General features: G+C 36.8%; 57 protein-coding genes (1 of these 57 running past the window's edge). 51 read left to right on the top strand and 6 right to left on the bottom strand.

Annotated features, from left to right (window positions below; translation table 11 throughout):
- The 3 genes from RRY75_RS04570 to RRY75_RS04560 all read left to right on the top strand — a co-directional run.
- A protein-coding gene (locus RRY75_RS04570) for a GyrI-like domain-containing protein (RefSeq protein ID WP_332490872.1) crosses the window boundary here: on the top strand, positions 1-71 show its final stretch. It extends 370 nt beyond the left edge of the window; 71 of the gene's 441 nt are visible here — the last part of the coding sequence; the start codon falls outside the window, past its left edge; it ends in the stop codon at positions 69-71.
- 173 nt (positions 72-244) lie between these two features.
- Complete coding sequence (locus RRY75_RS04565; RefSeq protein WP_332490870.1) at positions 245-1,162, top strand: DUF2268 domain-containing protein; 918 nt, start codon at positions 245-247, stop codon at positions 1,160-1,162.
- Positions 1,149-1,904 carry a MerR family transcriptional regulator gene (locus RRY75_RS04560; RefSeq protein ID WP_332490868.1) on the top strand — a complete coding sequence of 252 codons (756 nt, stop codon included), beginning with the start codon at positions 1,149-1,151 and terminating at the stop codon, positions 1,902-1,904. Before RRY75_RS04565 ends, RRY75_RS04560 begins: the two co-directional genes overlap by 14 nt.
- 127 nt (positions 1,905-2,031) lie before the next feature.
- On the opposite strand, the gene RRY75_RS04555 is transcribed toward RRY75_RS04560, so the two are convergent.
- Positions 2,032-3,165, bottom strand: coding sequence for a mechanosensitive ion channel family protein (locus RRY75_RS04555; RefSeq protein ID WP_332490867.1), 1,134 nt, complete (start codon positions 3,163-3,165; stop codon positions 2,032-2,034).
- Positions 3,166-3,336: 171 nt separating this feature from the next.
- On the opposite strand from RRY75_RS04555, the gene RRY75_RS04550 reads away from it, so the two are divergent.
- Genes RRY75_RS04550 through RRY75_RS04540 form a run of 3 tightly spaced genes read left to right on the top strand, consistent with a single transcriptional unit; the run spans position 3,337 to position 4,974 of the window.
- Positions 3,337-3,630 (top strand): hypothetical protein, encoded by a 294-nt coding sequence (locus RRY75_RS04550; protein WP_332490866.1) that lies wholly within the window; start codon positions 3,337-3,339, stop codon positions 3,628-3,630.
- An 11-nt stretch (positions 3,631-3,641) separates the two neighbouring features.
- On the top strand, positions 3,642-4,547 hold the full coding sequence (locus RRY75_RS04545) for a hypothetical protein (protein WP_332528353.1): 906 nt from the start codon (positions 3,642-3,644) through the stop codon (positions 4,545-4,547).
- Positions 4,528-4,974 carry a GerW family sporulation protein gene (locus tag RRY75_RS04540; protein ID WP_332490860.1) on the top strand — a complete coding sequence of 149 codons (447 nt, stop codon included), beginning with the start codon at positions 4,528-4,530 and terminating at the stop codon, positions 4,972-4,974. Before RRY75_RS04545 ends, RRY75_RS04540 begins: the two co-directional genes overlap by 20 nt.
- Positions 4,975-5,076: 102 nt before the next feature.
- On the opposite strand, the gene ychF is transcribed toward RRY75_RS04540, so the two are convergent.
- Both ychF and RRY75_RS04530 read right to left on the bottom strand, forming a co-directional pair.
- Complete coding sequence (ychF, locus tag RRY75_RS04535; RefSeq protein WP_332490858.1) at positions 5,077-6,171, bottom strand: redox-regulated ATPase YchF; 1,095 nt, start codon at positions 6,169-6,171, stop codon at positions 5,077-5,079.
- A gap of 156 nt (positions 6,172-6,327) precedes the next feature.
- Complete coding sequence (locus RRY75_RS04530; RefSeq protein WP_332490856.1) at positions 6,328-6,504, bottom strand: hypothetical protein; 177 nt, start codon at positions 6,502-6,504, stop codon at positions 6,328-6,330.
- A 139-nt stretch (positions 6,505-6,643) separates the two neighbouring features.
- On the opposite strand from RRY75_RS04530, the gene lgt reads away from it, so the two are divergent.
- The 19 genes from lgt (at position 6,644) to nrdR (ending at position 25,785) form a co-directional block, all read left to right on the top strand.
- On the top strand, positions 6,644-7,507 hold the full coding sequence (gene lgt / locus RRY75_RS04525; RefSeq protein ID WP_332490854.1) for a prolipoprotein diacylglyceryl transferase: 864 nt from the start codon (positions 6,644-6,646) through the stop codon (positions 7,505-7,507).
- Positions 7,508-7,591: 84 nt separating this feature from the next.
- Positions 7,592-7,762 carry an aspartyl-phosphate phosphatase Spo0E family protein gene (locus RRY75_RS04520; protein ID WP_332490852.1) on the top strand — a complete coding sequence of 57 codons (171 nt, stop codon included), beginning with the start codon at positions 7,592-7,594 and terminating at the stop codon, positions 7,760-7,762.
- A 119-nt stretch (positions 7,763-7,881) separates the two neighbouring features.
- Complete coding sequence (gene mraZ / locus RRY75_RS04515; protein ID WP_332490850.1) at positions 7,882-8,310, top strand: division/cell wall cluster transcriptional repressor MraZ; 429 nt, start codon at positions 7,882-7,884, stop codon at positions 8,308-8,310.
- Between the two features lie 13 nt (positions 8,311-8,323).
- Positions 8,324-9,259, top strand: a complete 936-nt coding sequence (gene rsmH, locus RRY75_RS04510) for a 16S rRNA (cytosine(1402)-N(4))-methyltransferase RsmH (RefSeq protein ID WP_332490848.1) — start codon at positions 8,324-8,326, stop codon at positions 9,257-9,259.
- Positions 9,260-9,292: 33 nt separating this feature from the next.
- Positions 9,293-9,736, top strand: coding sequence for a hypothetical protein (locus tag RRY75_RS04505; RefSeq protein WP_332490846.1), 444 nt, complete (start codon positions 9,293-9,295; stop codon positions 9,734-9,736).
- A gap of 12 nt (positions 9,737-9,748) precedes the next feature.
- Complete coding sequence (locus RRY75_RS04500; protein WP_332490845.1) at positions 9,749-11,941, top strand: penicillin-binding transpeptidase domain-containing protein; 2,193 nt, start codon at positions 9,749-9,751, stop codon at positions 11,939-11,941.
- Positions 11,942-12,011: 70 nt separating this feature from the next.
- Positions 12,012-13,961: a penicillin-binding transpeptidase domain-containing protein gene (locus RRY75_RS04495; protein WP_332715803.1), complete on the top strand. Its 1,950-nt coding sequence runs from the start codon at positions 12,012-12,014 to the stop codon at positions 13,959-13,961.
- 72 nt (positions 13,962-14,033) lie between these two features.
- A complete protein-coding gene (locus RRY75_RS04490; RefSeq protein WP_332527234.1) occupies positions 14,034-15,485 on the top strand; it encodes a UDP-N-acetylmuramoyl-L-alanyl-D-glutamate--2,6-diaminopimelate ligase in 1,452 nt (483 codons plus the stop codon).
- The gene (locus RRY75_RS04485; protein ID WP_332490839.1) at positions 15,485-16,873 is read left to right on the top strand and encodes a UDP-N-acetylmuramoyl-tripeptide--D-alanyl-D-alanine ligase; all 1,389 of its coding nucleotides are present in this window, start codon (positions 15,485-15,487) and stop codon (positions 16,871-16,873) included. Before RRY75_RS04490 ends, RRY75_RS04485 begins: the two co-directional genes overlap by 1 nt.
- Positions 16,866-17,819, top strand: coding sequence for a phospho-N-acetylmuramoyl-pentapeptide-transferase (gene mraY / locus RRY75_RS04480; protein WP_332490837.1), 954 nt, complete (start codon positions 16,866-16,868; stop codon positions 17,817-17,819). The genes RRY75_RS04485 and mraY overlap by 8 nt, the downstream gene beginning before the upstream one ends.
- Positions 17,820-17,831: 12 nt before the next feature.
- Complete coding sequence (gene murD, locus RRY75_RS04475) at positions 17,832-19,196, top strand: UDP-N-acetylmuramoyl-L-alanine--D-glutamate ligase (RefSeq protein WP_332490835.1); 1,365 nt, start codon at positions 17,832-17,834, stop codon at positions 19,194-19,196.
- Between the two features lie 5 nt (positions 19,197-19,201).
- Positions 19,202-20,392 carry an FtsW/RodA/SpoVE family cell cycle protein gene (locus RRY75_RS04470; RefSeq protein WP_332715799.1) on the top strand — a complete coding sequence of 397 codons (1,191 nt, stop codon included), beginning with the start codon at positions 19,202-19,204 and terminating at the stop codon, positions 20,390-20,392.
- Between the two features lie 75 nt (positions 20,393-20,467).
- Entirely contained in the window at positions 20,468-21,187 is a 720-nt protein-coding gene (locus RRY75_RS04465; RefSeq protein WP_332490832.1) for a cell division protein FtsQ/DivIB, read from the top strand.
- An 81-nt stretch (positions 21,188-21,268) separates the two neighbouring features.
- The gene (ftsZ, locus tag RRY75_RS04460; RefSeq protein WP_332490830.1) at positions 21,269-22,384 is read left to right on the top strand and encodes a cell division protein FtsZ; all 1,116 of its coding nucleotides are present in this window, start codon (positions 21,269-21,271) and stop codon (positions 22,382-22,384) included.
- Between the two features lie 108 nt (positions 22,385-22,492).
- Entirely contained in the window at positions 22,493-23,365 is an 873-nt protein-coding gene (locus RRY75_RS04455; protein ID WP_332490828.1) for a sigma-E processing peptidase SpoIIGA, read from the top strand.
- Positions 23,366-23,376: 11 nt separating this feature from the next.
- On the top strand, positions 23,377-24,126 hold the full coding sequence (gene sigE / locus RRY75_RS04450; protein ID WP_332490826.1) for an RNA polymerase sporulation sigma factor SigE: 750 nt from the start codon (positions 23,377-23,379) through the stop codon (positions 24,124-24,126).
- A gap of 83 nt (positions 24,127-24,209) precedes the next feature.
- Positions 24,210-24,983: an RNA polymerase sporulation sigma factor SigG gene (gene sigG / locus RRY75_RS04445; RefSeq protein ID WP_332490825.1), complete on the top strand. Its 774-nt coding sequence runs from the start codon at positions 24,210-24,212 to the stop codon at positions 24,981-24,983.
- Between the two features lie 25 nt (positions 24,984-25,008).
- Positions 25,009-25,269, top strand: coding sequence for a YlmC/YmxH family sporulation protein (locus tag RRY75_RS04440; RefSeq protein ID WP_332490823.1), 261 nt, complete (start codon positions 25,009-25,011; stop codon positions 25,267-25,269).
- Between the two features lie 57 nt (positions 25,270-25,326).
- Positions 25,327-25,785, top strand: a complete 459-nt coding sequence (nrdR, locus tag RRY75_RS04435; protein WP_332490821.1) for a transcriptional regulator NrdR — start codon at positions 25,327-25,329, stop codon at positions 25,783-25,785.
- Between the two features lie 39 nt (positions 25,786-25,824).
- Here the strand turns inward: nrdR and RRY75_RS04430 are convergent, their stop codons facing one another.
- Positions 25,825-27,333 carry a YifB family Mg chelatase-like AAA ATPase gene (locus RRY75_RS04430; protein ID WP_332490819.1) on the bottom strand — a complete coding sequence of 503 codons (1,509 nt, stop codon included), beginning with the start codon at positions 27,331-27,333 and terminating at the stop codon, positions 25,825-25,827.
- Positions 27,334-27,441: 108 nt separating this feature from the next.
- Here RRY75_RS04430 and dprA point away from each other — a divergent pair, with 108 nt between their 5' ends.
- The 20 genes from dprA (at position 27,442) to ispH (ending at position 49,052) form a co-directional block, all read left to right on the top strand.
- Positions 27,442-28,548: a DNA-processing protein DprA gene (dprA, locus tag RRY75_RS04425; RefSeq protein ID WP_332490817.1), complete on the top strand. Its 1,107-nt coding sequence runs from the start codon at positions 27,442-27,444 to the stop codon at positions 28,546-28,548.
- 17 nt (positions 28,549-28,565) lie between these two features.
- Positions 28,566-30,671 (top strand): type I DNA topoisomerase, encoded by a 2,106-nt coding sequence (topA, locus tag RRY75_RS04420; RefSeq protein WP_332490815.1) that lies wholly within the window; start codon positions 28,566-28,568, stop codon positions 30,669-30,671.
- Between the two features lie 203 nt (positions 30,672-30,874).
- Positions 30,875-31,633, top strand: a complete 759-nt coding sequence (codY, locus tag RRY75_RS04415) for a GTP-sensing pleiotropic transcriptional regulator CodY (RefSeq protein ID WP_332490813.1) — start codon at positions 30,875-30,877, stop codon at positions 31,631-31,633.
- A 320-nt stretch (positions 31,634-31,953) separates the two neighbouring features.
- Positions 31,954-32,796, top strand: coding sequence for a site-specific tyrosine recombinase (locus RRY75_RS04410; protein WP_332490812.1), 843 nt, complete (start codon positions 31,954-31,956; stop codon positions 32,794-32,796).
- Positions 32,797-32,906: 110 nt separating this feature from the next.
- On the top strand, positions 32,907-34,076 hold the full coding sequence (locus tag RRY75_RS04405; RefSeq protein ID WP_332490810.1) for a phosphopentomutase: 1,170 nt from the start codon (positions 32,907-32,909) through the stop codon (positions 34,074-34,076).
- 11 nt (positions 34,077-34,087) lie between these two features.
- Entirely contained in the window at positions 34,088-35,392 is a 1,305-nt protein-coding gene (locus RRY75_RS04400) for a pyrimidine-nucleoside phosphorylase (protein WP_332527232.1), read from the top strand.
- 288 nt (positions 35,393-35,680) lie between these two features.
- Entirely contained in the window at positions 35,681-36,862 is a 1,182-nt protein-coding gene (locus RRY75_RS04395; protein ID WP_332490806.1) for a D-alanyl-D-alanine carboxypeptidase family protein, read from the top strand.
- A gap of 179 nt (positions 36,863-37,041) precedes the next feature.
- Complete coding sequence (locus tag RRY75_RS04390; RefSeq protein ID WP_332490804.1) at positions 37,042-37,803, top strand: segregation and condensation protein A; 762 nt, start codon at positions 37,042-37,044, stop codon at positions 37,801-37,803.
- On the top strand, positions 37,790-38,419 hold the full coding sequence (scpB, locus tag RRY75_RS04385; protein WP_332490802.1) for an SMC-Scp complex subunit ScpB: 630 nt from the start codon (positions 37,790-37,792) through the stop codon (positions 38,417-38,419). Before RRY75_RS04390 ends, scpB begins: the two co-directional genes overlap by 14 nt.
- Before the next feature lie 89 nt (positions 38,420-38,508).
- Positions 38,509-39,672 carry a D-alanyl-D-alanine carboxypeptidase family protein gene (locus RRY75_RS04380; protein WP_332490801.1) on the top strand — a complete coding sequence of 388 codons (1,164 nt, stop codon included), beginning with the start codon at positions 38,509-38,511 and terminating at the stop codon, positions 39,670-39,672.
- A 123-nt stretch (positions 39,673-39,795) separates the two neighbouring features.
- The gene (locus tag RRY75_RS04375) at positions 39,796-40,506 is read left to right on the top strand and encodes a pseudouridine synthase (RefSeq protein WP_332490799.1); all 711 of its coding nucleotides are present in this window, start codon (positions 39,796-39,798) and stop codon (positions 40,504-40,506) included.
- A gap of 1 nt (position 40,507) precedes the next feature.
- Positions 40,508-41,074: a tRNA (mnm(5)s(2)U34)-methyltransferase gene (locus RRY75_RS04370; RefSeq protein ID WP_332490797.1), complete on the top strand. Its 567-nt coding sequence runs from the start codon at positions 40,508-40,510 to the stop codon at positions 41,072-41,074.
- 147 nt (positions 41,075-41,221) lie between these two features.
- A complete protein-coding gene (locus tag RRY75_RS04365; protein ID WP_332490795.1) occupies positions 41,222-42,727 on the top strand; it encodes an acyl-CoA carboxylase subunit beta in 1,506 nt (501 codons plus the stop codon).
- Between the two features lie 14 nt (positions 42,728-42,741).
- Positions 42,742-43,074, top strand: a complete 333-nt coding sequence (locus RRY75_RS04360; RefSeq protein ID WP_332490794.1) for an OadG family protein — start codon at positions 42,742-42,744, stop codon at positions 43,072-43,074.
- A gap of 22 nt (positions 43,075-43,096) precedes the next feature.
- Complete coding sequence (locus RRY75_RS04355; protein ID WP_332527230.1) at positions 43,097-43,480, top strand: biotin/lipoyl-containing protein; 384 nt, start codon at positions 43,097-43,099, stop codon at positions 43,478-43,480.
- Between the two features lie 100 nt (positions 43,481-43,580).
- Positions 43,581-44,681 carry a sodium ion-translocating decarboxylase subunit beta gene (locus tag RRY75_RS04350; protein ID WP_334309691.1) on the top strand — a complete coding sequence of 367 codons (1,101 nt, stop codon included), beginning with the start codon at positions 43,581-43,583 and terminating at the stop codon, positions 44,679-44,681.
- Between the two features lie 18 nt (positions 44,682-44,699).
- Positions 44,700-46,112, top strand: a complete 1,413-nt coding sequence (locus RRY75_RS04345) for an oxaloacetate decarboxylase subunit alpha (RefSeq protein ID WP_332490789.1) — start codon at positions 44,700-44,702, stop codon at positions 46,110-46,112.
- Between the two features lie 147 nt (positions 46,113-46,259).
- Positions 46,260-47,174: a MurR/RpiR family transcriptional regulator gene (locus RRY75_RS04340; protein ID WP_332490787.1), complete on the top strand. Its 915-nt coding sequence runs from the start codon at positions 46,260-46,262 to the stop codon at positions 47,172-47,174.
- Between the two features lie 13 nt (positions 47,175-47,187).
- Positions 47,188-48,207 carry a (d)CMP kinase gene (gene cmk / locus RRY75_RS04335; protein ID WP_332490785.1) on the top strand — a complete coding sequence of 340 codons (1,020 nt, stop codon included), beginning with the start codon at positions 47,188-47,190 and terminating at the stop codon, positions 48,205-48,207.
- Between the two features lie 11 nt (positions 48,208-48,218).
- On the top strand, positions 48,219-49,052 hold the full coding sequence (gene ispH / locus RRY75_RS04330; protein ID WP_332490783.1) for a 4-hydroxy-3-methylbut-2-enyl diphosphate reductase: 834 nt from the start codon (positions 48,219-48,221) through the stop codon (positions 49,050-49,052).
- 118 nt (positions 49,053-49,170) lie between these two features.
- Here ispH and RRY75_RS04325 read toward each other — a convergent pair whose 3' ends face one another.
- Positions 49,171-50,187, bottom strand: a complete 1,017-nt coding sequence (locus RRY75_RS04325) for a ribonuclease H-like domain-containing protein (RefSeq protein ID WP_332490781.1) — start codon at positions 50,185-50,187, stop codon at positions 49,171-49,173.
- 273 nt (positions 50,188-50,460) lie between these two features.
- On the opposite strand from RRY75_RS04325, the gene RRY75_RS04320 reads away from it, so the two are divergent.
- The 6 genes from RRY75_RS04320 (at position 50,461) to RRY75_RS04295 (ending at position 56,291) form a co-directional block, all read left to right on the top strand.
- The gene (locus RRY75_RS04320) at positions 50,461-51,612 is read left to right on the top strand and encodes an ABC transporter substrate-binding protein (RefSeq protein WP_332490779.1); all 1,152 of its coding nucleotides are present in this window, start codon (positions 50,461-50,463) and stop codon (positions 51,610-51,612) included.
- 89 nt (positions 51,613-51,701) lie between these two features.
- Positions 51,702-52,604 (top strand): branched-chain amino acid ABC transporter permease, encoded by a 903-nt coding sequence (locus RRY75_RS04315; protein WP_332527229.1) that lies wholly within the window; start codon positions 51,702-51,704, stop codon positions 52,602-52,604.
- Positions 52,605-52,613: 9 nt separating this feature from the next.
- A complete protein-coding gene (locus RRY75_RS04310) occupies positions 52,614-53,606 on the top strand; it encodes a branched-chain amino acid ABC transporter permease (RefSeq protein WP_332493471.1) in 993 nt (330 codons plus the stop codon).
- 1 nt (position 53,607) lies between these two features.
- Positions 53,608-54,369 carry an ABC transporter ATP-binding protein gene (locus RRY75_RS04305; RefSeq protein ID WP_332493470.1) on the top strand — a complete coding sequence of 254 codons (762 nt, stop codon included), beginning with the start codon at positions 53,608-53,610 and terminating at the stop codon, positions 54,367-54,369.
- 12 nt (positions 54,370-54,381) lie between these two features.
- Positions 54,382-55,086, top strand: a complete 705-nt coding sequence (locus tag RRY75_RS04300; protein ID WP_332493469.1) for an ABC transporter ATP-binding protein — start codon at positions 54,382-54,384, stop codon at positions 55,084-55,086.
- Between the two features lie 173 nt (positions 55,087-55,259).
- A complete protein-coding gene (locus RRY75_RS04295) occupies positions 55,260-56,291 on the top strand; it encodes a patatin-like phospholipase family protein (RefSeq protein WP_332493468.1) in 1,032 nt (343 codons plus the stop codon).
- 120 nt (positions 56,292-56,411) lie between these two features.
- Here the strand turns inward: RRY75_RS04295 and RRY75_RS04290 are convergent, their stop codons facing one another.
- Entirely contained in the window at positions 56,412-57,560 is a 1,149-nt protein-coding gene (locus RRY75_RS04290; RefSeq protein WP_332493467.1) for a class I SAM-dependent methyltransferase, read from the bottom strand.
- Between the last annotated feature and the right edge of the window lie 111 nt (positions 57,561-57,671).

Genomic DNA, 57,671 nt, shown 5'->3' with positions numbered 1-57,671 from the left:
GAGATTTTGAAGAGTATTTAAACTGTGATTTTGAGCAGGCAGAGCTATACATTTATATTGGGTTGAAATAATAAAAATGGATTTTAAAGTTTAAGAAGTATATCAAGACACGCGGTTCTAATAGGACATGAGATTGCCTTGATATACTTCTTATTTTTATTTTAAAAGCGTATTGACTCTGACGCAACGTCATAGTTTAAAGTATAGTTATAGCGCAACAGGCGTTAAGAAAAGAGGTATGACTATGAATATTACAACTATACGTTCAGATTATATGTATCGTAAAATGGTAAGTGCATCCAATGAAGAAAGAGAACGAATCTACCGCTATGAACTCATGAAGCCTTTTGAGTTCAAATGGCAGTGCATCGGTGTACCACTAGAAGCAAGTGAGAAGGGTGGCTGCGACGTTGTATCTGCAAGCCATATGAGTGGTGGATACCATCCGGCACAAATAACTAAAGACTGTTTAGGTGCAATTGAACAGATAAGCAATCCGTCTTTTTGGAATGCTTGCGAAAAGAGTATTCGAGAGACTTTAGAAGGATTTGAGCAGCATAACATTACCTTACCTGTGCAAGAATATATCTTTACAATCCTACTCAACGACCCAACCCATCCTATGTCAGCAATGACGGGTGATTATTGTGGGGATGGAGGGATTCCGGGATACATCTTTGGAACTATCATTCCTAATGAAACAGCACTTCGTATGCTGCCTGTGGCACTTGCTCATGAAGCCAATCATAATGTAAGATGGCAGTTTATTGGCTGGCATCCTCAGATTACCTTAGCGGATATGATTGTGAGTGAAGGCCTTGCTGAAAACTTTGCAGCACATATGTTTGGAGAAGACAAAGTGGGGAAATGGGTGACCCATACAAGTAGCCAAACACTAGAAATGCATATTAAACCTGCAATTAAAGCAAACCTTGAGGTGCATGACTTTAATAGCCTTTCATCCTATTTATATGGAGATGAAATAATGGCCATGCGAGGTGTAGAACCGATGGGCATACCTTATTGTGCAGGTTATGCATGTGGCTATGCGCTGATTAAATATTATTTAGCTAAGACAGGCAAAAGTATTTATGAAGCAACCATTACACCAACGGCAGAGATTCTGAAAGAGACGGAGGGATTTTGGCATGAAAATCAATGAAGTTGCAAAACTTACAGGAATTACGGTAAGAACCTTGCATTACTATGATGAAATAGGGCTTTTAAAGCCTAGTGAAATTACTGAGAGCGGCTATCGATTGTACAATGAGGAAGCGCTTGAGCGGTTGCAGCAAATTCTCTTTTTTAAAGAATTAGATTTTCCTTTAACGGAAATTAAAGCCATCATGACCGACCCAAGCTATAATCAAGTAGAAGCACTCTACAGTCACAAAGCCTTATTGATTCAAAAGAGGAAACGCTTAGATGGACTTATTGATCTTGTTAATCTTACACTTAAAGGAGAATGCACTATGGATTTTAAAGCATTTGATACGACACAGATAGAAGCGGATAAAAAGAAATATGCAAAGGAAGTAAAAACGCGCTGGGGCAATACACAGGCTTATGTAGAGAGTCAAGAAAGAACAAGTCATTACGATCAAACAAAGTGGAAGTGCTTACAAGGAGAGGGAGATGCGCTACTAAAAGCCTTTAGCGAAAATAGAACAGGTGACCCAGAGGGTGAAAGTACCCAAGCCTTGGTGAAAAAGTGGCAAGATTATATTACTGAGCACTTCTACAACTGTACACTAGAGATTCTAGCTGGATTAGGACTTATGTATGTTGGGGATGAGCGATTTGCCAAGAATATTGATCGAAATGGTGTAGGAACAGCAGCCTTTATGGCAAAAGCAATCGAGAGCTATTGTGCCAAGGGAACTGAAACTGATGAATTACTATAAGTACTTATGAACAAAAGGGCTGTCAAACTAGAAATTTCACTAGGTTGACAGCCCTTTTGTTAGCAATTAGAGTTGCTATTCATTGTCACAAGAGGTGTATACACTTAGTGACGACCTCGATGCTTAATTAGTCGTTAGTATTTTGAATTTGAATAGTTTGAGTTGGGAAGGCAATATTTACTTCCAGTTCAGCTGCCAAACGCATAATATCAAGATTAACTTGTTGTTTTAAGGCAGAATAACTTTTTAAATCTGTTTGTAATGCGTAAAAAAGGACAATAATATTTAAAGAGAAATCGCCAAAATCATCAAAGTAAACAAGGCTAGTATCCTTTTCAATTAAGTCGTTTTGGGCTAAACTCTCTTTAAGTTGGTCCATGAAGGTTTGAAGTTTATCAGAAGAAGTATCATAGGTTACTCCAAGTGAGAAGCGTACTCTTCTTTTTGGCATAGTTGACCAGTTAAGGATATTGTCATTTGCAAGGGTTGTATTAGGGACAATTACAAGACCTTGCTCAAAGGTGCGAATGCGTGTACTTCTAAAGCTGACATCTTCAATAATCCCTTCAATAGACCCACACTGCACCCAATCCCCAATAGTAAAAGGTCTATCAATCATGAGGACCACACCACTCATAATGTTGGTGAGCGTATCTTTGGCAATAAAGGTGAATGCCACTCCTCCTAAACCTACACCAGTGAGAATGCCCGCAATTTTAATGTTGAGTTGGGTAATCATCATCATTATACCAATCAGTATGATCGTAAGACGAATAATCTTTCCAGTAAAACGAATGAGTAACTGATGGTCAAGGAGCATAAACTTTGAACCAATCTCCATAAGAATGTCTTCATAAATGTTGACAGAGTTATAAGTTGCCCAAGTAGCTAGTGCAATACAGAGGAGTCCATACACCATATGTAAGCTTTTGATTGGAACAATGGCTAAATTAATTTGAAGAGATTCATTGATGTAGAGCTCTACTTGGTTAAGATGATTATAGGCTACAAAAGGTGAAAGTATAAGTCCCATATAAAGGCTAGATATACGTAGCCAGTAGTCAAGGGGTTTGGCAAAGGCCAGATTCAGTTCATCCAAAAAGTTTGGAAGTTTATCATTAAAGTGAGTAAAAAACTTAATAATCACTTTACGTAAAGTTTTGCTGAGTAAAAGTAGCCCCAGGGTTACAATAAGTGCTAAAGCAAGTTGAATATAAAAATGATAGGGTTTAGGGATTGAAAATAAATCAAATAATTTCATAGAGATAATCCTTTCGTTAAAGTAAAACATATTTTATGTCAAAACCTATTATAATAAGTTTTGTGAAATAAAGAAAGCTTCATATAGTCAAAATATGATGGTTCATGGTATAATTATTTATAATTAGATAAGGCTATATAATTGCTAAAGTTTATACAAAGGAGGAGAAACATGAGAACTTCCAGGTATATGAAAATCGATAAAGACCTACCTTATAAGCGTTTCTATCCTAAACTTGTTAAAAAAAATAAAGGACCTAGGGATGTTTATGTACTATGCACACCGCCAAGACCTGGAAACTTATTTGAAATCATACCTGCTTATCAAATCGATAAGCGTTATGAGCAGAGTTTCATCCTAGGTATAAGCAAAGATAAATCATGGCTCATCGACTATACGGTTACATTGATTGATGGACTTTATAACACCAACAGTTTGACCTATGATCTATTGCAGTCGGAATAAAGAGGTGGGTAATGACTATATTATGGCTTATATTAAAAATAATATTATGGGTAATAGGCATTTTATGCACACTTCTTTTAGTGATTGTTGCAGCACTCCTTTTTTTACCCATTTGTTATGACATAGTGGGGCAAAAGCAAGAGACAATGAGTGGACAAGTGAACCTACGTTTATTTGCAATATTAGAAATAGACTACAATTCAAAGGAAGCAAAATCTATACGTCTCAAACTTTTTGGACTAGACCTAGATAAGCTTATGCGGTGGTTTAAAACATCAGAAGCAACGGCCTCTGTTGCCGAGCAGCAAGAGCTGTTGGTACAGGATAGGAACCAGGATGCTTTGACACGACCCAAAGAAAAGGAAAAGCCGCTTACTCAAGTGCCACCAATAGAATTAAGTAGCGCAAAAAAAGTTACAGAGCCTACCCCAAAAATATCCCAAAAATCTAAACAAAAAGTTGGGAAAAGGGATAGTAAGAAAGAGAAGACACACACTAAAGAGAAAAAGGAGATGGATTTTAAACATATTTGGCAAGAACTTCAAGCCATCTGGAAAGATGAAGCCAGAAAACCTTTTATTCAAGCGTGTAAAAAGTTATTAATCAGTTGGTGGTATGCCTTAAAACCTAAAGCTTTATACTTTGAAGTCCTGTTTGGGTTGGAAGATCCAGCTGAAACGGGGTTGTGGCTTGCCAAACTTATGCCACTTTATCCAGTGTATGCACCTTATGGCAATATTATGGGCGATTTTGAAGAGGCTCGCTTTGAAGGGTGCATAGAAATAAGAGGCAAAACTAATTTATTTAAGTTCGTTTATCCAGTGTTAGCCTTTGTTTTTCATAAAGAAGTAAGAATCATAATCAAAAAGATAATGCATTTCGGAAAGGATGAAGAAAATGGAATCAAAACTCAATAATAATTTAGAGGTATTACTTGGTCAACTTGAACACTTTATTAACACTAAAACAGTAGTAGGGGAACCTATTCATATTGCAGATACGATTTTAGTACCACTTGTAGATGTAAGCTTTGGAGTAGGTGCGGGTGCTGCAGCAGCAACAAAGCTTCAAGAACGCAATAAAGATAAAGAAAAAAACATTGATGGGAACTCAGATAAAGGTGCAGGTGGTTTAGGCGCACGTATTACACCAAGTGCTATGCTTGTCATTCAAAATGGGACAACACAACTCATCAACATTAAAGCACAAGATAGTTTGAGCAAACTCATTGACATGGTACCAGGTCTTGTATCTAACTTACCAGATATGATGTCCAAATTTACACATAAAGAAACAACAGTAGAGAAACCAGCAGATGACGCTTATCATCAAATGAATCAATAAATGGGATGAAGCAAGTATGTCTTGCTAAGTATATATAAAAGAGGGACAAGGCCTAGGCCTTGTCCCTCTTTTATATATACTTCAAATAGAAGTGTAGCTATTTTAGACGTTGAATCTAAAGAGAATGATGTCGCCATCTTTGACAACATATTCTTTGCCTTCAAGACGTACAAGCCCTTTTTCACGTGCTGCGTTGTAGGCGCCGGCTTCTACTAAGTCGTTGAAGTTAACAATTTCTGCACGGATGAATCCACGTTCAAAGTCAGAGTGGATTTTACCAGCAGCACCTGGTGCTTTCGTACCTTCTGTAATCGTCCAAGCACGTACTTCTTTTGGACCTGCTGTTAAGTAACTGATGAGACCAAGAAGTTTGTAACTTGCGGCAACAAGTAGGTCGAAACCTGTATTGTGAAGGCCAAGATCTTCTAAGAAAATCGCTTTTTCTTCATCAGATAAGTCAGCAAGTTCTTGTTCGATTTGTGCACAGATTACAAATGTTTCTGAACCGTGTTCTGCAGCAAAGGCTTTAACTTTTTTCACATAATCGTTGTCTTCACCACTTACTAAGTCATCTTCAGATACGTTAGCTGCGTAAAGAACAGGTTTTGCACTGATGAGACCAAGAGATTCGATAAAAGCATCGTGGTCAGCATCTTCGCCCATTAAGCTACGTGCACCTTTGCCTTCTTCTAAAACAGCATAAAGTTTTTCTAAAATAACAAGTTCAGCTGCTAATGCTTTATCATTTTTAGCTGTTTTTTTAGTTTTAGCAATACGACGTTCTAACACTTCCATATCAGAGAAGATAAGTTCTAGATTAATTGTTTCGATATCACGAAGTGGATCAACAGTTTTATCTACATGAATAATATTGTCGTTTTCGAAGCATCTTACAACTTGTACAATCGCATCAACTTCACGAATGTGTGAAAGAAATTGATTTCCTAAACCTTCACCTTTACTTGCGCCTTTGATAAGACCTGCAATGTCTACGAACTCTACAGCAGCTGGAAGAATTTTTTCAGATTGATACATTTCTTTTAAAACATCAAGTCTTTTATCTGGTACAGCTACAACCCCCACATTTGGTTCAATTGTACAGAATGGGTAGTTTGCTGATTCAGCACCTGCTTTTGTAAGCGCGTTAAATAATGTGCTTTTACCAACGTTTGGTAGTCCTACAATCCCTAGTTTCATATCATTCATCCTTTCTATGTGTATACCGAAGTATAAAATGGCTATAATAAAAGTTTCTCTTATCAATTGCACTAATTTTAAATTATAAAGGATATGGAAAGAGGTTGCAATGGCGATTACAAGAAAAAAACTGCAACAAAGTGCAGTTTTTAAGATTTAATTATGTTTTCCTAGCAAATAGCCGACACTAAAGCTTAATAAAATGCTACATAAGTAAATCATGCCACTAAGAAAAGACATTTCTCGTAAGTAGTCACGCGTAAGGAGTGCATCTTGCGTTTCTAATTCTTTAGTACGTTCAGCTACGCGGTAATGACGTTTGGACTGTGCCATTTTCATTCCTCCAATCCTATAAGTTAAGTGAGCCTTCATTAATATAGTATAGGAAACAACTGTGAAAAATATGCAAGTCATCTGTTTACAGAAGGGGTATTCAGGCATATAATAAGTAAAAACAGACAGGAGGAAACATATGCCAAATATTTATTTTCCGAATTTGAATTTGTCTTTTCATATTAACCCTATTGCCTTTAATGTATTTGGAGTGCCCATTTACTGGTACGGCATTATTTTAACAACAGGCATTTTGCTAGGACTTTGCATGAGTATGTATATTGCCAAGAAGGAAGGGGTATCCCCAGATCATATTTTTGACTTTTTATTATATGATATTGTATTTGCTATTATAGGGGCAAGAACTTACTTTGTAGCTTTTAATTGGGACTATTACAAAGACCATCTTATGGAAGTTTTTAACCTACGCCAAGGTGGTATAGCCATCTATGGTGCTATTATTGCTTCTTTTATCGTTGCAGTGATTTATACGCGTATAAAGAAAATAAGTTTATGGCAATTTGGAGATATCGCAGCTTACGGCCTACTTGTCGGACAAGCCATTGGTAGATATGGAAATTTTGTTAACAAAGAAGCTTTTGGAGACTATACCAATAATGTTTTAGCTATGCAAATTATGAAAGAAGAAGCGACAACTCATGTGACACAAAATATGCTAGATAACGTAGTGGTAAGAAATGGAATCGAGTTTATTCAAGTTCATCCGACTTTCTTCTATGAATCTTGTTGGAACTTTGTTCTACTTATTCTTTTACTCATTTATAGAAAGTACAAGAAGGGAAATGGAGAGATTTTCTTCCTTTATATAGCAGGGTATGGTATTGGACGCTTTTGGATAGAAGGTCTTAGAACAGACCAACTGATTGTACCTGGTATTAACATTGCAGCATCCCAAATTGTAGCTGTGATTTCTATTGTAGCAGGAATTATTGGTGTGATGTGGTGTCGAAAAAACTCTAAAATTAAATTCAAAAAAATGTAAATTAATGTTGATTAATTCCAAAAATGGGACTATAATTAGACTATAGAGAGAGATATATAAAGAAACACTTTTGGAGGGATTGAAATGAATACAACACAAGGACAGATCGTAGATTTACAAGTGTGCCTTAATGGACTTGTAGAAAAAAGTTCGGCTTATACAGACGACATGAATGAGTTATATCGAGTGAGTCAACAACTAGACGAACTTATTGTAAGATACTATAGAGAATATTCAGCATCAGCTAGTGCCTAAGGCACTAGTTTTTTTACATTTTATTGAAAATCACTTGAAAAGTTGGATAGAAAGCAATAAAATATAAGAAAGTGGTTAAAAGTGGTTCAAAGTGGGGAGTAAAGGGGGGAAAGTGGGGTATGTTCATTGGTGAGTACCAATATAGCTTGGATGACAAAAGTAGAGTCGTCGTACCATCTAAATATAGAGAACAGCTAGGAACAAGTTTTGTACTCACAAAAGGCTTAGATGGATGTCTATTTGCCTACCCCCAAAATGAATGGACAAACTTTGAACAAAAACTTAAAGAACTCCCCTTAACAAATACAAATGCCCGTAAATTTGTACGTTTTTTCTTAGCGGGAGCTGTAGAATGTACACCTGATAAACAAGGAAGAATCTTAATTCCTAGTCATTTGAAAGTATATTCCAGTATAGAAAAAGACATAGTATTTATAGGTATGGGAAATCGCATAGAAGTTTGGAGTAGTAGTCAGTGGGATACCTATAATGACGATGCTTTTGATGCAAATGCCTTAGCAGAACAGATGGAATCATTAGGAATATAGAGGTGAAATGAGTATGAATTTTGAACACGTATCAGTATTATTAAATGAATGTATAGAAGGACTTGCTATAAAGGACGATGGTACTTATGCTGATGGTACTTTAGGTGGGGCTGGACATGCTGGCGAAGTATGTAAACGTTTATGTGAAAAAGGTCACTTTATTGGTATTGACCAAGACACTAATGCACTGAAGGCTTCAACCCAAAGACTTGCACATGCTAAACCACAAGTGACACTTGTACACAACAACTTTGTAGATGTTGACAATATTTTAAAAGAGTATGCACCAGAAGGTATAGATGGAATGCTCATTGACCTTGGTGTATCTTCACATCAATTAGATGAAGCTTCTCGTGGATTTTCTTATATGCATGATGCCCCACTAGATATGCGTATGAATCAAGAAAATGATTTTTCAGCTTATGAGGTAGTGAATGAATACAGTGAAGAAGAACTGTTTCGTGTGATTAAATCTTATGGTGAAGAAAACTGGGCAAGACGTATTGCACAATTTGTAGTAGAGGCAAGAAGTGAGAAGCCTGTAGAAACAACTCATGAACTTGTAGATATTATTAAAAGAGCTGTTCCAGCAGGTGCACGTAAAGATGGTCCTCATCCAGCAAAAAGAACGTTCCAAGCGATTCGTATAGAAGTAAATAAGGAGTTAGACATTATTAGACCTACTATTTTAGATGTAGTGCCTCATTTGAAAAAAGGCGGAAGGCTTTGCATCATTACTTTCCACTCTATAGAAGATCGTATTGTTAAACATACATTTAAAGAGCTTGAAGATCCATGTACTTGTCCAAAAAGTATCCCAATGTGTGTTTGTGGGAAAAAGCCTCAAGTACGTGTCATTACAAGAAAACCTATTTTACCATCTGAAGAGGAACTTGAATTTAACCCTAGAGCACGTAGCGCGAAATTAAGAATTATAGAAAAATTATAGAGATAAAAAAGAGAGCATTGGGAGGGAATTTAGATGGCTGATTATCCATACAACAGATACAATTATCAATACGGATCAGAAGCGCCTAATTACGGAGACTCACCTTACCGTTTACCAGAGAAAAAACCTGATTTCACACCACTTAAGCGTCCAGCGCCACAAAAACGTTCTAAAGAAGATATTATCTTTGGATGTAAAATGACTGTATGTGGCCTTGTACTTTTTGTAGGTGCCTTTTGTTTTGTAAGTGTGACTTCAAGCTTATCCATTAAGCAAAGAGAACTCAAGCTTGTGAATACAGAAATTAGAGAAACACAAAGTGCGATTAACAGTGTACAAGCTACGATTGCAGCTAACTTAAATTTAGAACATATTCAAGAAGTGGCAAAAGACCAGCTTAACATGTCTGAGCCACTTCCACATCAAGTTGTATATTTGTCGTTAGCACAAGAAAGCTATACGGTCTATGATGAGTAAAGAGGCTAGAAAATGAGTAAAAAAGTAAGTAAGAAAAATAGTACAAAGAAAAATGGTGCGAAGAAAAAGTCAGTGGGCATGAAGCAAACAGATTACATGAAACGGATGGCCGTACGCATGAAATGGGTCAAAGGTGCTATGCTCCTGTGTATATTAATTTTAGTATACCGGATAGGGTACTTTAAAATAGTCAAAGGGGAAGAGTATGAAAAAGAAGTCCGTGCGAGAATGATGAGTGCGGAAAAAGAGGTGAAGGCTTTAAGAGGGACAATTGTAGACCGTAATAACAAAACGGTTGCAACAAGTACCCTTTCGTATCATATTATTTTAGATCCTATTAATATCTTAAAGCTTAAAGATGAGCAAAGGGTGCATACATATGACACTTTGGCAAAATATGCTAAGAAAACACCGGCGGACATAGAGGCTCTTATAAATAGTAATCCAGAGACCTACTATAAAATCTTTATGAAAGATATTAGTGCGGAAGATATGATGATGCTTAAAGAGGCCAATGTGAAAGGGGTTTCTTTTGAGGAGAGCTTTGTAAGAAACTATCCAAAAGGCACACTAGCTGCTCAAACGATAGGATTTTATAACAAGACGGAAGGGCAATATGGTATTGAACAAGCTTACAATGAAGTTATGCTTGGAAAGCCTGGACGTATCTATTCTAAGCTTCAAGAAGAAAGTATTGTTACTACTGAAGTAGCAGCACCACAAAAAGGGCATACTGTTGTGTCTACTATGGATGAAGTCATTCAACAATATGTAGAACAGACCATGAATAAATACGTGGCAGAAGTGAAGCCTTTAAACGCGGCAGCAATTGTGATGAATCCTAAAACAGGCGAAATCTATAGTATGTATAGCTATCCGTATTATGATCCTAATAGCTATACGAACTTATCTAAACAGCTTGGGCCAGAAGCATGGAATGGACTAAGTAGTGAAGAACAAGCAGCAGCACTCAATAGAGCATGGAAAAATTACAATATTCAAAATCCTTACGAACCAGGCTCTACTTTTAAACCTTTGCTTGTGGCAGAGGTAATAGAAGAGGGACTTATTGATGTGAACACCCATTACAACTGTACTGGGGTCAGCCAAGTGGGGCCAGATCAAATTAGATGTTGGAAAAGGCAAGGACATGGTTTACAGACTTTAGAACAGGCAATGGCCAATTCTTGTAACTCTGCAATGATTGATATTAGTAAAAATATTCCTGATGAAATCTTTTATGAGTATTTCATTAAGTTTGGGTTTAATGATATTACACAAGTGGGATTGCCAGGTGAGTCAACAGGTATGATTCATAGCTTAAATAAGTTAGGACCTGTGCAAAAAGCGACAAGTTCTATAGGACAAACTTTTACAGTGACGCCTGTACAGCTTATTACAGCATTTTCTTCTCTGATTAACGGCGGAAATATGATGCAGCCCTATGTTGTCTCAAAAGTGATTGATAATGAGAACAATATCATCAGTGAGACAACCCCGCAAGTGAAGCGCCAAATTTTTGCCGAAAGTACTATCCAGCAAGTTCAAAAATATATGGAAGCTGTTGTTAAAACAGGAACAGGTGCAAGTGCAGCAGTACCTGGTTATACAATAGGTGGGAAGACGGGGACAGCAGAAAAACTTCCCCGTGGAGAAGGTAAACACATCTTATCTTTTATGGGATATGCGCCTGTAGATGATCCTCAAGTTGTGGTGCTGGTAATCTTTGATGAAATTGGAGAAACAGATCCAACACCAAAGCTTGCTTTTAAAGAGATTATGGAAAACGTATTGCCTTATTTAGGGATTGAACCCACAGGGGATGAGAATTTACCTGTTGTCAATATGTCTATTGTTCCAAGCGTTATAGATTTAGAGATTTATGATGGGATTAAGCGTCTTGAAATGGAAAACTTAAATTATGAAGTAATCGGTGTAGGGAATAAAATTGTGAACCAATATCCTTTAGAAGGTACCAAGTTACCATTAGAAGATACGGTGAAGGTTTACTTGGATGCTGGAGAAGCAAAAGAGGTTATTCCAGTCCCAGAGCTTGTAGGTCTGAGTGTAGAAGATGCCAAACGTATTGCAGATGGGCTGTTTAGTTTAGAAGGTGCTACAGGTGGAACTATTGGTCATCAAATTCCTAAGGCGGGTACTAAAATTGAAAAAGGTAGTAAAATAATTGTACAAACAATGCAATAAATGAGCATAAAGCCTCCCTTGTAAAAATACATTTAATAGAAGATGTATTTTTATAAGGGAGGTTTTTATAGTGAAAAAACAAGTACCGACAACGATAAAAAAGCGTATTATGTTCTGTAGCATGCTCTTTTTGATTGTCTTAGTTGCACTGATTATTCGACTGGCTTATGTGCAAATAGGCATGGGAAGTTTTTTGCAAGACAAAGCATTTGAACAGCACACAAGAGATCGATTGATTTCACCTACAAGAGGAACAATCTATGACAGAAATGGGAAGGTGCTTGCTAAAAGTGGCTCTGTATCCACCATTGGTGTCGTACATGCTCAAGTAACAGATCCTGCAATGGTCGCTAAAATTTTATCTGAGAAGCTAGAACTAAAATATGAAGACGTTTACAAAAAGGTTACAAAACGTGTTGCTTTTGAACGTATCAAAACAAAGGTGGATAAAGAAATTGCAGATGAGATTCGCAATATGAACTTACCGGGTGTGAAGGTGGATGAAGACTCCAAAAGATTTTATCCTTATCAATCTTTAGCGGCTCAAGTGATTGGGTTTGTAGGAAAAGATAATCAAGGGATTGTAGGATTAGAAGTGCAGTACGATTCTTATTTAAAAGGGACAGAGGGAAAAATCCTTATGGAAACTAATGGACATGGTGAGAGACGAGAAGAAGAAGTTGAGGTGCGCATTGACCCAGAAAATGGTTCACATTTAGTAACGACTTTAGATATAACCTTACAGCAGTATGCTGAACAGGCTATAGAGAAGGTTGTCACAGAGAAAGAAGCTAAACGAGGTGCTATTATATTGATGAATCCTCAAAATGGAGAAGTCTATGCAATGGCAAATTATCCTACATACGATTTAAATGATCCTTTTACCATTAATGATCCAGAGCTTGCCGCAAATTGGCACACTTATACCTACAAAGAAAAACAAGATTTTCTAAATGGTATGTGGCGTAACTTTACCATTAATGATACATATGAGCCAGGCTCAACTTTTAAAGTATTTACCTCAGCCATGGGACTTGAAAGCGGTGTCATTACACCTGAAAGTGAATTTAATTGTAACGGGAGTAAAGTCGTCGGGGGTCGTACCATTAAATGCTGGAGAAGTCCTAGAAACCATGGACACCAAACCTTTGTACAAGGCGTTCAAAATTCATGTAACCCTGTCTTTATGGAGGTTGGAGAAAGAATTGGAGCAACCCAATTCCACAACTATATGGTTCAGTTTAGATTCAAACAAAAAACAGGAATAGACTTGCCAGGGGAAGCTGTGGGGATTATGTACCCTGCTGAAAAGATAGGACCTGTAGAGCTTGCAACTATGTCATTTGGTCAATCTTTCCAAATTACACCTTTACAACTTCTAACGTCAGCATCAGCGGTGATTAATGGCGGTTATGTCATTACCCCACATCTTGGAAAAGAAGTTGTAGATGATAAAGGGAACATTTTACAGGTTTTTGAACATAATAAGGGAGAGCAAATTATCTCGACGAAAACAAGTGATCAGATGAAAGTAATTTTAGAAAGTGTAGTCAGTGAAGGGACAGGAAGTAAGACCTATATTCCAGGCTATCGTATTGGTGGTAAGACAGCTACTTCACAGAAGCTTCCACGTGGATCTGGTAAGTATATTGCTTCTTTTATGGCTTTTGCGCCAGCAGATGACCCACAAGTAATAGGGCTAGTACTTATTGACGAACCTAAAGGTGTTTACTATGGTGGTACAGTAGCAGGACCTGTTATGAAAGATATTATGGCCAATGCATTACCTTATTTAGGGATTGAACCTATTTACACCGAAGAGGAACAAAAACTTGAGGAGACGCAGACGATTAAGGTACCAGACTTTAGGGCACTCCCCCGAAAAGAAGCTAAGATACTTGCACAAAGCAACCAAGTTTTGATTGAATTTATAGGAAGTGGAGAGCTTGTCATTAGCCAATTCCCGCTTCCAAATGAGGAGATTAATAAAAATAGTAAAATTCTGCTATATACTGAGTAACTTCTCTTTTTAATCCTGTAAAGTCATGGTATAATAACTAAGATATTTGTATATTTACATGAGGAGGACATTATGAAGCTTGTAACAGTATTAAAAGACATTCCCTACGACTTGATTATGGGTGAGCCTAATCAAGAAGTTGATTCGATTATATATGACTCACGCATTAAGACTGCAAGTGGGCTCTTTATTGCTATTAAAGGGTTTAGTACAGATGGTCATCAATACATTGGGGCGGCTATTGAAAATGGTGCCAAAACCATTGTGGTGGAAGATCACGTAGAGATTCAAAAAGAGGGGATTACAGTTGTAAAGGTGGACAATACGCGTACAATTATGGCACGTCTTGCTGTCAACTTTTACGACCACCCTTCTACAAAGCTAGACTTAGTTGGCGTAACAGGAACAAATGGTAAAACGAGTATTACCTTTTTGCTTGGGCAACTCTTAGAAGCTTACAATAAGAAAATTGGAATTATTGGAACGATAGAAAATCGTATTGGACGTACCATTTTAAAATCCCAGCATACTACACCTGAATCAGCAGATTTACAAAAATTACTTGAAACGATGGTAGAAGAAGGTGTGAGTCATTGCTTGATGGAAGTTTCTTCACATGCCCTTGCTTTACATCGAGTGGACGAAAATGACTTTAAAATAGGTATTTTTACTAACTTAACACAAGACCATTTAGACTTCCATAAAACAATGGATGCCTATGCCGAAGCAAAGGCAATACTTTTTAGTCGTTGTCAAGTTGGTGTGTTAAACGAAGACAGTAGCTATGTACATAAGATGAAAGAAAAGGCAACTTGTGAAATTATCACTTATGGTATTGATAACCTAGCTGACTACCATGCATCTCAGATTCATGTTACAGCACAAGGCGTAACATATCATTTAAGTACACCAGAGGGTGCTTACCAAGTAGAAGTGCCAATTCCAGGCAAGTTTACAGTATACAATACGTTAGCTGTGATTTGTACTGCAAGACAACTTGGCCTACCTATGGAATTTATTTTAGATCATATGAAAGTGGTAAGAGGTGTCCCAGGGCGTGTACAATCTTTTAGTTCACAAAAAGGTTATAGCGTTCTTGTAGATTATGCTCATACGCCAGATGGACTAGAAAATGTTCTTGAAACGATTAAGCAATTTGTAAAAGGACGTATTATTACCGTGTTTGGGTGTGGGGGAGACCGTGATAATACCAAGCGCCCACTGATGGGAGAAGTAGCAGCAAGATATTCAGATGAAGTGATCATTACATCGGATAACCCACGAAGTGAAGATCCGCTTACCATTTTAGAGCAAGTAGAAGTTGGGGTAAAACGTCACCAAGTAGATTATGTGAAAATGGAAGATCGTAAAGAAGCGATTTGTCAAGCTTTAAACCGCGCAAGTGAAGGTGATGTAGTACTCATTGCAGGAAAGGGACATGAAAATTACCAAATCCTTAAAGAACGTATTATTCACTTTGATGATTCAGAAATTGTGCGTGCATTTATACAGGGGGAAGAATGATGAAACTGCTTTTACAAGATATTATTGCAGCAATAGGGGGGAGATGTTTAAATGCTCCTCCTAGTGGGCATAACTTTATAACAGCTATTGAAACTGATTCAAGAAAGATCAAAGAAGGAAGTTTGTTTGTGCCTTTAAAAGGCGAACGCTTTGATGCACATGAGTTTATTGCCAGTGTTATAAGTAGTGGGGCAAGTGCTACTCTAACAGAGGAATTAACAATAAGAGATGAACGTATCTTGCATATTTTTGTGGCAGATACGAAGAAAGCTTTACTCGATCTTGCAGCTTATTATAGAAGTCTTTTTCAACTTCCAGTCATTGCAGTTACTGGAAGTGTAGGTAAAACTTCTACAAAAGATATGATTGCTGCAGTGCTAAGTGCCCAGTTTAACGTTTTAAAGACACAAGGTAACTTCAACAATGAAATTGGTCTTCCACTTACTTTATTTAACTTAAGTCATGAACATGAAGTGGCGGTCATTGAGATGGGTATGAATCACTTTGATGAAATTCACCGTCTGAGTTTAACAGTCCTTCCGGATATGGGGGTTATTACCAATGTTGGAACGTCTCATATTGAAAACTTAGGTTCACGAGAAGGCATTTTAAAAGCTAAATTAGAACTTTTAGATGGGCTTAAAGAAGGTGGGTTCCTATGTTTGAATGGGGATAATGACCTCTTAGCGCAAGTAGAAGTAGATAAATGGCAACTTGCTAGATTTGGTGAAGGTGCAAACAATGATTACCGGTGTGAGCATGTGTATGCTAAAGGCCATGATACGTATGCCACAGTCATTACACCAAGTGATAAGTATGAGGTAGTTATACCAGCTCTTGGTATCCATATGGTTTATAACAGCTTAGTAGCTATTGCCATTGGTGAAAAGTTAGGAATGACAAAGGAGCAAATTCAAAAAGGACTTTTATCTTATACACCAAGTAAAATGCGCATGAATATTTCTAGAACAGAAAAAGGCATCACTTTGTTAGATGATGCATATAATGCTAGTTTAGATTCTATGTGTGCTTCTTTAAAGGTTCTTGAAGAATATGAAACAAAGGGAAGGCACATTGCAGTCCTTGGAGATATGTTTGAAATGGGCGAATTTGCAAAAGATTTACATGAGCAAGTCGGACAGTATGTTGCAGCGCTGGGCATTGATAAACTCTATGCAGTAGGAGATTTAGCAATACACATTGCAGAGGGTGCCATGCATGCGAGGAAAGATCATTTAGAAGTAAAATACTATAAAGACAAAGCGGATTTGATTCTTGATCTTGAACAGATTCTTCAACCAGAAGATACCGTTTTACTCAAAGCATCAAGGGGGATGCAGTTTGAAGAAATTGTGAAAGCAATAGGAAAGGTGAATGATAATGAATAATCAAGTCTTTTATGCAGTTATTATTGCATTTTTATTAAACATCGTCATCAGTCCATTTATCATCCCATTCTTAAAACGTTTGAAATTTGGGCAGAATGTGAGAGATGATGGACCAAGTACTCATCTTAAGAAGACGGGTACTCCAACTATGGGTGGTATTATTATTTTAATGAGTATGACGCTAACGAGCTTACTTTTTGTAAGTGGGAATAAGTCTTTGCAAACCATTCTATTTGTAACACTTGGATTTGGCTTTATTGGGTTTTTAGATGATTATATTAAGATTGTGAAGAAACGTTCTTTAGGACTTACACCAATGCAAAAAATTATTGGGCAATTAGCAGTGACCCTCATTTTTGCGTACCTACTCTATTTTTATGTAGGTATTGATACACGTATACTCTTACCATTTACCAATGGACGTATGTTAGATATTGGCATGCTTTACTGGCCGCTTTTAGTCATTGGTGTGATTGCAGTTGTTAATGCGGTAAATTTAACTGATGGATTAGATGGATTAGCTTCTAGTGTAACAGTACTTGTAGCAACTTTCTTTGCAGCAGTAGCTTTTGTGACATTAAGCGAAGTTACACCTATTGCTGGTGCAGCAGTCGGAAGTTTGCTCGGGTTCTTGCTTTTCAACACCTACCCAGCCAAAGTTTTTATGGGGGATACAGGATCTCTTGCATTAGGTGGGTTTGTAGTGGCGACAGCTTTTGTTATGAAAATGCCACTTTTCATCTTAATTGTAGGACTTATTTATGTCATTGAAAACTTATCTGTTATTATTCAGGTAGCTTATTTTAAAAAAACAAAGAAAAGATTCTTTAAAATGGCACCAATTCATCACCACTTTGAATTATCAGGTTGGCCAGAAACAAAAGTTGTAACGGTTTTTTCTATTGTTACAGCAATGTTATGTTTAATCGGTCTAATTGCATTATAGGGGGCATTTGAAATGAGAGATAATGAACAAAAAATAATCATTGTAGGATGTGCAAGAAGTGGGCTTGCAGCAGCAAAACTTGCAAGAGAAGCGGGGTGTGTGGCCACTGTTTATGACCAAAAAGCTTATACAGCTTTTCACCAAGAGGTACAAGAAGTTATTGATGAATTAAAAGGCTTAGGGATTAGTTTTTATTTAAATGAAGAGGTATCTCTTTTGGATTATGATTTGATTGTCATGAGTCCGGGTGTGCCGACAGACTTGCCCTTTTTAGAAGCGGCAAGACAACAAGGCAAGAAGATTATTGGTGAATTAGAATATGCGTTCACCTTCTGCAAAGCGCCGGTTATAGCGATTACAGGAACGAATGGAAAGACAACAACGACCACTTTAGTGGGTCAAATTATGAAAGCTTATAACAAAGAGACCTATGTGGTTGGAAATATTGGAAGAGCCTTTAGTGAAGATGTTTTAAATATTCCTGAGGATGGTATTGTTGTAGCTGAAGTGAGTAGTTTTCAACTTGAAACTATTGAAACATTCCACCCGAAAGTGGCAGCCATTTTGAACATTACACCAGATCACTTGAATAGACATAAAACAATGGAGAACTACTGTCAAGCTAAATATAGTGTGTTCAAAAATCAAACAGCTGCAGATGCCATTATTATCAATGAAAATGACCCTTATTTTGCAGAAGTTAAAAGGTTAGCCGCGGCACAGGTGATAACCTTTAACAATCAGCAATCAACCCATTGTGGGGCTTATCAACAGGGCGATTACCTCTATGAAAATATAGCAGGTGAAAAAGCCTTGCTTTGTGCTGTAAAAGCATTGAAAATAGTAGGGGCACATAATATAGAAAATGCTCTAGCAGCGATTGCTATTTGTACAGCCTTTGGTGTACCACGGAACATCATTATGGAAACACTTAAAACCTTCATGGGTGTTGAACATCGACTGGAATATGTCTGTACAAAAGCAGGTGTAGATTACTATAATGACTCTAAAGCAACGAATGTAGGTGCTGCTATCCCAGGTCTTTTGGGGATGCATAAGCCCATTCGCTTAATCGGAGGAGGTATGGATAAGAAAATCTCGTTTGCTGAATGGGTGGCCTTATTTAAAGGACGTGTACAAAAACTTTACTTAATTGGTGAATGTAAAAATCAAATTATGGATGAATGTCGCCAGCAAGGTTTTTTAGACTTTGAAGCGTATAATACTTTTGAAGAAGCTATTCAAGCATGCTATCTTGAAGCACAAAATGAGGAGTGTGTCCTGTTATCACCAGCTTGTGCAAGTTGGGATATGTTTGAAAGCTATGAACAAAGAGGAGATTTATTTAAAGAAATCGTGAATCATTTGGAAGGATGATGTAAATGGAAGCATCTAAGACACTTACCAAAAGAAAAAAGTCACCGGTTAAGCATGCACCGGATTATTTACTTATTGCGATGATTGTACTGATTGTAGGATTTGGTGTGGTTATGGTCTATAGTGCGAGTCACTACCATGGGATGACCAACTTTGGAGATGCATTTATGTTTGCTAAGAAGCAACTTATCTTTGGTATTGTCGGGATTGCAGTAATGATGGCTGTAACTTACTGTTTCAATTACCGAATACTTGCTAATATTAAGTTAGCAACGGCATTTTATATTGTCTCTATGATTTTAGTTCTTTGTGCTTATGTTTTTGGTACGGAAGTCAATGGATCTTCAAGGTGGATTAACTTAGGTCCTATTCAGTTTCAACCTTCTGAGATTGTTAAAATAGCAGTCATAGTGATGTTATCATCCTATATTATGAAGTTTCGTAATAAGATGGATGAGCTTAAATATGTAATCATTGCTTTTTTACTTGTAGGGATACCTTTTCTACTTGTTGCAAAAGAGAACTTAAGTTCAGCTATTGTTATTGGATTTGTAGGATTTTTGATTATTTTTATTTCTACACCCAAATGGTGGTATTACATATTATTAGTAATTGGTGGGAGTGTAGTCGTTGGAATCGTCTATTACATAGCAGTAAATAACGTGCAATTTGAAGGGCCATTAGGTGAAATTTTAGCACCTTATCGTTTGGCACGAATTCGTATTTGGCAAGATCCATGGATTGACCCTGTAGGGGGTGGTTATCAACCTATTCAGTCCTTGTATGCAATTGGCTCAGGTGGACTCTTTGGTGCAGGTCTTGGGCAAGGTATTCAAAAGTTAGGCTTTATTCCAGAACCTCACAATGATATTATTTTTGCAGTTATTTGCGAGGAACTAGGCCTTGTAGGGGCAGCACTTTTACTTTTAGCGTATGGTGTACTTGTTCTAAGAGGCTTTTCAGTGGCAGCACATGCACAAGATTTCTTTGGAGCACTTGTAGCTTCAGGAATATCAGGTATGATTGCCGTTCAAGTTCTAATTAATGTAGCGGTTAATACAAATACTGTACCCACTACAGGGATGCAACTTCCAATGGTAAGCTATGGTGGAACAGCATTGCTGATTTTATTAGGTTCTTTAGGGATACTTATTAATATATCCCGGACGGCTTCTATAGGTAAACCCAAAGAATAAAAAAGAGGCTGGTTGCAGCCTCTTTTTTTAAAAAGAAAAAATTATTAAAACACTTAAGATAAAGGAGGAAAAAGGTTGAAAAAGTATGGAAAGACCCAAGTTAAAAAGTGGATCTATGGTATAGGCGCTGTGATTCTTTTCGGGATTATCCTTTTGTTTTTGCCTATTTGGTATATTCAAGATATTATCCTTGTAGGCAACCATTACTATAAGGGGAGTGAGATTTTGAAAGTAGCTGCGATAGATAAAGGGATGCATCCCTTAAGTATTAATACAAGAGCTTCGGGTATAGCCATTGAAACCCTTCCTTTTATTCAAAATGCTACAGTACGGTATGAATTTCCTAATACACTTCAAGTCGAAGTAAATGAAAAGAGACCGTTAGGGTATGTTACTTTTCATGACCGCTACTTGTGCATTAACGGAGATGGTACGGTGCTTGAAGAGAGTCAAGAAAAAAGATTGAAGTTACCTCTTTTAGAAGGGCTACAATTTGAGTATTTTGTAATTGGGGAAAAGTTAGGCATAGAAAATGATGAAAAAATACGTCTGATGAATGAAATGATTGCTGTATTAGATAAGTATAGTTTTACTGAGAAAGTTACCAGCATAGACCTTTCAAATCTAGAAGAAATCCACTTGTATGTTGATAAATTAGATGTTATAATTGGTAATATCAGAGATTTTGACAAAAAGATAAAATGGTTAGTTAAAGTACATGAGGGATATACTATGGGCATTTTAGATTTAACATCTATTGCACATGGACAAGCTGTACTGACCCCATTGGACTAGCTTAATGATTTTATTGATTTTGAAGACGAATTATATTGAACCTTAATATAGTGATGACTAATAAGTAGAGGGGGAGTAGTTGTGCTCGAATTTTGTATGGAAAATGAATGCCAAGGGGCGCAAATTAAAGTTATAGGTGTCGGTGGTGGCGGTAATAATGCTGTAGATAGAATGATAGAGAAAGGTCTAGCGAGTGTAGACTTCATTACAATAAATACAGATCATCAAGCGTTAGCACGCTCACAAGCACCAGCTAAAATTCAAATTGGTGAAAAAATGACTAGAGGATTAGGAGCAGGTGCTAATCCAGAGATTGGAACAAAATCAGCTGAAGAAAGTCGTGAAGAAATTATTCAAGCGATTAAAGGCACAGACATGTTGTTTATTACAGCAGGTATGGGTGGTGGTACAGGTACGGGTGCTGCACCTGTTATTGCCAGTATTGCTAAAGAACAAGGCATCTTAACAGTAGGTGTTGTAACAAAACCTTTTGGATTTGAAGGTAGAAAGCGTATGCTTAATGCTGAAAAAGGTATTGAAGAACTTAAAAAGTCTGTGGATACACTTGTTATTATCCCAAATGATAAAATTCTTCAAGTTATTGACAAGAAAACAACTATGCTCGAGGCTTTCAGCAAAGCAGATGATGTACTTCAACAAGGGGTACAAGGGATTGCTGATCTGATTTCAAACCCAGGGGTTATTAACCTTGACTTTGCAGACGTACGTACGATTATGAACAACAAAGGTGTTGCACATATGGGTATTGGTCGTGCATCGGGTGAAAATCGTGCAGAAGAAGCAATCAAGCAAGCTATCAGTAGTCCACTTCTTGACACAACGATTGATGGTGCAAGATGTGTACTCATTAACATGGCAGGTGGTGAATCACTAGGTCTTATGGAAGCTAATATGGGTGCAAACCTTATTTGTGAATGTGTAGATCCAGATGCTGAAATCATCTTTGGTACATCTATTAATGAAGAATTAGGTGATGAAATCATTATCACTGTTATTGCTACAGATTTCCACAATAAAGAAATCATTCCTCAACGTTTTGAACAACCTAAGCAAGTTGAAGAGACACCGGTTCAACGGTTAAGAGCGGAAGAAGCAGCTCCAGTTAGAAAAGAAGAATACAATAAAGCTTCTGAAGTTCAAGTGGAAATTCCACACTTTTTAAGAAGGTCTAGATAAACGTAAAAAAGATACGATAATTGTCGTATCTTTTTTTTGTACTTTTCTTTGTTTTTACAAAATTTGTAAGTTCTGTACTATAGAATATTCATGTAAGGGGGGAGAGGCTTGCAAGTAATCTATTTAGATGTTTTATTTGGCGTGAACTTTATAATGGACTGTATGATTTTCTTAAGTGCTGCCATTTTGCTTAATTATGCTCCGACCAAAATGCGCACTTTAATGGGAAGTCTTATAGCAGCCTTACTTTACTGCCTAAGTATTCTTATACCTATACTTAGGCAACTACCTTTTTATATTTATGATTTTTTGATTCCTATTATACCTATTGTGATTATTTACCAAGTAAAAAGCTATAAAGAATTCTTGAAAGTTTTTATAGCATGCCAGTTTGCTTCTTTTCTAATAGGGGGGGCAATTTGGAATGGCTATTACTTGTTTCTGACAAAGGGCGCCAAACAAGAAATATCTCTGATGTTTGTTTTAAGTATAGGCGTAGTCATTTTACTTGTGTTGTATAGTATGAGTACGTATATTCGTCAGCGTTTTATTATGCCCCATTTTGAGTACAACATGACACTCGTACACAAAGGTGAGAAGACTAAAATACGTGCCTATTTAGATTCGGGTAATCGTTTATATACACTTACCACACATCAACCGGTCACTGTTATCACCTATGATGCAATGGCTGCTTTATTATCTACAGAGGAAGAGGCACTCATCGAGGCATACAAAAGGGAAGGAATAGAGGGCATTTTAGGCCGTCATAAGCAAGATAAGGTGTACCTTATTCCTTATGAGAGTGTGGGATGTAAGTCAGATATTTTATTGGGCTTTAGGATGGAAGAGATGATTCTAGAAAAAGGAATGTTTCACAAAACATTTAATGGATGTGTTGTAGGTATTGTAACCCATGAGTTATTTAAAGGCGAAACATACAAGGCACTTCTTCATCCTGATTATATGATGGTATCTTAAGGGGGCAAAAAATGAAATGGAATAAGTTTTTGAAAAAATGTAGAGGCAAGATTGCACAATGGATTGAATTTTTTGTTTCAAGAAAAAAGCAGTCTGTCCATTATATTGGAGGAAGTGAAGTCCTTCCACCACCACTTACCAAACAAGAAGAAGAATCCTTAGTGATGTGTATTACCAAGTACAAAGATGATATGAAAACACTTGGACATGTAAAAAATGTACTGATTGAACGCAATTTAAGGTTGGTCGTGTATATTGCTAGAAAGTTTGAAAATACAGGGATTGGAATGGAGGATTTAATTTCTATTGGGACCATTGGACTCATCAAAGCAATCAACACTTTTAATCCAGAGAAGAAAATCAAGTTGGCAACGTATGCTTCAAGATGCATTGAAAATGAAATTTTAATGTACTTAAGACGTACTAATAAACTTAAGATAGAGATTTCTATTGATGAACCACTAAATGTGGATTGGGATGGTAATGAACTTCTTTTATCCGATATATTAGGTACTGAGTCAGATATTATTTATCGCAATATTGAGGATGAAGTGGATAAGACACTGCTCAAGCAAGCTTTGCAAAAACTATCTAGTAGGGAGCGTGAAATTGTAGAACTACGCTTTGGGTTTAATACACAAGGGAAAGAAAAAACTCAAAAAGAAGTTGCAGATTTACTAGGAATTTCTCAATCTTATATTTCAAGATTAGAAAAGAAGATTATATCTAGATTAAAAAAGGAAATTACTAGAATGAGTTAAGACAATGTATAAATTTTCTGGGGATGGTAATGCTTACTTATATGCTTATGTAATACTTAATGGTATGACTAGGAGGAATCTGCATGGCTATAAATAAAGTAGAGATTTGTGGTGTGAATACAGCAAAATTGCCCATCCTATCTAATGAAAAAAAGGAAATTCTTTTTAATCTCATTGAACAAGGTGATTTGCATGCGAGAGAAGAGTATATCTATGGGAATTTACGGCTTGTTTTAAGTGTTATTCAGCGTTTTAATAACAGAGGGGAGCATGTGGATGACTTATTTCAAGTTGGGTGTATTGGCCTTATTAAAGCCATTGATAACTTTGATGTCACTCAAAACGTCAAGTTTTCCACTTATGCGGTTCCTATGATTATTGGAGAAATTAGACGCTACTTAAGAGATAACAATTCTATACGCGTGAGTCGTTCTTTAAGAGATACTGCATACAAAGCACTACAGGCTAAAGAAAAACTGACAAGACAAAATGCAAAAGAGCCCAATATACAAGAGATTGCAGCAGAATTGGGACTACCTAAAGAAGATGTTGTATTTGCCCTTGATGCAATACAGGATCCTATTTCTTTGTTCGAACCTGTCTATCATGACGAAAGTGATGCACTTTACATCATGGATCAAGTGAGCGATGAAAAAAGTCAAGATGATATTTGGCTTGAGAATATTTCATTAAACGAAGCAATGAAGCGTTTAAATAGTAGAGAAAAACATATTTTAACATTACGCTTTTTTGCAGGAAAGACACAGATGGAAGTAGCTGATGAAATTGGTATTTCACAAGCTCAAGTTTCAAGACTTGAAAAGACAGCACTTAAACATATGAAAAAATATATATAAAATTTAATAAAAGGGGGATTAGCGAATGCGCATAGGGGATATGAAACATAAAGAAATTATTAATACGTTAGATGGTGCAAGACTTGGGTATATCTGCGATGTCGAAATTGATTGGACAACAGGGCAGGTCAAAAAGTTAGTTGTACCAGGACCTGGAAAGGTTATGGGACTGTTTGGAAGAGAGACAGAATATTTAATCCCTTGGGAAAATATTAAGAAAATAGGCGAAGACATTATCCTTGTTGAACTTCATGATGGCATGCCCGTTAAACCAGAGGAATATTGACTTTAGTGAGATACATATGTTATGTTAAAGTATAATACATGTGTAGGAGGATAACCCATGAAGTGTCCTTTTTGTGGATATGCTATGTCTAAAGTACTTAATTCAAGACCAACTGAAGACAATAAGTCAATTAGAAGAAGAAGACAGTGCGAGAAATGTGAGCGTAGATTTACCACTTATGAAAAGATTGAAAGTATGCCCATTATGGTCATCAAGTCTAATCAGACAAGAGAAACTTTTGAACGTGATAAGTTACTAAAAGGTATTTTGCGTTCTTGCAACAAACGCCATATTAGCTTAGAACAAATTGAAGTCATCGTATGCGAAATTGAAAATCAAATTTATGCATCTGAAAGAAAAGAAATTAGTTCATCAGAAATTGGTGAAATTGCAATGAGATATCTCAAGCAAATAGATGAAGTATCGTATATACGATTTGCTTCTGTCTATAAAAAGTTTAAAGATATTGATGAGTTTATTGTAGAACTAGAGAACATAAAAAAGACAAAGTCTTAAGTAAAAGATGGTAGCCTAACGTGCAACCATCTTTTTTATTTAGTTCCAGAACTGTCTATCAAGTAGTCGATAGGAGAGTGCCTCACACATAGCATCTTCATCTATAAGCTGTTGCGCCTTTAAATCACTAATTGTGCGTGCTACACGAAGGACTCTTGTGTAGCTTCTAGCACTAGCACCTGAATGGTCAAACCAAGTCTTAAGTAAGGTTTCAGCCTCAGGAGTGAGCGGACAGTAGAGGGATAAAAGGTGGGCTGGGATTTCATGATTGGAAGAGAAACTTTCCTTCTCATATCTTATATCTTGACAGGCTCGTGCCTTTAAGACACATTCTCGCATTTGAGCTGAAGTCAGGCAAGGACCTACGGAGAAGTGGCTAAAAGAGACTGGATGCATTTCTAGATTGATATCTACACGGTCAAGTAAAGGCCCCGAGAGTTTGCCAAGGTAACGCCGGATAGAAGGTAAGTCGCAATGACACTTTGTAGTGTCAGGATAATAGCCACATGGGCAGGGATTGGTGGCAGCGATAAAAAGAAACTTAGATGGAAATGTCATATGGTCGTTAGAACGTGCAAGTGTAATGCAACCATCTTCTAGAGGTTGACGCATAGTTTCTAAGGCTTTTTTATTAAACTCCAAAAGTTCGTCTAAGAAGAGTACACCTAAGTGAGCTAAACTGAGTTCGCCAGGTTTAGGATGAGATCCGCCACCCGCAAGTCCTGCTATGGAAGTTGTGTGGTGAGGTGCTCTAAAAGGTCGCTCACGTATGGGTAAAGGGACTTTCAAATAGGTTGCTAGACTATAAATTTTTGTGAGTTCAATTTGTTCTTCTTCTGATAAAGGAGGTAAGATAGTAGGTAGACGTTTAGACATCATCGTTTTGCCACAACCGGGAGGACCAATTAGTAGTGTATTGTGATGCCCGGCAGCTGCGATGACTAGCCCACGTTTAACATCTTCTTGTCCTTTGACATCCCCATAATCTTCTAGAGCTGAGGGAGGCGTAGGCTGTAATATAGGTAGAGGCTGAATAGGCAGATAATCTGTATTTAAATAAGTGACTACTTCCTTTAAGCTGTGAAAGTATAAACACGTCTGATGACGAGCAATGACAAGCTCCGTAGCATTTTCTAAAGGGACGATATAAGGAGTAGGGTGTCTTGGCCCATAGACAAGAGGGACAATGCCACTTACATGGTGCAAAGCACCATCTAAAGCCAGTTCACCTAGAAAAATTTTTTCTTTTAAATGAGACGGATTAATAAGTCCCATACAGCCTAAGATGCCAAGTGCTATAGGTAAATCATATAAACTCCCTTCTTTTCTAATATCAGCAGGTGCTAAGTTGATGGTAATACGCTTAATAGGAAAGTCATAACCACTATTTTTGATAGCACTTTTAACGCGTTCTTTAGATTCGCGCACGGCACTATCAGGCAAACCAACGATATCAAATGAAGGTAATCCATCACATAAATCTACCTCTACGCCTACTTGTACAGATTCTAATCCATTTAAACAGTAACTGATTAATTTACAAAACATAAGGGTATCCTTTCTAAAAATTGCTAACTATATTTTTGACCGATAATTCAGTGTTTTAAACAAGTTATCACATAATTTTTACAAATTTATGAAAGGAATGATTTAAAAATGAATAGAATAGAAGCAAGTCAAATAGAAAGTTTGTGTTTTCATCTTTTACCCATTCATGAAGGAACCAAATACAGTTGGTGGCAACAAAGTGGAAGCTGTAAACAATTTTTTGATGCAGATCATGCCTTTTATCGTCAACTAGGCATAAGTTTAGAAAATATACACATCATAGAGACAGCTAAACAAAATCAACCCATGCTTGTTGGTTATATGGAACGCTTGAAACAACAAGGCATTCAGCTGGTAAGTTTAGAGGATACACTGTATCCAGCACGTTTAAAAGAAATACACGATCCACCTATGATCTTATTTTACAAAGGAAGCTATTTGCTAGATAAACCATCTATTGCTATTGTAGGTGCTAGGAAATGCTCAGAATATGGCTATCAAGCAGCTATGGAGTTAGCATATGGCCTAACACAAGCAGGTTTTTTAGTTGTCAGTGGTATGGCAAGAGGGATTGATGAAGGGGCTCATAAAGGTGCTCTGAAAATCGGAGAAACGTTGGCAGTTCTAGGTAATAGTGTAGATATTTGTTATCCTAAACAAAATAGTAGGCTTTATGAAGAAATCTTAGAAAAAGGTTGTATTACCTCAGAATTTATACCACCTACCCAGCCAAGAGACTACCAATTTCCAAAGCGCAATCGTATTATTAGTGGATTGACGCTTGGAACCGTCGTAGTCGAGGCGGCTGAAAGAAGTGGTTCCTTGATTACAGCACGATTTGCGCTTGAGCAAAATAGGGAAGTGTTTGCAGTACCTGGAAATTTAGGAAGTGCCCTAAGTTGCGGAAGTCATAAGTTGATACAAGCAGGAGCTAAGCTAGTTATGAGCGCTGAGGACATTATTCAAGAGATTATGCCACTGGCATCTTCTCATATTAGCAATTTTACAAATAATTGCACAAAGATTCCAGTACAAATACTTGATAAAGTTGAAATAATGGTATATGATAACTTAAGTTGGCAACCTAAAGAATTAGTAAATATTGCAACTCAAATGAATATGACAGAAATGAATATAGAGAAAATCTTGTTAAAATTAGAGATAAAAGGCTTTATTATGCGCTTACCAGGTAGGCGATATGTTCGTTTGAATTAGAGTATTAGGAGGTTATTATGGCAAATAACTTGGTTATTGTGGAGTCAGCAGCCAAAGTAAATACAATAAGCAAATTTTTAGGCAAAGCCTTTAAAGTAGAAGCTTCTATTGGACATGTAAGAGATTTACCTAAAAGCCAGTTAGGCATTGATGTGGATCATAACTACGATCCCAAATATATTACCATTCGTGGTAAAGGTGAATTACTACAAAAGTTACGTAAAGAAGCTAAAAGTGCAAAATGTATTTATCTCGCAACTGACCCCGATAGAGAAGGGGAAGCGATTTCATGGCATCTATATTATGCCTTAAAGTTAGAAGGCAAAAAAGTATACCGTATTACATTCAATGAAATTACAGAACAAGCTGTAAAGGAAGCTATTAAGCATCCTCGTGAAGTCAATATGGATTTAGTAGATGCACAACAGGCAAGAAGAGTACTAGACCGTTTGGTAGGGTACAAAATTAGTCCGATTTTATGGAAGAAAATTCGTAAAGGCTTAAGTGCAGGACGTGTACAATCTGTTACCTTACGCCTTATTAGTGACCGCGAAAAAGAAATTCAAGAGTTTATTGAACAAGAATATTGGTCTGTTGAGTCACTCTTCAAACAAGGTAGGACTAAAGGATTTGAAGCTAAACTTGATAAAATAGGGGACAAAAAGGCAGATATTCGTAATGAACAAGAGGCGAATATGATTGTTGCAGACTGCTCAAAAAATCCATTTGAAGTTGTTTCAACAAAAGTCTCTGAACGGGTAAAAAATCCTGTACTACCGTATACAACGAGTACAATGCAACAAGATGCAGCAAAGCATTTAGGTTTTTCTACTCAAAAAACAATGAATATTGCACAACAGCTTTATGAAGGAGTTAAAATAGCTAAAAAAGAAGTAGGTATTGTTACTTATATTCGTACAGACTCTGTAAGAATTTCAGATACGGCAAAAGAGCAAGCAGTGGAATACATTACGACTAAATTTGGAAAAGAATATGTACAAGATAGTTCTGTGAAAAGACAGGCTAAAGCAGCTAAAATTCAAGATGCCCATGAGGGGATTCGTCCAACCTATATTACTTATGAACCACAAGAGATTAAAGAATACTTAAGTCGTGATCAATATCGTCTATACCAAATGATTTGGAGTAGATTTGTAGGTAGTCAGATGACACCAGCCCGCTATGAATCACATGCTATCAATATTCAAAATGGAGCGTATACTTTTAAAGCAACCTATTCAATTCAGCTTTTTGACGGGTATTTAAAAGCATATGCTTTAGAAAATGAGCAAACGGGTAAAGTGACAACGATTAAAGTCAACGTAGGGGATCAACTTGAGTGCATTACACTTACACCTAATCAACATTTTACACAACCACCAGCAAGGTATTCAGAAGCAAGCCTTGTTAAGACGTTAGAAGAAAATGGCGTAGGACGTCCAAGTACGTATGCACCAACGATTACCACACTTCTTGCAAGGGGCTATGTGACAAAAGAGAATAAGGTGATTTACTTAACAGAACTTGGTGAAGTTGTAAATAATATTATGCTTAGTCACTTTGACGAAATCGTAGATGTGGAGTTCACAGCACAACTTGAAAAAATTCTAGATGAAATTGCATCGGGGAATGTCCAATGGAAAGAAATTATAAAAGCATTCTATCCAAACTTTGCAAAAACAGTGATTAAAGCTGAAGAAGAGATAGAAGATATTGATTTAACTGAAGTGACAGATATCCCTTGTGACAAGTGTGGCGCCCATATGGTGGTGCGCTACGGTAAGTATGGCAAGTTTTTAGGGTGTCCAAATTTCCCCGACTGCAACTTTACGAAACCATGGTATGAAGAAGTAGGCGTAAAATGTCCACTTTGTGGTGGTGAGGTCATTTTGAAGAAGACTAAAAAGGGTCGTACTTACTATGGATGTGAAAATAACGCTGATAACTGTGACTTTATGTCTTGGCAACGTCCAACAGGAGACAAGTGTCCGGTATGTGATGATGTTCTAATCGAAAAAGGTTCTGCCAAGAGTAAACATATTGTATGTCGAAATACGACATGTAATTATGGAAAAAAAGGTGAAAATAAGTCGAATGAACAAAATGCACAAGAAAAAAAGTAAATGTAATGAAATTATGTGTCAAATAAAGGCTTGAGTTTTCTTTTAATTTATGATATTATGATTTATGTGTAAACGATAATTTTTGGGGGGACAAAGTTGAAATATTCAACTTTGTCTTTTTAGTGGAGATAAATGTATAGAGTGTATAGTGTTTAAATTTTTCGAACATACTAACGGTAGAAAACTATTAAGGAGGAATATTTATGTCAATGGAACTATTACAAAAAATGCGCAAAGTAAATAGATTATTACAACGTGTTGGATCAGATCGCGTGATCTTTTCTGATATTTGTGAAGTAATTAGTGATGTAGTACAATCAAATGTATTAGTAATTAGTACTAAAAGTAAGGTGTTAGGTATTCACAATCTTTTTGCAAATGATATTGTAAACGATGAACAATACATCGGCTATGCTATCAACGATCAACTTATTTCTATGATGGACGTAAGAGAAAATGTTTCTATGGAAACAATTTTTGCAGATAGTGCAAACAGTGGAAACTACATTGGATGTATCGTACCAATCGTAGCAGGTGGTCAAAGACTTGGTACTTTCGTACTTTACAAACAAAAAAATCAAGGTAGCTACGTAACAGAAGATATGATTCTTGCTGAATACGGTGCAACAATTGTAGCTGTAGAAATGCTCACATCTCTTAAAGATGAAACAGATGAGGAAGCACGTAAAATTGCAATCGTTAAATCTGCGATTGGTACATTATCTTATTCAGAACTTGAAGCAATCTTCCATATCTTTGAGAAACTTGATGGAACAGAAGGTTTACTGATCGCAAGTAAAATTGCTGATAAGGTGGGGATTACACGTTCAGTTATTGTTAATGCACTTCGTAAATTTGAAAGTGCTGGTGTAATTGAATCACGTTCTCTTGGTATGAAGGGAACATACATTAAAGTATTAAACGATGCTTTAATTGAAGAATTAAACAAACTTAAAAAATAAATATAAAATATTTATTGAATCAAAGGCTCTAGACAATGTTCTAGAGCCTTTTTTTTATAGGATAGAATAAAAATTTGCAATTTCTTAAAAACCTTCCTATAAATTTCTGAATAATTAATTATATTTAAGAACATAATATATTATATAGTGCACTAAATACTATAAAACACTAGAGTAAAAATATAAAACCTATTTAATTTATAAAAAAAATGAATTTTACTAGACAAAAAAAATCATTTTAGTTATAATCACTGTATACATAATAGTTTATATTTATACTATATATAAATAATATTGTAAGAAAAGGGGGAGTCACATTTATGTACGATGAACTTACTTTGTTCTTAGTCTATTTAAATGAGGTGAAACACGCATCTAAAAATACAATTCAATCTTATGAACGTGACTTAAAGTACTTTTTTAAATTCTTAAGTGAGAATGGTGTTGAGCAGATAAGTGCCATTAGTAGCGAATGGATAGGGGTATATCTAGAACATATGAAAGGGCTTAATAAATCTTCATCGACCATGTCTAGAACATTAGCTTCTATTAGAGCATTCTTTTTCTATCTCATCAAAGAAGGTAAGGCTTATGAAAATCCTGCTATTGTGATAGAAATGCCTAAAATTGAAAAAAAGGTGCCAAAGATTTTATCCGAAAATGACATATCTGTTTTACTAAATGAGCCACATACAACAGATATTAAGGGGATTCGTGATAAGGCTATGCTAGAATTGCTTTATGCAACAGGGATTAGAGTAACTGAGCTCATTACATTAAAAGTGACTGATACTAATCTTAATCAAGGCTACATTATATGTAGAGATCAAAATAAAGAGCGTTGTATACCGATTGGTAAACCAGCAATTACAGCACTTAGACATTATTTATCAGATGTACGCTATGCGATGATTAGAGATCAACAAGAGGAAGCACTCTTTGTCAATTGCAATGGATTGCCTTTAACAAGACAAGGTTTTTGGAAGATTCTTAAAACCTATGCAAAAAATGCTCATATCGAGGCGGATATTACGCCTCACATGTTAAGACACTCTTTTGCAGCACATTTGATTCAGCATGGTGCAAATTTAAAATCAGTGCAACAAATGCTAGGTCATTCAGATATTTCTACCACACAAGTTTATACTCATATTGCTAAATAGCATTTGAAATAGGAAGAACAGGGATAAAACCCCTGTTTTTTTTTGTCTTTTTGGTATACAATACGTCTATAACCAGATAATTGAAATATATGGAGAAGGATGTGATTGACGTGAAGAGAGTTATTTGGATTGTTTTAGATAGTGTTGGAATGGGGGCTATGCCAGATGCCCATTTATATGGAGATGTAGATACAAATACACTTGCTCATGTTTATAATAAGAATAACGGGCTCCAATTACCTAATCTTACAAAACTTGGACTTGGAAATATAGAAGGTATGCAAGCACTTGAAAAAGATGCTGCACCAATGGGAGCTTATGCACGTCTTGGCGAGCTTTCAAAAGGAAAAGATACAACAACAGGACATTGGGAGATGGTGGGTATTCATACAGAAATACCATTCCCTACTTATCCAAATGGCTTCCCAAAAGAAATCATGGATGCCTTTGAAAGTGCAATTGGAACAAAAACACTTGGAAATTGCACAGCTTCAGGAACAGCTATTTTAGATGATTTAGGTGAAGAACATATGAAAACGGGTTACCCTATTGTTTATACATCAGCAGATAGTGTATTCCAAATCGCAGCGCATGAAGATATTATTCCACTTGAAAGACTTTATGAAATGTGTCAAATTGCAAGAAATCTTTTAAGAGGGGAACATGAAGTTTCTCGTGTCATTGCAAGACCTTTCTTAGGCACACCAGGCAATTTTACACGTACACCTAACCGTCATGACTATGCAGTAACACCACCTGCTGAAAACTTATTGACTTATGCCAAAAACAAGGGACTTGATGTAATTGCAGTAGGAAAAATCGAAGATATTTTTGCAGCACAAGGAATTACTTATGCAACTCATACCAAATCTAATGAAGATGGAATTAAAAAGACCATTGAACTCATGAAACAAGAAAGTCGTGGTTTGATTTTTACAAACTTAGTAGACTTCGATATGAAGTGGGGTCATCGTAATGACTGGGGAAATTATGGGAAAGGATTGGAAGAATTTGACCGCTATTTACCAGAGATTATAGATGCGATGAAAGCCGATGATTTACTGATCATTACGGCTGACCATGGTTGTGACCCAACAACACCTGGGACAGACCATACAAGAGAATATGTACCACTGTTAGCCTATAGCAAACAATTTAAAGAAGGCCTTGACCTAGGCACACGTAATAGTTTTGCAGATGTTGGTCAGACTGTATGCGAAATTTTTGGATTACAACCACTTCGTATTGGTGAAAGTTTTTATAAAAAAATTGTTGAATAGAAGGAGATTACATGAGAATTTATGACATTATTGAAAAGAAAAAGTTAGGCAGTATGTTAAGTCATGAAGAGATTCAATTTGTAGTTGAAGGGTACACAAACGGAAGTTTGCCAGATTATCAAGTATCAGCCCTTTTAATGGCCATTTATTTTCAAGGTATGAATGATGATGAAACAGCCTATTTGACAGAGTGTATGGCGCGTAGTGGACAAATGTTGGATTTATCAGCGATTTTAGGTATTAAGGTAGATAAGCATAGCACAGGTGGTGTTGGAGATACAACAACTATTGTATTAGCCCCATTGGTAGCGGCAGCAGGTGTACCGGTTGCTAAAATGTCAGGGCGTGGATTAGGTCATACAGGTGGAACGGTAGATAAGCTTGAGTCCTTCCCTGGTTTTAAAGTAGAACTTGCCTTAGACGATTTTATTGAAAATGTCAATAAACATGGTGTTGCTGTGGTGGGCCAAACAGGTAACTTAGCACCAGCAGATAAAAAGATTTATGCCCTTCGCGATGTAACAGCTACTGTAGATAATGTTTCTTTAATTGCTGCATCTATTATGTCTAAGAAGATTGCTGCAGGTTCTAATGCGATTGTTCTCGATGTAAAGTGTGGAAGTGGGGCATTTATGAAAACATTAGATGACGCCAAAATGCTTGCACAGACAATGGTGCGTATTGGTAAAGCTGTTGGACGTGATACTATTGGTATTGTAACGGATATGAATCAACCTCTAGGAAATGCTATTGGCAACAGCTTAGAGGTCATTGAAGCGATTGAAACCTTAAAAGGACAAGGACCAGAAGACTTAACCTTACTCACCAAGACTTTTGCAGCAAATATGTTCCTTTTAGCACATCGTGTAGAGACGCTTGCAGAAGGTTTAGCGTTGGCAGATGAGTTGATAGCCTCGGGTAAAGCTATGGAAAAACTTGCTGAGTGGGTAGCTTCACAAGGTGGTGATGCGCAGGCTGTCAAAGACTATAGTCTACTTCCAAGTGCACCATATGAAATGGAAATTGTAGCAAAAGAGTCAGGTTATGTAGAAAGTATTGAAACAGAACTGATTGGGAAAGCCGCTTTAGTCCTCGGTGCAGGTAGAGAAAATAAAGAAAGTGTGATTGATTTGGGTGTAGGTTTAATCATGCATAAGAAAATTGGTGATGAAGTGGCTCTAGGTGATTCATTAGCGACATTATATTATAGTGAAGCATCTCATACAGATGCTGCCATGAGATATATTTATGAAGCCTATAGCTTTAGCAAAGATAGGATAGAAAAACCACAGCTTATTTATACAACGATTAGCTAATAGAAGTCAGTAATCTGACTAAAGCAAATGGTATAAGTGTGACTTTTAATACAATAGTCTAGCATTAAGGGATTATTGAAAGAAATGGATTTTAATCATAAAAGAGGATGCGTATTGCATCCTCTTTTATGATTTTATGGGATATAGACTATTTTAAATCTCAAGATGTAAGGGTCAAACAGCTTTAACGATGAATGAGCAGATGTTATTTTCCTATTATTTCACAATTCATAGTATATTTTGTTGGTAATAACAAATAATAGAAATAAATTGTAAGGAGGTAGCAACATGTTAAGAAAAAAAATTATAGTCAGCATACTACTTCTCACATCACTTACTAGCATTTTTAGTGTATTTGCAGAACCGGCACCTAGTGCATCTGGAATGGCTGAAACCGCAAGAAGTTATGTGCTTATGGAAGCCAGTAGTGGCAAGATTTTGTTAGAAAAAAATATGGATGATGAAATTCCACCTGCAAGTATTACAAAAGTTATGACCCTTTTACTTATCCACGAAGCTATTGCAGCAGGAAAAATAAACTGGGATGATCCTGTCACAGTGAGTAGCCATGCAGCAGGCATGGGTGGATCTCAAATTTTCATGGAAGAGGGCGAGCAACAATCTGTACGTGACTTAGTGAAAGCGATTTGTATTGCTTCTGCTAACGATGCAGCAGTTGCTATGGCTGAATACATTGGTGGCAGCGAAAGCCAATTTGTAGATATGATGAATGCACGTGCTAAAGAACTTGGAATGGAACATACCACTTTTAAAAATGCGTGTGGTTTACACATTGATGGGCATGTTTCTTCTGCTCATGATGTTGCACTCATGTCTCGTGCACTCATTGATGATTATCCTGAAATTTCTAAAACCCTTATGACTTGGATGGATACTATTACCCACCATACACGTAAGGGAGATACAGAATTTGGACTTACCAATACTAATAAGATGATTAAGTGGTATAACGGCCTTACAGGACTTAAGACAGGCTATACCCCTCAAGCTAAACACTGTGTGAGTGCAACAGCTTCAAGAGACGACATGAACTTAATTGCGGTTATTATGGGATCTCAAGATGGTAAAATCAGGTTCAGAGAAGCTGCACAGCTTTTAGATTATGGATTTGCCAACTACAAAGTGAAAAAGGGACCTGAGGTAGGTGAAGTCCTTGGAAATATGAAAGTGAAAAAGGGTGATCAAAAAGTAGTGGAACTCACTATTGAAGATTCTATGGCTTTTGTGGTGCCTAAGGAACGTACAGAAAAAGAACTCTCTTATGACATTAAATATGACGAAGATGTTGTAGCACCTATCTACAAAAACCAAAAGCTAGGAATGATTACTTATAGCATGGATGGTGAAGTCGTAGGAGAAGCACCTCTCGTTGCGGCATTTGATGTAGGTAAAGCCAAGTTCAATCATATGCTTCCTTATATGGGAGCACGCTACTTTAGATTAAGTTGAAATGAAATAGTAAGCAGAATAGGCTAAGGTCACATTAAGCTATAATGTGGCCTAGCTTCTTTTTCTTAAATAGTATCGGGCAGATTCGCTTTCTTACGACAAAGTTTACGGTTTAACTTGCAATATGGGAACGAAATCGCTAAACTGTTAATAGATTGTTGTCAGTAAGGAGAAAATGAATGAGCGTAACATTTAAACTAGAAGAATTTGAAGGTCCTCTTGACTTATTACTTTATTTACTTGAAAAAAATAAAATGAGTATTTATGATATAGAAATTTCTTCTATTACGGACCAATATTTAGCGTATATTGAGGCATCTCATACGCTAGAGCTAGAACAAATGAGTGAATTTATTGTCATGGCGGCAACTTTACTCTATATTAAATCTAAAATGCTTTTGCCTAAGCCTCCTAAAAATGAAGAACTCATAGAAGAAGACCCTAGGGAAGAACTAATTAGAAAGCTTTTAGAGTATAAAAAAATCAAATACGTTTCTCATGAACTGGATGAACGACAAAATCTTTCTTCAGATTATTGTTTTAGAAATAATGAAAGCGCAGATCAAATTGAACTGCCAACACCTACGACGCAAGATTTATTAATAGATGTAACTTTAGAGCAACTTTATGAAGCTTTTCAAAATTTAATGAAACAAAAACAAATATTAGTGCATCAAAAATCTAAAAAGATTGATTCTTCTATTTTGAAGAAAGATACGTATACTATTGAGCAGAAGGCGCTATACATTTTAAACTTATTAGAGTTAAATGGAAGAGTCTCCTTTTTTGAGTTGTGCACAATAAGTATGCCAAAAGTTGAACGTATTGTAACTTTTATGTCTATCCTAGAATTAGTACATAAAAAACAAATTCGTATTGTACAAGAAAAGCCTCTGGCAGATATTATCATTACGGGAGTGAAGGAAGATGCAAAAGACTGAACTTGAGAGTATATTAGAATCTATACTCTTTTATGTAGGCGATAGTGTACCCAGTAGTAAGCTATGCGAAATTTGCGAAACAGAAGAAATTACCATCCATATGGCTATTTATAGACTTAATGAGTGGTATGGTAAGACGAACAGTGGGATGGAGATTATTGAAGTGGATAATGGGTATCAAATGTGTACAGTGCCACGCAATATTACATACATCCAACGCTATAAGCAAAAGCCTGTAAAGAAGCTCCTCACCCAAGCACTTTTAGAGACATTAGCTATTGTGGCTTACTCACAGCCTATTACAAAGGCACAGATTGAAGATATTCGAGGTGTGAGGAGTGAGCATGCTGTAAGTAGGCTGTTAGAGTATGACCTTATAGAAGAAGTAGGCAGACTTAATGTTATTGGGCGTCCTATCTTATTTGGAACAACAACAAGTTTCCTACGTCACTTTGGCTTTAAGACTATTGAAGAGCTTCCTAAAGTGAAAGAAGAGTTAATTGAACGCTTCAAAAAAGAAATTGAAGAAGAGATGAACTATATCTCAGAAGAAAGTATTGAAGAAGCAACAAGTCAAGCAGAAGTTGAAAATGAAACGATTGAAATAAGCAAGTAAGGTTAAAGACTCTTTAAAATCATGTATAAAATGGAAACAGATGAGGGATGCTGAATCTTAGAATATGCATGATCGAAGGAGAGGATGATATGAAACGAGGTATTAAAAGTACTGTGGCGATAGCCCTTTTAATTACTCAATGTGTGTACGCAAGTGAAGGTCCTGGAACGATTTATTCTAAAGGTTCTGTTTTGATAGAGAAGGATAGTAAGCGGGTACTTTATGAACAAAATGCCCATGCGCCCTTGGCTATGGCCAGCACAACCAAGATTATGACTTGTATTGTGGCAATTGAGTCTGGGAAGTTAGATGAAATTGTTACAGTTTCAGGGAAGGCTGCTCGTGCACCTAAAGTGAAACTCAATTTAGCAACAGGTGAAAAGCAAAGATTAGGAGACCTACTCTATTCCCTTATGTTAGAATCTCATAATGATACAGCAGTAGCCATAGCAGAACATGTAGGTGGTACGGTAGAAGGCTTTTGTGAGATGATGACCAATAAGGCACGTGAGATAGGTACTGAAGCGACTTGCTTTGAAACACCTAATGGATTAGATGGAGACAACCACCATGCGACAGCCTATGATATGGCGCTTATAGCAGCCTATGCTTTAGAAAACCCCGAGTTTGTCAAGATTATTAATACCTCAGAAATAAGTATTCCCACAGAAGCGGTAGAGGGTAGCAAGCCTCATCATCTTATGAATAAGAATCGCTTCTTAAGTCAATATGAGGGTGCAGAAGGTGTCAAAACCGGCTTTACAAGTAAAGCCGGGCACTGTTTTGTAGGTGCAGCTAAACAAGGCGGCATGGAGCTTGTAGGTGTGGCCCTGGGTGCAGGGTGGAATGCAAAAGGTAAATCCCGTAAATACACAGATGTCATTAAGTTGATGAATTATGGCTTTGATAATTATAAAAAGTATAAAGTATTGGATGATGAAACAATCTATGGCGAAGTACCTGTTCAAAAAGGCAAACAAGAACAAGTAGAAGTTTATGCTAAAGAAGAGATTGTGCTTCCTCTTTCAGCAGAAGAAAAAGCAAAAGTAGAAATCAAAAAGACATTGCCAAGTGAGTTGATGGCCCCTGTTCTAGAAAACCAAGTGGTTGGAAAGCTAGAGGTGGTATGTGGCAATACGATTTTGGAAAAGACAGATTTATTAGCTAACCGCAGTATAGCACGTGCAACGCTTATGGATAAAATTAAAAAGCTTTTCCATATTGAAGAAAATAATGAGGGAGAAATCCATTAGATTCAGCCTTAAAAGGTCCGGACAAGTGGTATAAAAAGACAGATTAATGGCTATAACCTAAACAATATAAGACAGATATAATTAAACATTATAATAAAAGGTAACACAAGAAAGGGTAGATTTATGCGATTACAAAAATATTTAGCACAATGTGGAGTAGGTTCAAGAAGAAAATGTGAGCAATATATAGAAGAAGGCAAAGTTAAAGTCAATGGACAAGTCGTGACAGAACAAGGCATGCAAGTAGAGGATGACGATGAAGTACTCTTTGAAAATCAACCCGTCAAGATGCAAGAACAACTGGTGTATTACTTACTTAACAAGCCAACAGGCTACATCACTTCTGTATCCGATGAAAAAGACCGCCCAACAGTACTAGACCTTGTGAAAAACATTCCTTATCGTATTTTCCCAGTTGGGCGCTTAGACTACAACACAACAGGATTACTCCTTTTAACCAATGATGGAGCACTCACTTATGCACTTACGCATCCTAAGCATCATGTAGATAAAACTTACGTTGTAAAAGTTAAAGGGGATGTGCGCAATGCCACGCTTCAAAAGTTACAACAAGGGGTTGTCATTGATGGTTATTTAACAGCACCTGCTAAAGTTAAGATCATGAGACAAAATGGTGCAACAACAACATTTAGTTTAACTATCCATGAAGGGCGTAACCGCCAAGTTAGAAAAATGTGTGCAGCAGTAGGCTATGATGTTTTAAGACTAACACGTGTTTCTATGGGGGACTTAACACTTGGTGATTTAGAAGTAGGACAATACCGTCCACTTTCAAGAGAGGAAATTAACTACTTGAAAGGTTTAGGTGAATAAGATGCTAAGCCGTAATATGACCGAAAATCTACATCTTCTTATTGAGCAACACCTTAAAATGTGGGGTAAACAAAACTTAACAGCAATGGATGGAACTCTAGGGAATGGTCATGACCTAGAGTTTTTGCATAGGCAAAACCAAGTGCAACATCTCTATGGGTTTGATGTCCAGCAGCAAGCATTAGATGCAAGTGGAGCAAAGATAGTAGGTACAAATAAAGAAGTCCGCCTCATTTTAGATTCGCATCATAACTTAGAACACTATATTGAAGGGGAGATTGATCTTGCTCTTTTCAATCTGGGTTACTTACCAGGTGCAGATAAAAGTATTGTGACCCATACAGAGACGACCCTTGTAGCATTAGAAAAAGTTATGGACAAGCTTTCAGATGGTGGACTCCTTGCAGTCATGACCTATCCCGGGCATGAGGAAGGGCGAAAAGAACATGAACATATTGAAGCCTTTCTGACAACTTACCATGTAAGAGAATATTCAATTTTACACCTAAATGTAAAGAATGTAAAAAAAGCTTGTCCCAATTGTTTCCTCATTATCCGAAAATCATAGGTTGAAATCAGAAAAATAAAGTTAAATGTCATAAAATATACAAAATAATATAAAAATATATTGTATATTTTATTTTATTTTAGTATACTATAAATGGCAATTTTTATAACTTTGTTTTTAATATTTTTACTAATTGGAGGGTATCAGATGAGCACTTTACAAAAATTATCTGAACTGGAAGCTCACAAAGCAGCTATTCAAAGTGGCTATGATGAAGCGGCTAAAAAGGCAGTTTTAGATAAAGGTAAGCTAACTGCCAGAGACAGAATCACACATTTACTAGACGAAAATAGTTTCGTTGAAATTGGTACTTTCATTACAAGTAAGACTATAGCTTGTAAAGGGGACAAAGCACCAGCAGATGGTGTTGTATGTGGATATGGTACGATCGAAGGAAATCTTATTTACGTGTATAGTCAAGATCCAACTGTTATGGCTGGTTCAATTGGCGAGATGCATGCGAAGAAAATTGTTAAGACTTATGATGATGCTATTAAGATGGGTGCACCTGTTGTAGGCTTTGTAGATACAGTAGGACTTCGCTTAGAAGAAAGTATTGAAGCACTTAATGGTTATGGAATGATTTTTGGTAAAATGACAGAAGCCTCAGGGCTTGTGCCTCAGATTGCTGTTGTATGTGGAGACTGTGCAGGGGGAGCATCCTTTATAGCAGGATTATCTGATTTTACATTTATCTCAACAAAGAATGGACAGATGTACTTAAATAGTCCTAATACCCTTGAAGATAAAAAAGCATCTTTTGATACAGTGGCAGCACCTAAAGTGCACTTAAGTGAAAGTGGCTTAGCAAACTTTGGAGCAGAGGATGAGCCAAGCTTGATTGCAAGTGTACGTGACTTAGTAAGCTTCTTACCCTCTAACAGTGAAGAAGAAGCACCTTGCATTGTATGTCATGATGACTTAAACCGAGTAGATGCCCAGCTGAATCAATTTGACTTTGAAAGTGGTAATGTAGGTCATATTGTAACTTCCATCGTAGATGACTGTACATATCTAGAAGTGAGTCATGAATATGGTACAAAAGCTTTAACAGCTTTTGCAAGAATGAATGGTGCAACAGTAGGGATTATTGCCAATACAGATGCAATCATTGATTTAAAAGCAGTTGAAAAAATAACAAGTTTTGTAGAGTTCTGTGATGCTTTTAATATCCCATTAGTAACCCTTACCCAAATTGAACGCATTGCATCCACTGTAGAAACTGAAAAGTTAGGCATCATTAAAGCTGCAAGTAAATTAGCGTTTGCTTTTGCCAATGCAAGCGTACCTAAAGTTAATGTAATCTTAAAAGAAGCTTATGGTATGGCGTATACTTTAATGAATAGTAAACATTTAGGCTGTGACTATGTGTATGCATGGCCAACTGCTGAAGTTTCAACAATGAACAGTGAAAGTGCTGTTAAAATTATGTTCCAAGAAGAACTAGCACATGCTAGTGATAAGCTTACACTCATGAATGAAAAAATAGCAGAATACGAAGCAGCACATAGCAACGTATATGCAGTAGCAGCGCATGGCTATATCGATGATATTATTGAACCAGCAGCTACAAGAAAACGTGTTATTGCGGCCCTTGAAGTACTTTGTACCAAACAAGTGGCAAGTACATTAAAAAAACACGCAACAGTATAAGGTAGGTGAGCCAAATGAAACTAAGTTTGAACTTTGGTGCCATGATTGATGGATTAAGTGTATTCTTAATCGGGGTATCTATGGTATTCGTTGTACTTCTGATTCTCATTGCTTTAATTAAGCTAACAGGCTATATTGTAGCAATAATCGAAGGAAAGAAAAGCACCAAGCAAGAGGTTGCAGTGACAATTGTAGAAGAAATGGCAACTACAGAAACTATTGTGGATGTTACAGCAGAACTTGAACTTGTAGCCGTGATTACAGCCGTGATTGCAGCCAGTCTTGAGACAACGACAGATAAGTTGCAAGTACGTTCATTGAGACAAATTAATAGACATAGAGCATAGAAAATTTGGGAGGGTTTAAACCATGAGAAAATTTCAAGTAACAGTTAATGGGAATACATATGAAGTAGAAGTAGAAGAATTAGTAGGTGGTGTAAGTACACCTGTAACAGGCGTTGCACAACCTATCGCAACACCTGTGGTACCAATTGCACCTAAAGCCGTTGCGACACCAGTAGCAACAGGTGCAACAGGTGCAAATAAAGTTGTAGCACCTATGCCAGGTAAAATTGTAGATGTTAAAGTAAAAGTAGGACAAGCTGTTAAAGAAGGTGACCTCATTGCAATCTTAGAAGCGATGAAAATGGAAAATGAAGTTTTCGCATCTGCATCAGGCACTATTGCATCTGTAAACGTAACAGCAGGTGCTATGGTAGAAGCAAACGATGTGATTGTTTCTATGAACTAATCTTTTGACCTAATGCTTAGAGGGGGAAACAAAAATGAATATATTGAGTGTCTTCGTAGACGCAGTCAAAGAATTCTGCTTAAGTTCAGGTATTGCACAAATGCAATGGGAGTATGCAGCAATGATTATTCTTGCCTGTGGTCTGCTCTATTTAGCTATTGCAAAAGGGTTTGAGCCACTTTTACTTGTCCCAATTGCCTTTGGTATGCTCATGGTTAACTTACCAGGCGTTGGAATTACTTCACCGGATATGATAAATGAAGTAACAGGAAAGTTAGAACCAGGTGGACTTTTATACTACATAGGTATGGGTAAAGAGTTAGGTATTTTCCCACCTCTTATTTTTATAGGAGTAGGGGCAATGACTGATTTTGGGCCACTTATTGCCAATCCTAAAAGCTTACTTTTAGGTGCAGCAGCTCAAATTGGTATTTTCGTAGCATTCTTAGGTGCGCTTTTGCTTGGCTTTACAGGTCCAGAAGCCGCATCTATTGGTATTATCGGAGGAGCAGATGGCCCTACATCTATTTTTGTAGCCACAAAGCTTGCACCACATTTACTTGGGGCGATTGCCGTATCTGCTTATTCTTATATGGCCCTTGTACCACTTATTCAGCCGCCTATTATGAAATTTTTCACAACTAAAGAACAACGTATGGTTAAAATGGAACAGCTTCGTCCTGTTTCAAAAACAGAGAAAATTGTCTTTCCAATTATTGTTACCATTGTCGTATCACTTATTTTACCATCAGCAGGTACACTTGTTGGGATGTTAATGTTTGGTAACTTGTTAAAAGAAGTTGCATCAACTAATCGTTTAGCCGATGTAGCAAGCAATGCGATGATGTCTATCATTACCATTTTATTAGGAATTTCAGTCGGCGCTTCTACAAGTGCAGAAAAGTTCCTCAATACAAGTACACTTCGTATTTTGGCATTAGGACTCTTTGCCTTTATTGTTGGGACAGCAGCAGGTGTTTTGTTTGGTAAGATTATGTACTATGCAAGTGGGAAGAAATTCAATCCACTTATTGGAGCAGCTGGGGTATCTGCTGTGCCAATGGCAGCACGTGTTGTTCAAAAAACAGGACAAGAAGAATGTCCAACAAACTTCTTACTGATGCATGCAATGGGACCAAACGTAGCAGGGGTAATTGGTTCTGCCATTGCAGCAGGTGTACTACTATCAATTTATGGTTAATAAGGGAGGCTCATATACATGTCAGAAAATATTGTAAGACCTGTTAAAATAATGGATACAACATTACGTGATGCACACCAATCTTTAATTGCTACACGTATGACAACCGAACAAATTTTACCTATTGTTTCTAAAATGGATCAAGTTGGCTTCCATGCTATGGAAGTATGGGGCGGTGCAACCTTTGATGCGTGTCTTCGCTTCTTAAAAGAAGATCCTTGGGAAAGGCTACGTAAAATTCGTAAAGAAGTAAAGAATACAAAGCTTCAAATGCTCTTTAGAGGGCAAAATATTTTAGGTTATCGTCACTATGCAGATGATGTAGTAGAATACTTTGTTCAAAAAAGTATTGCAAATGGCATTGATATTATTCGTATCTTTGATGCTTTAAATGATATGCGTAACTTAGAAACATCGGTTAAAGCAACGCACAAAGAAGGTGGTCATGCACAGGTTGCTATTTCTTATACACTCAGTGATGTACATACTTTAGCTTACTATGTAGACCTTGCAAAACGCATTGAAAATATGGGTGCACATTCTATTTGCATCAAAGATATGGCAGGACTTTTAGTGCCTTATGAAGCAGAACGCTTAGTCAAAGCTTTAAAATCAAATACAGACCTTCCTATTCAACTTCATACCCATTATACAAGTGGGGTAGCTTCTATGACTTACTTAAAAGCGGTAGAAGCAGGCTGTGATATTATTGATACAGCCATGTCACCACTTGCTATGGGTACTTCTCAACCAGCAACTGAAGTGCTCGTTGAAACCTTTAAAGGTACACCTTATGATACAGGCATCGATGGAGAAGCCTTAAGTGAAATTACTGAATACTTTAGACCCATGCGTGAAGAAGCACTTGAAAGTGGTTTGATGAACACAAAAGTATTAGCAGTAGATATCAATACCCTTCGTTATCAAGTGCCAGGAGGGATGCTTTCAAACCTTGTATCCCAACTTAAACAACAAAATGCTGAAGATAAATACTATGAGGTATTAAGAGAAATTCCAAGAGTACGTGCAGACTTTGGTTATGTACCTCTTGTTACACCAAGTAGTCAAATCGTAGGGACACAAGCTGTACTCAACGTTCTTGCAGGAGAACGTTACAAAATGGTTTCTAAAGAGTCTAAAGGGATTGTACGTGGTGAATACGGCAGTACACCAGTCCCAATTGAACAAGAAATCATCAAGAAAATCATAGGGGATGAACAACCTATTACTTGTAGACCAGCCGACCTTCTCACACCAGAACTAGATAAGCTTGAAAAGGAAATGGCAATCTATAAGAAACAAGATGAAGATGTGCTTTCCTATGCTTTATTCCCACAAGTTGCAACTGATTTCTTTAAACACCGAGAAGCCCAAGCGGTAAAAGTGGACCCCGCTGTTGCAGATACCAAAAACAAAGCTTATCCGGTCTAATCTATAAAAAACACAAAAGGCTGCAGGGAATAGTCATCCTGGAGCCTTTTTTATGCTTTAATTCATAAAATATCGTTGTAAAAAGCAAAATATCATATATAATGATACTAGATAAAAGATAAAGAAGGTATTTGAAAGGAAATGAATATGAACAATGATTTAATTCATCGCATTAAAAAAAGTATGCCTAAGCTGAGTAAGGGGCAAAAGCTCATTGCCAACTACATTTTAGAGCATTACGAAAAAGCAGTGTTCTTAACAGCCGCACGACTTGGAACAATTGTAGGGGTAAGTGAATCAACAGTCGTACGTTTTGCAAACGAATTAGGTTATGATGGATACCCTAAATTCCAAGAAGCACTTGAAGAACTTGTAAAGAGCAAGCTTACAGCGATGCAACGTTTAGAAGTTACCACAGATCGTATTGACGTCAACCACGTTTTAAAAAGTGTACTTCAAACAGATCAAGAAAAAATTGCTTATACCATTGAACAAATAGATGAAGAAACATTTGATAATGCTATTGATAAGATTATTCAAGCAGATACTATTTATATTTTAGGCGTAAGAAGTTGTGCAGGACTTGCAAGCTTCTTAGGTTTTTACTTTAATATTATTTTCCCACGGGTTAAAGTGGTGAATACCAATAGCATCAGTGAGATTTTTGAAATTATACACCATATTAGTGATAAAGATGTAGTTATTGGGATTAGCTTCCCACGTTATTCTAAACGTATTATTAAGGCACTTGAATATGCCCGTACAAGACAGGCTCATGTTATTGCCATTACAGATAGCTACATTTCACCTATTGCACAGTATGCAGAACATACGTTAATTGGACGCAGTGAGATGGTTTCTTTTGTGGATTCACTCGTTGCACCGCTTAGTATTATTAATGCCATTATTGTAGCCATTAGCTTACGTAAAAAGGATGAGATTTCAGCCAACTTAGATAACCTTGAAACAGTATGGATGGAATATGAAGTTTATGATGATACAAGAGAACTCAATGGACAAAATCCTAACAATTCAGGAAACGCTAAGGAAAAATGCGATTAAAGAGAGGGATAAGATGAAGAGTGTTGCCGTAAGAGGCGCAATTACAGCCCAAAATACTAAAGAGTCTATCGTAAGTCAAACGAGAAGACTCCTAGAAGCTGTATTAAAAGCCAATCATATAGAGATAGATGAAATTATACAAATCATATTTACTTGCACAAAAGATTTAAATGCAGCTTACCCAGCTATTGCAGCAAGAGCATTAGGTATTACTGAGGCAGCACTTATGTGTATGCAAGAAATGGATGTTGAAGGTTCACTTGAGCATTGCATTCGTTTATCTATGCTTTGTACAAGTGGAAAAGAAACACAGCATACAGTTAAACATCAATATTTAGGCGAAGCACGCAAACTACGTCCAGACCTAGCCCATTTTTCACTAGCTTTAGACGGGCCAGCAGGAGCCGGAAAAAGTACAATTGCCAAACGCGTAGCAGCAGAACTGGGGTGTACCTATATTGATACAGGTGCCATGTACCGTAGTGTAGGACTATACTGTATTCAAAGAGGCATTGACTATAACTTTGAAGACCTTGTGAATGAAGTACTAGAAGACATGCATATCGATTTAACTTATGAAAATGCAACACAATGTATTTATTTAAATTCAGACGATGTAAGTGAGGCAATTCGTACCCAAGAAGTAGCAGCGTCTGCTTCTAAAGTCGCAACTTATGCCAAAGTACGTACAGCTTTAGTGGATATGCAAAGAAGATTAGCAGCTACGAAGTCCGTTGTCATGGATGGACGTGACATAGGGACTGTAGTGTTACCAAAAGCTACTCTTAAAATCTTTTTAACAGCTTCAAGTGAAGAACGTGCAAAAAGACGTTTTAAAGAATACGAAGAAAAAGGTTTGAAAATAAGCTTTGAAACACTTCTTGAAGAAATCGAAGCCCGTGACTACCAAGATATGAATCGTAGTGTGTCACCGCTTAAAAAGGCTGAAGATGCAGTGGAAGTAGATACAACCAATCTGAGTGTAGAACAGATTGTAACACATATTATAGAACTACTTAAGGAAAGACAATAGGAGTTGATTAAATGGAAATATTATTAGCAAAAAGCGCTGGTTTTTGTTTTGGTGTTAAACGCGCTGTAGATATGGCTTTTAAAACAGACTCTACAAAAAAAACATATACATTAGGTCATATTATTCATAATGAAACGGTGACACATCAGTTACATGAAAAGGGCATTGAGTCGATTGAGCATATGGATCATGTGCCGATGGACCAACTTATTATTCGTGCTCATGGGGTGCCAGAAGAAGTTTATCAAGAGGCTTATGAGAAGTCAGTTCATGTCATTGATGCTACTTGCCCTTATGTAACTAAAATTCATAAGCTTGTAAGCCGTCATGAAAAAGAAGGTTTCAATATTATCCTTATAGGTGATGCCAATCATCCTGAAATTATAGGGATTAATGGATGGACTAAAAAGGGATGTATCATTCTTAAAAATAAATCAGAGTTAGATTTTAGCCAACTGAGCCAAGATGCACGCTATTTTATTGTTTCTCAAACGACTTATAAAAAGGCAGTGGTGGACGAAATTGTAGAGGCACTTGAACAAGCAGGATACAATATAAAATTTATGAATACCATTTGTAGTGCAACATCGGAAAGACAAAATGAAGCACGTGAGATGGCTTCACAAGTTGAGGCAATGGTTGTTATTGGAAGCCGTCATAGCTCAAATACACAAAAGCTTTATGAAATTTGTGGGTCTCTTTGTCCAAAGACTTACTGCATTGATGATGCAAGTATGTTAAAAGAGGAAGACTTTGAAGGGATTGAAAAGGTAGGGGTGACAGCAGGTGCATCTACACCAGCAGATGTTATTGATGAGGTCTTGACAAAGCTTCAACAAATTTAAATTATAGCTACAGATATAGATCGTGAAATCCTTGCGAAAGCACAAGCAGACCAATACATTGAAAAACATTTCATGAATTCTTCTCATATTTTCTTTTATGAGAAAAATAACGCAAAAGTCAAATAGACTTTTGCGTTATTTTTTTGAGCAATAATTCAAGAAGGGGAAGAAGATGCGGTTCAAAAGAGGGGGCATCATATAAGGTGTAGCCGTGTTTAGCTTCATCTTGCCAGATGAGACTATCTTTTTCGAATACAAAAGGTAAGTAGTAACCTGTTTGTTCTAAGTAGCAAGTGTCTTTAGTAGCTTTTTGACGCATAGAAGTAGGGAGTAATTTGGCAAGAGACTTATGCAACAGTTTCCCTTCTACGAAGTAGTAGTCTTTAGGTGGTAAATAAGCTTTAAGTTGTAAGTGACGTGCTTTAGCATAAAGGAACATGAGTCCGGTAGTGGCATCGTAGTGATAAGCAACGCCCTCTTCTTCATGAGAACCTTTAAAAGAAGTATTATACAACTGTAAAGGCTTCAAAGTAAAAGTGACTCGGTATGTATCTAAGTGAGAGTCTTGTAAAATGGATGGACTGAGTTGTTTCATAAATTGAGTATAGTTAAAAATGGCTTGTAAACTGAGAAGTTCTTCTTTGTTATGCTCTAAAATAAGTGTTGCATAGGATGGGTTAGGCCCTTGTAAAAGAAGTTTAGCCAATTTGGCTAGTTCTTTGCCAGAAGTAGTTTGTATACGATGAAAACCTATATGCATCTCTAAGATAGAGCGTTTTGCTTTGGAAGGCTTTAAATCCACTAAGTGGCAAGTAGTCAAAAAGGAGGAATCAAGTCCATAAGCTTGTAACTTTTCTATAAAGAAGGGCCACTCGAAATGTTTACCACCATAAGTATAGATTTTATTGTAAGCAGAGAGTCTTTCCATGAGTAGATGAAGGAGGTCTTTTTCTTCAGAACCATTTTCTAAAAGCCATTGTTCTATATAAAGTGTCTCTCCTTTTCTAGAAGCTAGTCCTAAACAGATTAAAAAATCATGTTGTTTAGATAATCCGGTTGTTTCTAGATCTAAAAAACAGTGATGAGCAGTAGGGAAAGTACTGCTTAAAGGCAGTGTATGAGTTATGTAAAGCATTTGCAACCATCCTTTCGTATCTTCTTTTATTTTACAAAGATTTTATAAGGGTTTCAAGAGGTGAGTCCTAAAAAGCAAAGTTCACATAATGCGTATTAAAAATTATGAAATTATAAATTAAATGATTTTTATAATCAAAATAAAATCATAAATAAACCGTGTTATTATATTGAATATAATAAATATATAAAATTTGTAAGAAATAATTCTTGAAATTGAATGTTATATTGAGTATAATTTCAAATATGATAATAAAATTTATGGGGGGATATTATGAAAACAAAGAAAATATTTGCTATGGGATTAGCAGTTATGATGACTTCAATGAACTTTGTAGGATGTCAGCAAGCAGGAGGAAGTAATGACAGTATTAAAGTTGGAGCAAGTTTTGATTTAACTGGGTCATGTGCTCAATATGGTATTGCCGCCAGTAATGGTGCAAAATTGGCAATTGAGGAATACAATGCAGCAGGTGGTGTGCTAGAAAAACAAATTGAGTTTATTTTAGAAGATAATAAGGCCAATCAACAAGATGCAACAAATGCCTTCAAGAAGTTAGTTGAAAATGATAAAGTTGTTGCTTTTATTGGTTCGGATATTAGCAGTACAACTGAGACAATTGCTCACTTAGCGGCCAAGAAGAATATTCCAATGATTACACCAACAGGAACGAAAGCAGACATTACAACAATAGGAAACAATATCTTTAGAGCATGTTACATAGACCCAGCACAAGGTGAACTACTTGCTAAGTTTGCAACAGAAGATTTAAATGCAAAAAAAGTAGCTGTACTGATCAACTCTGAGTCGGACTATTCATCAGGCATTGCAGAGGCATTCCAAGAACTTTTTGAGGCAAATGGTGGAGAAATTGTAAGAGTTGAAAACTATGGAAATAGTGATGTAGATTTCAAACCTATTTTAACTAATGTAAAAAATGCAGATCCAGAGGTCATCGTCATTCCAGACTACTATGAGATGATTGCAAACATTGCTACACAAGCAAGGGAAATTGGGATTGATGCAACACTTATTGGTGGAGATGGCTGGGATGGCGTAACAGAAAAAACAGTAAATAACCCAGAAGTTGTAGAAGGTAGTTACTTTGTTAACCATTATACCGTAGAAGATTCATCTGAAATGGTTCAAAACTTTATTCAAAACTATAAAGCTAAATATAATGAAGAACCAAATGCTTTTGCAGCACTAGGATATGATGCAGCACGTATTATGCTTGAAGCAATTAAAACAGCAGGAACTATAGATGCAACTGCTGTTGTCACAGCACTTCAAAATACAGATTTAGAATGTGTAACAGGAGATATTACCTTTGATGCAAATCGTAATCCAGTGAAGTCTGTATCTGTTATTGCTATTCAAAATGGACAAAATAAACTTTACAAAAAGTTAGATGCTGTAAAATAAATTTAAGCAAAGAGGACTGTTGTATAACAGTCCTAAATTTTACAACTTTTAAAAGAGTTATGTAAAATTAGAGGAGAGGGGATTTTAATATGGATTATGGAACACTATTGATACAGCAGATTTTAAATGGTTTACATATAGGAAGTATTTATGCATTGATTGCATTAGGTTATACCATGGTATATGGTATTGTTAAACTAATCAACTTTGCACACGGTGATATTATGATGGTGGGAGCCTATATTGCTTTTGTGATGATTGCAGTTTTTAACTTGCCATTACCGATTGCTATTATTATTTCTATGGTATCTTGCGCAGTAATTGGGATGGGAATTGAAAAGATTGCCTACAAACCGCTTCGTCAAGCACCTAGAATGTGGGCACTAATTACCGCTATTGGGGTAAGCTTTTTCTTAGAAACCTTGTTTACCATATTATTTGGAGCAAGTTCTAAACCATTTCCAACGATTTCACTTGCACCCATTCAAATTGGGCAACTTCAAATTAGTAAAATTATGTTGATCTCATTAGGGTTTTCTATATTGCTCATGCTCGCTTTAGAGCTTTTTATCAAAAAGACTAAGTTAGGGAAGGCTATGCGTGCAGCTTCTGAAGACAAACAGGCGGCAGCACTTATGGGGATTTCTGTAAATAAGACCATTTCTATTGCTTTTGCAATTGGTTCTGCGCTAGGAGCAATGGGGGGGATTCTCTTTGCTATGGCTTATCCTCAAATCAAACCTTTAATGGGTGTTATGCCTGGACTTAAAGCCTTTATTGCAGCTGTGCTTGGTGGGATTGGTGTCATTCCAGGTGCGATGCTTGGAGGATTTCTACTAGGGATTATTGAAAGTTTAGCCAAAGGCTTCTTATCTGTCTTTTGGGCAGGTGCTTCTTCATGGGCAGATGCCATTCTATTTTTAATCTTAATTTTAGTACTCTTACTGAAGCCATCTGGTATTTTAGGTAAGAATGTACGTGAGAAAGTGTAGGTGAAAAGCATGAAGATAGAAAGATTAACAAAGCACAAAGGGATAACTTTTTTTATCGGTGTGATTTTCATTTATAGCTTAGTGATACTAGGAATGGGTGTAGGCATATTAAACTACTATTATACAGGCGTTCTTATTTCAATTTTAATCAATATCATTATGGCAACATCCTTAACTTTAGTTACAGGGTATTTAGGAGAATTAGTATTAGGGCATGCAGGGTTTATGGCGATAGGAGCATATACCTCAGCTATTCTAACGATGAACTTAGATTTGCCAATGATGATTGAATTTCCATTAGGTCTTGTTGTAGGTGGACTCTTTGCAGCCGTTGTTGGTATTCTTATTGGTCTCCCCGCTTTAAGATTGCGAGGAGACTATCTAGGTATTATCACTTTAGGATTTGGAGAAATCATTCGTATTGTCTTAAATAACTTAAAAATTACTAACGGTGCCAAAGGTCTTTCAGGTATTTCAAGTTACAGTAATTTTACAGTCACTTTTTTTGTCACAGTGATTGTAGTCGCGACTTTGTTTTTGATTATTAAATCTAGGCAAGGCCGTGCAATTATAGCGATTCGTGAAAATGAGATTGCAACAGATTGTGTAGGAGTTTCTACTTTTTATTATAAGACCTTTGCCTTTGCCATTGCAGCGTTCTTTGCAGGGATTGGTGGTGGACTTTATGCGCACTACTTACAGGGTCTTACCCCAAGTAGTTTTGGATTTTTAAATTCAATTGAGTACTTAATTATCGTTGTACTTGGTGGGATGGGAAGTTTAGGTGGAACCATTATTGCTGCCATTGTACTCGGCATATTAAATGAAGTGTTACGTACATTTTCTGAATACCGTATGCTCATTTACTCTTTAGTCCTCGTAGTTATGATGGTATGTAAAGCTAAAGGCATTACGATAAAAGGCATTTTAGGAAAATTAGGGTTAGAAAATACCCTTAAGCTTAAAAATAAAAAAACATTAAGTGAAGGGAAGGAGGCGTAGTATGGCACTTTTAGAAGTTAACAAAATGAGTGTAAACTTTGGTGGAATTAAACCTGTTTCAGAGCTAGATTTACATATTGAAAAGGGGGAGCTTGTTGGGTTGATTGGGCCTAACGGAGCGGGGAAGACAACGGTTTTTAATTTGCTCACGGGTGTGTATACGCCAACGGAAGGTTCTATCCTTTTTGATGGCGAACGTATTGACCACTTGAAAACTCATCAAATTGTGAAAAAGGGGATTACCCGTACGTTTCAAAATATTCGTCTTTTTAAGCAGATGAGTGTCATTGATAACGTGAAAGTTGCTTTTAATAATCGCTTAAGTTATAACAGTATAGAATGTATTTTAAGGCTTCCTAGATATCAAAAACAAGAAAAATGGTTGTATGAAGAGGCTATGAAACTCCTGGAGATTTTTGAATTGGATGAATACGCCAATGAACTTAGTATGAACTTACCTTATGGGAAACAACGTAAATTAGAAATTGCAAGAGCATTAGCAGGTAACCCTAAGTTGCTTTTACTAGATGAACCAGCAGCGGGGATGAATCCGAATGAAACCAATGAACTCATGCATACGATTAAAATGATTCGTGACCAGTTCAACATTGCCATCTTACTCATTGAGCATGATATGCATTTGGTAATGTCCATTTGTGAACGGTTAGTCGTTATTGACTATGGAAATGTAATCGCACGGGGGACACCAGAAGAAGTGCAAAATAATGAGAAAGTAATAGGTGCTTATTTGGGGCATGCCTAAAGGAGGGGAAATATGTTAAAAGTTGAAAATCTAAATGTACATTATGGCAATATCCATGCCTTGAAGAATATCTCTTTTGAAGTTGGAAAAGGTGAGATTGTTACACTCATTGGAGCCAATGGAGCAGGGAAGACCTCTACACTCCAAGCGGTTAGTGGCATGCTTAAGCCAAGTAGCGGAACAATTACCTTGAAAGGGAAAGATGTTGGACATAAAGAGTCCCATCAGCTTGTTCCTCTTGGAATGGCTCATGTACCAGAAGGACGCCGTGTATTTGCACAGATGAGTGTAGAAGAAAACTTAGAGCTTGGTGCGTATATTTCAAATGACAAAAAGCAAATAGCTGGAGATATTGAAAAGATGTATACGCGTTTTCCACGTCTGAAGGAAAGACGCAGACAATTGGCTGGAACTATGAGTGGTGGAGAGCAACAAATGCTTGCCATGGCACGAGCACTGATGTCTAGGCCTGAAATTGTCCTAATGGATGAGCCTTCAATGGGACTTGCACCTATTTTAGTTCAAGAAATTTTTGACATCATCAAAGAGATTAATACCACAGGGACAACTGTATTGCTTGTTGAACAAAATGCGAATATGGCCCTTCAGATTGCCCATCGTGCGTACGTACTTGAAACAGGAGAAATGGTACTTTCGGGAGTAGGAAAAGAATTACTTAATAATGCCCAAGTTAAAAAAGCATATTTAGGGGCATAGTTATTAAAGACTTAGTATTTGTATACGCTGGTTGAAAAAATGTAGGACAGAAAGTAGTCGTGAGCTACCCTAAAATGCAAGTGAGCCATAAGTTATAGAACTTATCGCTCGCTTACATTTTAGGGTGGTTTTTTTATAAACTGTCATATACTAACTACAAGGAGGGGATAGTTATGATTCGAATTCTTTCTATAGATGGAGGGGGCATAAGAGGTATTATTCCGGCAACGATATTGGTAGCTTTTGAAAGTTACCTTAAGCAGTATAGTGGAAATAGTGAGACAACAATTGCAGACTATGTAGATTTAATAGCTGGGACGAGTACAGGAGGGATTCTTACTGCACTTTATATTTGCCCAGACCCTAAAAATCCAACAAAGTCTAGGTTTAGCGCACAAGAAGCTTTAGATTTTTATCTTCAGCATGGACCAACAATCTTTAAGAAAAACTTTTTGCATAGTCTTTATGCTGTGTTTGGTTTAGCAGAAGCGAGATATAAAAATAAAAGTTACTTAGCTTTGTTAGAAGATATTTTAGGAAAAACCAAGCTGAGTGAGCTCATTCGCCCTTGTCTCATTTGTGCTTATGATATTGAGAGAAGGCAAGCTGTCCTATTCAATCAATTAGATCCTTATCGGAGTAATACGGAATTAGACTTTTATGTGAAAGATGTACTCCAAGCAACCAGTGCAGCACCCACCTATTTTCAGCCAGCACGGATTCAAGATTCCCAAGGAGAAAGCTATTCACTCATAGATGGAGGCGTTTTTGCCAATAACCCAACATTATGTGCCTATGCAGAAGCAAGTAAGCTTTCTAAAGAGAGGGGGAATAACTATTCTATCTTTTCGCTTGGAACAGGAGCTATTTTGCAACCTTATCCGTATTGCAAAGCGAAAGGTTGGGGAGGAGCAGGATGGGCAAGACCACTATTTTCTATTTTATTAGGAGGTGTAGCAGAGACTGTTGATTATCAAGTGAAGGTGATGTATGAAGCAGAAGGAAATGTTAAAGATTATTTGCGTATCCAAACTTTCTTAAGTGAGTCAGAAAAAGAGTTGGCACAACTAGATAATGTAAGCGAGAAGAATATGCGACATCTGAAAACACTAGGAGAAGCATTAGTGAAAGAAAATGAAAAAGAATTGAGAAGTATGGCACGCAAATGGATTAAGGAGAGTGCGTGCTCAAGGCTAAGTATTTAAAAAAGTATGAGGGATGTCTTTCAATTAAGTATAGAGAAAAGAGAAATACAGTGAGGCTTAGAAATTAAAAGAAAAACCTGCTCATGAGATAAACTTTTCATGAGCAGGTTTTAGAAGGTGTTAGCAATTCTTTTCTATTAAATGTGGAAGAGTTAAATCTAGGTGCATCCCTTCACTTAATGTTTGATAAGTTTCTAGCGCTTTAGGATTAGGGGCACTAGACTTAGTGGCTTTGATAAGAATATTTTTAGGCGTGTGTTGCATATCGATAAATTCCATCACATTGACTTTGTAACCCATACCTTCTAGATAGAGTGAACGCATACCGTCTGTAATGAATGATGCAATCTTTTCTTTTAAAATCCCATGTTTTAATATAGGGTCAAGAAGTGGTGTATGGATTTGGGTGTAACACTCATGATGGCAGCATGGGACTGCTAAAATAACTTTGGCATCCCAACTTACAGCTTTAGCGAGGGCTGCATCCGTTGCAGTATTACAAGCATGAAGGGATACGACCATATCAATGGCTTGATTTGTTGTATACTTACCAATATCACCAACTTGGAATTTTAGATGCTCGTATCCTAACTCGTTTGCAAGTTGATTGCAAAAGGCAATAACATCTTCTTTTAAATCTAGGCCAACAATTTCAACTTGTTTGCCTAAGATCTCTGTTAAGTAGTGATACATGGCAAAGGTTAAATAAGACTTTCCACATCCAAAGTCAATAATACGGATGAAGTCTTGGTTAAGGACAGGCATAACTGCTTCTATAGTTTCTAAGTATTTATTGATTTGTTTGTATTTATCATATTTAGAAGGTTTAACCTGGCCATCTTCACTTATAAGGCCTAGTTTCATTAAGAATCCTTTAGAAGAATCATCGTTTAAAATATATTGTTTTTGACGGTTGTGAGAAAGCGTAGACGTTTGCTTTTTAGTAGGTGCTTTGCGTTTAATGCTGGCTTCACCTTTTTTGTTAAGGAGTGCTTGATAATCTCCAGTGGCTGTATAAAGTTGAATTTGCTTAAAATGACCACAGTTTGTACGTAAGAAGTCACCCATTTGGTCAAAGCTTACATTTTCATGATAGGCTTTGTTTTGTTTATAAAGGGTACATTGAACAAGGACAGTGCCTTTAAGTTCAATAAGCTTTGCAGTTACTTTTTCATAGTGGTCTTGTTTTACACGTGGATTACTCCAAATAGCATCTATAAAATGTCCCTCTTGTAAGGACGTTTCCATTAAATTAATGATTTTTTCCATTTGTATCAATCGCTCCTTGTTTTTCGTAGTATTATCATACTACGAAAAAGAGAGGGATGCAACGCTACCTAGACTATACTTTGAATCTGTTTCCTACTATAATAAAGGTAA

This window comes from Niameybacter sp. (assembly GCF_036655075.1).
Taxonomy (GTDB): domain Bacteria; phylum Bacillota; class Clostridia; order Lachnospirales; family Cellulosilyticaceae; genus Holtiella.
Note: the sequence above shows the minus strand (reverse complement) of the source record. Positions and strands in the feature narration are given on the sequence as shown.

Excerpts from the sequence above, each read along its gene's own strand:
- RRY75_RS04565 (WP_332490870.1), top strand. The coding sequence starts at position 245 with ATGAATATTACAACTATACGTTCAGATTATATGTATCGTAAAATGGTA.
- RRY75_RS04560 (WP_332490868.1), top strand. The coding sequence starts at position 1,149 with ATGAAAATCAATGAAGTTGCAAAACTTACAGGAATTACGGTAAGAACC.
- RRY75_RS04555 (WP_332490867.1), bottom strand. The coding sequence starts at position 3,165 with ATGAAATTATTTGATTTATTTTCAATCCCTAAACCCTATCATTTTTAT.
- RRY75_RS04550 (WP_332490866.1), top strand. The coding sequence starts at position 3,337 with ATGAGAACTTCCAGGTATATGAAAATCGATAAAGACCTACCTTATAAG.
- RRY75_RS04545 (WP_332528353.1), top strand. The coding sequence starts at position 3,642 with ATGACTATATTATGGCTTATATTAAAAATAATATTATGGGTAATAGGC.
- RRY75_RS04540 (WP_332490860.1), top strand. The coding sequence starts at position 4,528 with ATGGAATCAAAACTCAATAATAATTTAGAGGTATTACTTGGTCAACTT.
- ychF (WP_332490858.1), bottom strand. The coding sequence starts at position 6,171 with ATGAAACTAGGGATTGTAGGACTACCAAACGTTGGTAAAAGCACATTA.
- RRY75_RS04530 (WP_332490856.1), bottom strand. The coding sequence starts at position 6,504 with ATGGCACAGTCCAAACGTCATTACCGCGTAGCTGAACGTACTAAAGAA.
- lgt (WP_332490854.1), top strand. The coding sequence starts at position 6,644 with ATGCCAAATATTTATTTTCCGAATTTGAATTTGTCTTTTCATATTAAC.
- RRY75_RS04520 (WP_332490852.1), top strand. The coding sequence starts at position 7,592 with ATGAATACAACACAAGGACAGATCGTAGATTTACAAGTGTGCCTTAAT.
- mraZ (WP_332490850.1), top strand. The coding sequence starts at position 7,882 with ATGTTCATTGGTGAGTACCAATATAGCTTGGATGACAAAAGTAGAGTC.
- rsmH (WP_332490848.1), top strand. The coding sequence starts at position 8,324 with ATGAATTTTGAACACGTATCAGTATTATTAAATGAATGTATAGAAGGA.
- RRY75_RS04505 (WP_332490846.1), top strand. The coding sequence starts at position 9,293 with ATGGCTGATTATCCATACAACAGATACAATTATCAATACGGATCAGAA.
- RRY75_RS04500 (WP_332490845.1), top strand. The coding sequence starts at position 9,749 with ATGAGTAAAAAAGTAAGTAAGAAAAATAGTACAAAGAAAAATGGTGCG.
- RRY75_RS04490 (WP_332527234.1), top strand. The coding sequence starts at position 14,034 with ATGAAGCTTGTAACAGTATTAAAAGACATTCCCTACGACTTGATTATG.
- RRY75_RS04485 (WP_332490839.1), top strand. The coding sequence starts at position 15,485 with ATGAAACTGCTTTTACAAGATATTATTGCAGCAATAGGGGGGAGATGT.
- mraY (WP_332490837.1), top strand. The coding sequence starts at position 16,866 with ATGAATAATCAAGTCTTTTATGCAGTTATTATTGCATTTTTATTAAAC.
- murD (WP_332490835.1), top strand. The coding sequence starts at position 17,832 with ATGAGAGATAATGAACAAAAAATAATCATTGTAGGATGTGCAAGAAGT.
- RRY75_RS04470 (WP_332715799.1), top strand. The coding sequence starts at position 19,202 with ATGGAAGCATCTAAGACACTTACCAAAAGAAAAAAGTCACCGGTTAAG.
- sigE (WP_332490826.1), top strand. The coding sequence starts at position 23,377 with ATGAAATGGAATAAGTTTTTGAAAAAATGTAGAGGCAAGATTGCACAA.
- sigG (WP_332490825.1), top strand. The coding sequence starts at position 24,210 with ATGGCTATAAATAAAGTAGAGATTTGTGGTGTGAATACAGCAAAATTG.
- RRY75_RS04440 (WP_332490823.1), top strand. The coding sequence starts at position 25,009 with ATGCGCATAGGGGATATGAAACATAAAGAAATTATTAATACGTTAGAT.
- nrdR (WP_332490821.1), top strand. The coding sequence starts at position 25,327 with ATGAAGTGTCCTTTTTGTGGATATGCTATGTCTAAAGTACTTAATTCA.
- RRY75_RS04430 (WP_332490819.1), bottom strand. The coding sequence starts at position 27,333 with ATGTTTTGTAAATTAATCAGTTACTGTTTAAATGGATTAGAATCTGTA.
- dprA (WP_332490817.1), top strand. The coding sequence starts at position 27,442 with ATGAATAGAATAGAAGCAAGTCAAATAGAAAGTTTGTGTTTTCATCTT.
- topA (WP_332490815.1), top strand. The coding sequence starts at position 28,566 with ATGGCAAATAACTTGGTTATTGTGGAGTCAGCAGCCAAAGTAAATACA.
- codY (WP_332490813.1), top strand. The coding sequence starts at position 30,875 with ATGTCAATGGAACTATTACAAAAAATGCGCAAAGTAAATAGATTATTA.
- RRY75_RS04410 (WP_332490812.1), top strand. The coding sequence starts at position 31,954 with ATGTACGATGAACTTACTTTGTTCTTAGTCTATTTAAATGAGGTGAAA.
- RRY75_RS04400 (WP_332527232.1), top strand. The coding sequence starts at position 34,088 with ATGAGAATTTATGACATTATTGAAAAGAAAAAGTTAGGCAGTATGTTA.
- RRY75_RS04395 (WP_332490806.1), top strand. The coding sequence starts at position 35,681 with ATGTTAAGAAAAAAAATTATAGTCAGCATACTACTTCTCACATCACTT.
- RRY75_RS04390 (WP_332490804.1), top strand. The coding sequence starts at position 37,042 with ATGAGCGTAACATTTAAACTAGAAGAATTTGAAGGTCCTCTTGACTTA.
- scpB (WP_332490802.1), top strand. The coding sequence starts at position 37,790 with ATGCAAAAGACTGAACTTGAGAGTATATTAGAATCTATACTCTTTTAT.
- RRY75_RS04380 (WP_332490801.1), top strand. The coding sequence starts at position 38,509 with ATGAAACGAGGTATTAAAAGTACTGTGGCGATAGCCCTTTTAATTACT.
- RRY75_RS04375 (WP_332490799.1), top strand. The coding sequence starts at position 39,796 with ATGCGATTACAAAAATATTTAGCACAATGTGGAGTAGGTTCAAGAAGA.
- RRY75_RS04370 (WP_332490797.1), top strand. The coding sequence starts at position 40,508 with ATGCTAAGCCGTAATATGACCGAAAATCTACATCTTCTTATTGAGCAA.
- RRY75_RS04365 (WP_332490795.1), top strand. The coding sequence starts at position 41,222 with ATGAGCACTTTACAAAAATTATCTGAACTGGAAGCTCACAAAGCAGCT.
- RRY75_RS04360 (WP_332490794.1), top strand. The coding sequence starts at position 42,742 with ATGAAACTAAGTTTGAACTTTGGTGCCATGATTGATGGATTAAGTGTA.
- RRY75_RS04355 (WP_332527230.1), top strand. The coding sequence starts at position 43,097 with ATGAGAAAATTTCAAGTAACAGTTAATGGGAATACATATGAAGTAGAA.
- RRY75_RS04350 (WP_334309691.1), top strand. The coding sequence starts at position 43,581 with ATGCAATGGGAGTATGCAGCAATGATTATTCTTGCCTGTGGTCTGCTC.
- RRY75_RS04345 (WP_332490789.1), top strand. The coding sequence starts at position 44,700 with ATGTCAGAAAATATTGTAAGACCTGTTAAAATAATGGATACAACATTA.
- RRY75_RS04340 (WP_332490787.1), top strand. The coding sequence starts at position 46,260 with ATGAACAATGATTTAATTCATCGCATTAAAAAAAGTATGCCTAAGCTG.
- cmk (WP_332490785.1), top strand. The coding sequence starts at position 47,188 with ATGAAGAGTGTTGCCGTAAGAGGCGCAATTACAGCCCAAAATACTAAA.
- ispH (WP_332490783.1), top strand. The coding sequence starts at position 48,219 with ATGGAAATATTATTAGCAAAAAGCGCTGGTTTTTGTTTTGGTGTTAAA.
- RRY75_RS04325 (WP_332490781.1), bottom strand. The coding sequence starts at position 50,187 with ATGCTTTACATAACTCATACACTGCCTTTAAGCAGTACTTTCCCTACT.
- RRY75_RS04320 (WP_332490779.1), top strand. The coding sequence starts at position 50,461 with ATGAAAACAAAGAAAATATTTGCTATGGGATTAGCAGTTATGATGACT.
- RRY75_RS04315 (WP_332527229.1), top strand. The coding sequence starts at position 51,702 with ATGGATTATGGAACACTATTGATACAGCAGATTTTAAATGGTTTACAT.
- RRY75_RS04310 (WP_332493471.1), top strand. The coding sequence starts at position 52,614 with ATGAAGATAGAAAGATTAACAAAGCACAAAGGGATAACTTTTTTTATC.
- RRY75_RS04305 (WP_332493470.1), top strand. The coding sequence starts at position 53,608 with ATGGCACTTTTAGAAGTTAACAAAATGAGTGTAAACTTTGGTGGAATT.
- RRY75_RS04300 (WP_332493469.1), top strand. The coding sequence starts at position 54,382 with ATGTTAAAAGTTGAAAATCTAAATGTACATTATGGCAATATCCATGCC.
- RRY75_RS04295 (WP_332493468.1), top strand. The coding sequence starts at position 55,260 with ATGATTCGAATTCTTTCTATAGATGGAGGGGGCATAAGAGGTATTATT.
- RRY75_RS04290 (WP_332493467.1), bottom strand. The coding sequence starts at position 57,560 with ATGGAAAAAATCATTAATTTAATGGAAACGTCCTTACAAGAGGGACAT.